Genomic DNA, 57,671 nt, shown 5'->3' on the forward strand with positions numbered 1-57,671 from the left:
TCAATTTATAATTTATTAAAATTTAATTACGACTAGTTTATTTAGTCTTTTAGATATTAAATATAATTAGACACAATATATCGTGTTGTTTGATTGCGATCTTCATATAGCTTCTTACATAAAAAAACACGCCGAAGATAAAGGTCCTCTATATCAACGACGTGCATATATTGAAACGTTATTTTTCTGTTACTTTTTCATTTTGAACAATTTCTTCAGCAATGCTGTCCCAGAATGCTCTTAAATCATCTACTGAAATACGTGCTTCTGTACCATCTGATCCAACGAAATCACCGTGATCCCATTCATGTTTTACAGGCATTACTTGCCATACACCTTTTTTAATATCTTTCGTTGCAGGTGTGTATGCTTGGTTAAATGGATGTTGTGCTGAAACAACTGAAACTAAGCCATCATTCACTCTCCATTCTTTCTCAGGAACTTTACCAATCACATTGCCTGTAACGATATAGGACATACCCATATTAATATCAGCTTTTTGTCTACCATTCAATGCTGGTCTTGTTGATTCCCCACTGTATGTTTTATATACAATATTTGGATTGAGTGACGTATGGTGATTTAACTTACTTGTACCTTCACGACTTAAATCATAGAATGCATTATCTTTCGTTTTCCATATCTTACTAGTATTCTTAACACGTTTTAGATATTCAGCATTCGTTTCATCGTCTCTTTGAGCAAGACCCCATTGTTTTAAACCTACGTCAACTTTTGAATGTTTACTACCTTGGAATTTAGCGTAATCATATGCAAGTTGGCGAATAAATGGTTCGTTGCCGATATCAGCTGCATGAGTACCATTGTGTGGTGCTGCTAATGTCGTGATTGAAGAAACCATGTTATCTTGGCCACCTTTATATAAAGGAGAAATGTCGCCACCGTGTTTCTTTTGATATTTAACTTCTTCAGGATTACCTTTTCGAAGCATTTCTTCTAGTAAACGAACAGTTTGTCCACCCATACTATGACCAATTAAATGAATTTTTTGACCAGGCTTCCAATCGCGATACGCCCCAGCATATGTTTTACCATAACGATCATGACCGTATTTAGCAGCATGTGCAGCACCGTAATCAACTGTACCGCCTTTAATATAGTAATATAATTCCACGGCTCTATCATAGTTACTGCCGAATGCACTCACGCTCGCTTCACTAACGTTGTAACCTTTAGCTCTTAACTCTTGTGTAAGTTTAATTCGTTTACCGCCCCAGTAGTTATGACCTAGTACTGGACCATTATCTGCAGTATATCCGTTGAAGCCATGAACAAGTATGATTGGATCATGGTTTTTATATTGAATTTGTGGGAAGGATTTATCGCCTTGCTTTTTAACTTTTGTTTCAGATTGTTGTGCTGATTTCTTTTTAGGTGTAGCAATCGCATTGCGTGTTAACGTATTTAATCCTTTTTTAGATTGATCATCTTTGTCACTAGGTGAAGAATGGTCTGTCGCTTTATCATTCTTTAAATCATTTACTTTAAGTTGTTTATCTTTTGCATCTTTTTGAGATGAATTTGACTGTTGATCATTATTTAAAGCTTCTACTGGAGCTTCTTTTTCTGCAACATCGCTTTGTTGTTCATTATCTTTAGATTGCTGTGTTGTTTCACGATTTAATTCTTTATTTTGAGTTGAAGTTGATACTTTATGATTACGTTGCTCTGGTTGAGTTTTATTTGTTTTATCTTTGTCGTTATTAGGTGTTGTTGCATCAGCTTTATTATTTTGAGAAGACTCTAATGTATTTTCATATGAAGATGCTTGATCTTTCACGTCCTCAGAGGTTGTTTGCTCTTTTTCATTATCTGATTGAGTATCTTCAGATTTTGCAGTTTCCTCATTATTACGAACCTTTGCTACTTCTGAACTTGACTCTTGTGTTGTTTTATTAGCAGTTTCATCTAAATTTTGCTGCTTATTATCTTGATTTTCTTTTGCAGGTGTCGTTACAGCTGCACTTTCCTGCTTATTGACTGTATCTTGTTGAGTTTTACTTTCTTGTCCATCATTATTTTCAGGTGATTGCTTTTGTAAGTTTGATTGATTAATATCTTGTTTTGATTGTTTATCTTCTGTAGTTTGATTATCAACTGGTTGTTCTTTTGATTGATCTTTATCTGTCTGTTCCGAAGTAGATTGATCTGTCGTTAGGTCTTCATTAGATTGATTATCATTGTTTGATGGATGGTTCGCAGTGTTTGTTTGCGCTTGGTTTTGTGTTTCATCTTTATGTATAGCTGATGAAGTATCATTCTTAGTTTCTACTGTTTGGCTATCTTTTTGATCATTCGTTTGTGGCTCACTTAAATTTTCATTATCTGCCCCGTGTGATTGTGCTGTATGACTTTCAGAATTCCCTTGTACATCCTGTTCTGCCGCGTGTGCAGCGCCGCCCCCAATAAATAACATCGATGCGACAATGATTGAAGACGCACCAACACTTAATTTGCGAATACTGTAAGAGTTCTTTCTGTTTTTCATTTTTTAGCACCTCAGTTTTAATTTTTTAGTTTAGAAGCTTGCTTTAAACGAAAATATTTACGATAGCGCGTGGAATTAACTCAAATATTTTACTCAACCATGCTTTTATCATCTTCATACTCCTTTCTATTAAAAATACCTTACAAACACCTAAAGGCACCCTTATCATAAAATACGAACATTAAGCTAGCATGAAGTTACTTTTACATCTTGTTAAAGACATACAAAAAGACACTTCCTATTACCTCAAATAGAAAGTGTCTTTGATAAAATTCTATGATTTATAATTTAGACGTACAGTTGCACGTTAATGTATAAGTATTAAGTGGAATAAAGAAGTATGGATGACTTTTCTTTTCAATTACTAGTGATTAAAGTAAACAATCCAGTGATTTTTTAACTATCTCATGTTTACGACTATGATTTGAACACAAATGAATCATTCTATCTTGGCATATATATTCTTGAAAGAACACCTTGTCATCTTGATAGTATAAGGGCTGTGTTACGTCATAAACATCTAAGCCTTTGAGTAACCCTTCTCCTATCAATTTCGTATAACTTTCTTTTTTCGTCCAAATTGTATAAAAATCTTTTAATTGTCGTACTTGGTTAAATTCATTTACGGAAAATTGTGTAGCCAAGTTTAAATAATTCAAATCTTTAATTTCTTCAATATCGACGCCTACTGGATGTTGATCAATAGCGCATACAATATACGGAAAACTGTATGAAAGATTCACATTAATATGTTTCCTACTTTGAATCTCAATCTTACCATTCTTTGTAACATGATACTTCCACTGATTTATGTTCAGACCATAACATTGCTCGATACAGTACTGAATCAACATATCTCCTATTTGATGCATGACACGATCTTTTTTAAAACGATATTTTGAACGTTCAGGTTTCTTTAATTGTCGATATGATTGAAATAAACGATGTTCAATATTTGTTATGTCATCATTTATTTTCGTTAAAAATAGTGTCATTCATGTTCCTCAGATTCTTTAAATTTTTCAATGAGTAAATCTCTCCAAGCACGTAACCATTGAGAAGTGACATGAGGCCATCCGTCACCTAACTGTGCTATAACATGTTGGGTCATCTCAGATTCGATTTGTGCGGGAACTTGGGTTGTATCTCCGCTACTTAAACCGATAACCTCATGCATACCATTATTAAGCAACATTTGTTCAAATTCCTCGTCACTAATGATATTCATCTGAGTTTGTTTTGCATTCTCTAATACGCTTTGCATAGTTCTCGTATGAGGAGAATAAATATGATAAATAATTGATTGCGCTTGGGATGCAGCAATCTTCATAACATGACGTGCGGTAATATCAATAAATGATAAGTCTACAGATGTTTTACCGAAATATTCTCCAATAGATGATATTTTTAATAATTCATGCATCATAATTGAAAAACGGTTTGTCGTAAGATTTGTCATGTTTAACGCGCCAGAATAAGCACTTGTTAAATTCCCTAGTCTCATAATTTGAGCATCTAAACCATCATTAACCGCTTCTAAAACTTTGATTTCACTATAGAATTTACTTTTTGTATAAGGTGATGTAAATAATTGTTGTTTATAAACATCTTTTTCAGAAAAAGCCTTATCCTCGGTGTGGACATCAAAGACTGCTCCAACACTAATTGTCGAAATGTATATAAATTTCGCTTGATGTTGCTGTGCTAGAGCTAATAAAGCTTCGGTACTCTGTACGTTTACGTGAATAAAGTTTTCATCATCTCCGAAATGATCTGTACGCGCCCCAGCATGAATGATTGTATCAATTGTATCTTCAACGTTAAATGCATCTAAGTTTGCTAAGTCTCCTAGAACTACCTCTACCTTATCCATGAGTTCTTCAACTTTATCTGCCTCGAAGTAGCTAAGTAAATTCGCTTCAACTTTAGCACGTGCATCTTTGATAACTTGACCTCTTACTAAGCATGTCACTTTAGTAGCTTGGTCTTGTAACTCATTAATTAGATATGCACCTAAGAAACCAGTACCTCCAGTAAGGAGAACTCTTCCAAGTGAGTTTTGAGTCTCATTACTTACATTCAATTGGTAACGACGTTTGACTAATGCTTGAAGTTGAGACAAGTGATCTGGAAGTTCAACTTCCACTAGCTCTTTTCCGCCTTCAAAGACTTCTGCCAAATGTCTTATTGATTTATATTGATATATATCTTGCATAGTGAGATTTATATCATGAGATTTAAGCTTAGATACCGCAACCATCGCATCTAGTGACGTACCACCTATTTCGAAGAAGTCATCGTCTATGCCTATCGTCGGAAGCTCTAACACGTCAGCAAATATTGAAGCGAATTGGCGTTCCATATCATTTCTAGGTTCTACATATCCATTTCTTTGAATTTGTGGACGAGGTAATTTTGATTCATCTACTTTATCATTACGTGTTAACGGAATAACATCAATTGCTGTGACAGTTTTTGGAATCATGTACTTAGGTAAGTATTGATTTAACTGTCTTACGATGTCTGACTTAATGTCTTTATCGCCTACATAATAGGCATGTAGAACTTCATGTTCTCCTTGTTGATCAACGATAACTACGCTATCAGAAACGCCCTCTACTAAATTGATAATGTTTTCGATTTCTCCAAGTTCGATACGGTAACCATTGACTTTAACTTGATTATCTATTCGCCCCATAAATTCAATTTGACCATCATGTGTATATCTTGCAAGGTCACCACTGCGATATAATTTGCCTTCACCAAATGGATTATCTATGAAAGATTCAGCAGTAAGTTCAGGTCTATTTAAATAACCAGCCGTTAAACTTTCACCTGCGATACACAATTCTCCTGAAACACCTACACCACACAATTGCATACCCGATAAAATGTATACTTGAATGTTAGCTAAAGGTTGTCCTATAGGTATTGCTGATGGAATAGGCTCACCTTTAGTGTATGACCAGTTTGAAGCAATCACTGTGGATTCAGAAGGTCCATACGCATTAAAGTACGTATCGCAATGCTCTGAAATATGACGCACAAACGTTGGAGTACTTGTTGCACCACCAGTAATTAACTTAGGTATATAGAAATCTTCCATGACGTTACAAACTTGAAGTGGTATAGATGCAACCGTAATACGTTCTCTTTCAATCAGTCGTTGTAGTTGCTCTGTATCAGTACGTTCTTCATTGTTTGCAATCACAAGTGTATAACCATTTAACAGACTGCAATAGATATCCATCGCAGATGCATCGAAGACGTAATTCGCATATTGAATAAACGTTTCATCTTCCGATAATTCAAGTCTCTCTGTCCAAGCATTTACCAAGTTTAAAACATTACGTTGTCTTACCGCCACACCTTTTGGCATGCCAGTTGTTCCAGATGTGTAAATGCTATAAAGTTCATCTTCTAGACTACCCTCATATTCAGAAAATGACTTTTCAACGGGCGATTCTTTATCAATAGACTCTAATGCAATCGTTAATAGGTTAGAATCAAACTCCTTACCATAAGTTAAAATGGCTGACACTTGAGCATCTTCAATCATTAACTCAATACGTTTATCAGGATGCGTGATATCAATTGGAACATACGACGCACCTATCTTCCATGATGCAATCATACTCGCAATCATTTCAAAGCTTCTATCTATTAATAATGCAACTCGCTCTCCATATGTCACTCCATTTTTCATAAGCTCATTGGCTATACGATTTGCATAATGATTTAATTCATCATACGTCATTGATTGCCCGTTCATTTTCAGTGCAATCTCATCTTTCTTCTCATTAACTACATGATTGAATAATTGCTGTAGGGAATTATTTTCCGGGAAATATAGGGTATGATGATTAACATTTGTTTCAACCCATTCCAGCATATCCGGAGATTCTTGAATATCTTGAATTTTTAAAGCTTGAGTAGATGTCACATGTTGGATGATATTTTCAAGCTGGTAAGCAAGATTATGAATCGTCTCTTCCGCATATAAATCTGTATTATATTCAATATTAACCACATAGTCGTCTCGATCTTCCTCAATGATAAACGACAAGTCAAATTTAGCTGTTGTCGTTTGAGGTGGAATGTGCGTCAGTTGACTATGTCCAAAGTTAGCATGGTTTGTTTCGTTGTTTTGTAATACAAGCATTACGTCGAATAATGGATTACGCGAAGCATCTCGTTCATCCATCAAATCGTTAACAAGACTTTCAAATGGATACTCTTGATGTTCATACGCACCGAGACTTGTTTCTTTCACTTCAGACATCAATTGTTCCCATGTTTTATCGTTCGTTGGATGGCCACGGTAAAGTAGTGTATTCGCAAACATACCAAGCATATTTTCAGTGTCACGATGAGTGCGGGCACTTATAACGCTCCCTATGACAATGTCATCTTGGCGTGTATATTTATGAAGCAATACCATTATTGCACTTGCAAAGAACATGAAATCAGTCATTTGATGTTTCTCCACATAATTTTGCAACTGTGATTTTAAGTTCTTATCAAAATGGAACGTCAACATTTGACCATGTGTCGTCTTAATACTAGGTCTTGGATAATCTGTTGGCATATTTAATACAGGAACACCATCTTCAAATTGTTGTAACCAATAGCGACGTTGAATAGATAAATCTCGATGAGCCATCCATTCACTATAATCTTTATATTGCAGTGATAGATTAGGAAGTGATTTTTCTTGATATAAAGCATTTAAATCTGCTAATAAAATCGTATTACTCATACCGTCATTGATACTGTGATGCGTATCCATAAACAGATAATCCTCATGTGGACCATGGATATATCTTACACGCATTTGACTAGGTTGCTCTAAATTAAACGGTTGCATAAAGGCCTGAATAATTTGTTGTTCATCTGTAAGTCGTGTCGTCACTTCTTTAAAATCAGCAGCAACATTGTCTGCTACTCTTTGTTTCACTTCATTGCCATCCACTATATATTGAGTCCTTAAAATTTCGTGACGAGCAATAAGTTGGTTCAACGCTCGCTTCAATTGCTCTACGTTTAATTCAGAAGACAATCGCCATAAGAACGGAATATTATAAACAGTGTCTTCAGGATTGACACTCCACAATAAGTACATACTTTTTTGAACAGCACTTAATTCGTATTGCTCAGCTCTTTGCGCTTTAGGTATGACTTCATAGTCTTCATTTTGCATTTCCATAATGTGTTGACTTAATTGTTCAACAGTCGGTAATTTCATAATATCTCCGACTTTTAAACGTTTCTTAAGTTGGGATTCGATACGATTCACAACTAACGTTGCACGCAATGAGTGCCCACCAAGTTCAAAGAAATTATCTTTAATACCTACTTGGTCGACATGTAAGATATCTTCAAAGATTTGACATATAATACGTTCACCTTCGTTACGTGGCGCCACATAGTTTGATAAATCAACTCTATCAATATCCGGTAAAGCTCGCTTGTCTAATTTACCATTGATAGTGATAGGTATTTTATCTATTTTCATGAAATGAACTGGAATCATATATTGTGGCAATGTTTCACTTAACACTTCTTTCAAGTGACTCGTCGATTGAGATTGTTGCGCTTCATAATATGCCACAATTTGCTTGTCTTGCTCCTCTTCACGCACAATAACGACTGCTTTATTAATATCTCTAATCGCTTCAATTGCTTTTTCAATTTCTGATAGTTCAATTCTAAAGCCACGAATTTTAACTTGCTTATCGATACGACTGAGATAATCAATATGACCGTCTTCTTGAAGACGTACTAAATCCCCACTGCGGTATAGGCGCTCATTTTCAAAGGGAGAGGTGATAAACCTTTCAGCAGTGAGCTCTGGTTGATTTAAATATCCCTTCGCCAGACCAGCGCCTCCTATGCATAATTCCCCAGGCACACCTACACCACATAAGTGCTCACCTTGCATCACGTAAACCGTTGTTCCATTGATTGGTTGACCAATAGGAATTCGATTTGGCATCTCATCAGGTATCGCATAAGTCGTCGTGAATGTCGTATTCTCTGTTGGACCATAACCGTTAATGATTTGAGGATGGCGTTGACGTGAGTTTAATAGATTCACCCATTTCGCATTTAGCACCTCACCACCAATTAATAGATACGTTAAGGGTTCTAGCGCCTCGATACGTTCACTTGCAATTTGATTGAAAAGGGATGACGTTAACCACATCGTGTTGACTTGTTGATTCACAATTGTTTGACCTAATTGAACAGGGTTAAGTAAAGTATCTTTCGACGTTAATACTAAACATCCACCGTTTAATAGCGCACCATAAATTTCAAATGTGGCAGCATCAAACGCTACAGTTCCCGATAATAAAATAACCGTTTGATCATTTAATTCAACATAATTAGGTTCATGAACTAAACGATCAATCCCTCTATGAGGAACCACTGTCCCTTTAGGCTTACCTGTTGTACCTGAAGTATAAATGATGTATGCAGTATCCTCATCAGTATTGATATGACTTGGGTTGTCAGTTTCCGCTTCGTCGCCATTCCAATCAAATGTGTCTAGTTCAATTTGAGGAACGTCAGACTGTATTGTCGCTTGATATGTCACGATTGCTTTAGGCTGTGCATCTTCAATAATAAAGGTTGTTCTATCTTCAGGATAATCTGGATCAATCGGTAAGTATCCAGCGCCTGCCTTTAAAATACCTAACATACCTATAACCATTTCGATACTTCGTTCTGCCAAGAGCGCGATAATATCATTGGGTTGTACATGATAAGTGTGTCGCAAATATTGTGCCAAACGATTCACATGGTAGTTCAATTCCGCATATGTCATGGATTGTTGTTCATATTGCAATGCTATTTGATTTGGATACTGTTCTACTTGATATTCAAAACGTTCCATTACTGTTTGATAAAGTGATGAACTTGTTGAATGGTTGATGTTTTGATAGATTTCAAAATCATTTTCATTACATAATTCTATATCTTTAATTATCTTTGAAGGATTATGTGTTAATTGCATATTAATACTTCTAATTAAACTAACTAATGTTTGAATCGTTAGCTCATCATAGGCATTTGTATTGTATACAATATCAAAGCCTTGGTGAGGACGTGGATATATTTCTATGTCAGCTAATAAAGAACTATCACTATGCAATCGATGAACTTTATGTTCGGTGTGATTTAACTCAAAGTACTCGTTAAATTGCGTTGCATGTATGATTGTTTCGAATTCCATATCACTTGCATTAGGTTCACTTAAGAAACCTGTCCCGTTGGCTTTCATATCATCTATCGCTAATTCCCATTCATTCATAATTACGTCTGCAGAAAGCGTAGTGTCTATATTTAAACTCAGTGGTGCTACAAGTGTGTTAAGTAACATCATATCGTCAGTTTTGTCATATTCCATTGGAAAATGAATTCCCAACGTCACTTGATTGGACTGACTCAAAAAGTAATTCGCTAAATAAGTGCTTGTAACTAGACGAGTCATATCAAATGATTCAAGATCTACACTTGTATGTTCAACTTGTGGTTGTTCTGAATTTCGTTTTATAGGCATGTATGATTCACAATCTTGATCGGCATGAGCCATTTCAAAGTGATTTAAATGTTGTTGATTGTCCTCATTTGAAGCATCAGTCGCTACATTCATTTCTTTAATCATGTGATAAAAATCCGATACAGTATGTTCATGAAATAGACCATAGCTATACGCGATATTTAGTTGTTTAAAGAAATCATCTAACTGGCTATCATTGAAAATCATGGAATGGAAATCTAAAAGTAAGAACGTTTCATCTAAAAATTGATAAATTGTAAAATTAAATAGAGGTAATTGATTGAAATAGTAGGAATTCAACTCTTGGTTGAGGTAAGTCGTGATATCAACTTTTTTAGAACATTGATTCACTTCTTTAATGTGTATAAATGGGAAAAATTCTCGCACATTGATGCGCAATTGGTCGTTACAATGCTTGAATGTCGCCCTCAACTGTGGCTGATGTTGTACTACATCTAGCAGTGCATACATCAATCGATGACGCTCGATATCTTGATCTAATCGAACCCAGTACGTCACCCTCTTTGTAGTTGAAGTTGATTGTAAATATTTTTGATAAAAATAGTGTTGAAAATGCAATGTTTCAATAGTCATTCAAGTCCTTCTTTCGTACTCATACTTTATAATACTCACTAACAAATAACTTACATATATTCTCTAGATAAGCTATATATTAGTACATTCAAAGGTTTGAAAACAATTACTAAAGTGAATTTTTTACAAAATCTTAATAAATATATTTTATTTTTAATCACGAGCAATTTAGTAGGTTATAAAATTCACAATTAATGATTTTCATTATTAGCCTTTAAATTAAATTGGTACACCGCACGATAGAGCAATATACTTCCTAAAGTAAGAATCAGCGCCATATAAATCGTCATACCTAGGGCGTTCATCAATACGCCTAAAATAATACCCAGTCTTGCAATTAATTGCGCAAAGTTAAAACTTAATGCACGTATTGCAGAATATGTGCCTCTCTTCTGTGCAGGAATCATCTTATATCTATGTTCTTCAGTAATCGGAGAGTAAATCATCTCACCTAACGTGGCTATAACCATAACTATCATAAGTAAAGTAAAATCATTTAAATAGGTAATGCCAGAATAACCTACTACATACATGATGAGACCTACAAATAACGCTTTTTGATTATTCATTTTCAAGATATATTTAGATACAAAATACGTTAAAGCTATTACAACTAGCGTATTAGTCATAATTAAAATTGAATACATTTTAACTCCATCAATTGAGACATGAAACATTGATAAAGTTTCGAATTCCTTTTTAAGTCTAATTGAAACATAAGATGACGTGGATAATTCACCCATTAAAAGAATACTTGAGCCGATAATTAAATACATAAATAATTTATCTTTTAGCACAAGCTGATAATTACGTAAAAAGCCTTTCAAACTTAATACATTATTAAAAGTTTGTCCCTCTTTATTCAACGGTTTGGCGTTATCATTAGGAATCCAAATATATAAAGCCACGAATACAAGTACGAAAATCACAAAAGCGATCAAAAACAACGCCGATTTATTCGCGTGATACATGGCTCCTCCTAAAAATGCACCACAAGCAACGGCTACGTTAGTAAGCCAATAACTTACTTTATATATGTAATGTTCAACTTCTGGCGTAATCGCGTCCATGATCATCGTTTCTATAAGCGGTGCAATCATACCAGACGAAATACTAAAAACCGTATAAGCTATGCAAAATATGATGATAAGCAATGTCTGATTAGAGACTGAAAATGCCATTGCAAGCAAACTTATACACTCAATAATTTGATATATAAGCATTGTGCGTTTTTTAGGATAACGCTCAATAATATGCCCCGAAATCATCGAAATTGGAAAATTGATTAAAACTAAAATAAAAAGAAATATACCTGAAAAGGCCTGATTGACCATATCCGTTAGGTATAAAGCTATAAAAGGCAAAAATGCCATAACAATTAAATTTTCAAAGAAACTACATATTAATCTTACTTTTAAGGTGATGCTCATTTTTCTCATTCTATCTTTTCTCCCCCTTAAGCTTGATAAGTATTAAATTGTAGATACTTTTCTTAGCTTAACAGTATTTTATTTTTAATTAAGAGGTCATACTATTACTGGACTGTATAACCACCATCTATAATAATAGCTTGTCCTGTCACACTTTTCGTCGATTTACTTGCTAAAAATATGGCATAATCGGCAATTTCTTGAATATCGATTAATCGTTTTTGAGGAATTAATGGGAACAACACTTCATCCATCACTTGCGCTACGTCTACATTTCGCATTTGTGCTAAGTCTTCCATCTGTCCTCTAACAAGTGGTGTGTCGATATATCCAGGACAAATCGCATTCACTGTGATACCGTCCTCAGCTGTTTCTAAAGCTGTTACTTTTGTTAAACCAATAATTCCATGTTTAGCGCTATTATAAGCTGATTTTCCTGCGAAACCGATGACACCATTAATAGATGACATATTTAAGATTCTGCCATAGTGTTGCGCCTTCATAATAGGAAGAACATGCTTTGTCATTAAAAAGGCACCAACAAGCATGATATCTATCATCTGTTTAAACTTTTCAGTTGGAAAGTCTTCTATATTAGCTACATTCTGTAAACCAGCATTATTAATAACAATATCTATACGACCATATTGATGTCTCGTCTCAGCGATAAGATGCTTCACATCTTCCTCATTAGAGACGTCCGCTTTGATAGCCCGACAGTCATAGCCTTGTCGCTGAAATTGGTGGAAGACGTTATTAAGGCCTTCTTCATTAATGTCTGAGAAGACAACTTTGGCGCCTTGTTCAATAAAGGATTTAGCAATTTCTAAACCAATACCACTCGCTGAGCCAGTAATAATAGCTACTTGATCTTTAATCATATGTATAACTCCCTTCACTTTATTAAAATATCAAATAATGTATTAGTTATATTTATATTACATTAAATTAATTAAATATCGACATGTAATTTTTTTCTATCTCTTTTTTTATTTAAAACTATTAACAACATCATAGTGTGATGTAACATTTTATACAATAGGCAACTGCATTTTAACTTTTTATAAAAAACGTGAATATCACTTGAGGATATTTTTAAAAAAGCACGATAAGAATGGAATTAATGCATACGGTGCGCAGTCTTACCCCTAAATTTTTTTAGACTAGTAGCTACGATATTTTATGTATTAAAAAATTTACCAGCAAAGTTTTTTATAAATTTCATCGAAATTGTCTTTTTATGTTATTGTAAAATAAAAAAGGAGTTTCAATATGGGCTATATATTGCTATGGATTTTTGCGATTTATGGTATGATTCGATTTGTTTTCGGTATTGGTAAAGGGATTACAAGTTTTGTTAAAGGCATGTTTTTAGGTGCAATCGATGGTTATAAACACCCTGAGAAATACCCAAATCACCTTTCGAAAGAAGAACAAAGACGTCAAAGACATAGAGAAGAACGAGCACGACAAAAAGATGCTTAATTACATATATAAAAAGAAAGATGGTCATTTCCTATTACCTAGGAAATGACCATCTTTCTTTGTGCTATTTAATTGTGAGTTTTATTTTTCAGAGGAAGAATCTGTATCTTTGGCGTTGCGATTCTCTTTAATAAATAACGCAAGTATAAAGCCAATCACAATTAATACTGTGGTGAAGATAAATGCTGCATCGACACCTTGAACTGTTGATTCTCGTGCTAATTTCACTTTAGACATCGTATGATGCGTAGCCGTATAATTCTTAGCTACAATTGATAATATTGTAATACTGATAGCAGTTCCCATCGCACCTGCAATGATACGTAGAGAGTTCATAATTGCTGTGCCGTGTGAAATTTCTTCTGGTTTAAGCGCATTAAGACCTACTGTATTAAGTGGCATAATAAGTAAACCTACAGAAATCATACGTATTGCGTAAATCACTACAACATACCAGAATGGCGTTTCTGTAGTTAAGAATGCATGTAATATCGTCATTATGATTAATACTGTAAATCCAGGAATAACAAGTACCTTGATGCCATATTTATCAAAAATCTTACCAGTATAAACTGAAATAAATGCATTGAACACTGCACCTGGTAGTATCACTAAACCTGAAAGTAATGCTGAGAGACCTAATCCAGTTTGAACGTACATAGGAATAAGTAGAGCAGGTCCAACAATACCTATAAAGACAAGCATTGAAGCTATAGCAGATAATGTAAATACTTTGCTTTTAAATACGCTTAAGTTTAATAATGGATGGTCGATTTTTAATTGACGGAATGTAAAAATTGCAATCACGATTAAACCTAGAATAAATGTAGTGATGACTGGGATCGATGCGATTCCAAATGTACTTACACTACTAAATGCGAATAGAATTAAGCCGAAACCAAATGTTGAATAAACGACTGATATTTTATCGAGTACTGTTTCTTTAGTTTGACCGTTATTCTCAACAAAGAAGAACCCAATTGCGAATGCGATAAGTGCGATTGCTGCAACGATGTAGAATGGCATTCTCCAACTAAAGAAATCGATAAGTAATCCTGTAAGTGTTGGCCCAATCGCTGGTGCTGTTTGCGCCACTATACCTGTGAGACCCATTGCGAATCCGCGTTTTTCTACAGGGAATAGTGTAAACACTGTAAATTGCATTAGTGGAAGTAATATTCCAGCACCGATTGCTTGTATAATACGAGCAACCATTAGGATTTCAAATCCTGGAGATAAAGCAGCTATAATTGAACCAATGAGGAACGCTGCCATAGAAAAGATATAAAGTTTACGTGTCGTATATTTATCCATTAAAAATGCTGTGAGTGGTATCATGATTCCGTTCACTAGCATAAAGCCTGTGATCAACCATTGTGCAGTTGTTTCTGTAATGTTCAATCCTTTTATAATTGCGGGCAATGCAGTATTTAAGATCGTTTGGTTTAACATTGCCACAAATGCGCTAATAAGCATCACTAACACAATGGTGTTACGTTTGGCGGTTGTCATTTCATTACTCGCCATGACATCTTACCCCTTTGAAAAATAAGTCCATTAAAAACTGTATCACTTTTGGTTAGCCTAGCAAACTATTTAAGTTTATAATTTGATTTTCAGTTTAATTTGATTTTAAAAAAGTATTTTCTTGATAGCTTTTAGATTTGTAAATTGAGTTAACATCGTTGCTAAGAAGCTTATGAAGTGAGCATGGTGTATGAAGTGAACAAACTTTTTAATGTTGAATGCTAAAAATATCCATTGAATAATGTAACAAAAATAAATACGACAGTGAATCATTATTCTTAAAAGTTGAGTTAAAATACCTAACTGTTATTTGGTCAACATATAAAAAATGGTTCTCTATTAATATTGAGAACCAGTTTAGCTTGTATTATTTAATTCTTTTACCATTTTCATCAAACTTAGCTACTTTGCCATTAACAGTTGTATAAGTAGCTACAATTTCACCATCTTTATTACGACAATTAACTTTCCAGTTTCCATCTTTTAGCCAATGAACAACATCCCATAGATATTTATCATTATCTAATGAACCGCCTTCAAGTTCAGAAATAAATTTATATACTTGGCTACTTCCATGAGCCATGACTCCACCACGTTCATACAATTCTCTTGGTGATAATCCATTGTATTTCCATTCATCGTTTGAGATAGGTAATTGATTGCTCACGTGCATCTTATTCGCAAGTTCTGGAAGCGCCCTATTATTTTTAACTTTGTCATAGACCTTTTGGGTACTATACTCTTTGCCATGCTCTAATAACTGTTGATAATCTTTGATACGAATTTGAGATCCACTTAGGATAATCTTTTTGTCACTAATACCAACTATTGCTTGGGCTTCATGATTACTAGGGTATATTGAATAAAACTTCATACCTTTAGGCGCGTTGGTGAATTTTGGATAGTTAACTAATACAAATTGTCCTATCTTTCGATATTCATCTTTATCATTTCTAAAAGAACCTATCAAAATATTATTTTTAGTTAATGTGTATTTCCCTTTATCATCAGCGCAAAAGATAAGTGCTAATTTCATCTTTTCTGATAAATTCTCCACTTTATCTTTAGCTTTGATATCAGTATTAGTATTTTTTGATGAAGCTTCTTTGTGGGATGTTTTGTTGTCTTTATCTTTTTTAGTCGGATTTTCTGCTTTATCATTTTTATGTTCTGTAGAATTGTCGGTGTTACATGCGCCTAAAAATAGTGAAAATACTGTGATGAGTATTATTATTTTCTTCATAAAATGTAAATCCTCTCGGTGTTTAGTCATGGTGTGGTGGGTTACTTTTATTTTGTATAATTATTTTTTATTATAATAAAATTATTTATGTAAAGCTAACTTATTTTTATCAAAAACCACAAAATTTATTTCTCTTAATTACGTTTTTGAGCATCTTCCCATTCTACAGATAAAATTAGTAGTGAAATAACTATCATTATAATCGTTCCAACTAAATTTAATTGTAAATCTCCGGTCTTATAAGTATAGATTAATCCAGCCGTAACAATCACAGGTACTACAAATCCTAAAAGTTTTATACCTGTTCTAGATAAAGCATAATGAATTGCCATAATAAGAACATAAATGATTATCGGTAAAAATTTATGTAAATATTCCATAAACTTAAGTATCCTCCAATATTTAAAACTATTATATTTTATGTATTATCATTTTTCATAATAACGTAATTTAGATATTTATTCATTGCTTTTTTAGATAATTTTTGAATTCTCTTGTCGCCTCCTCTTTATATTTAGCTTTATCAAGTATAGCTACAAATACAAATTTAAATGGTCTAAAGTTGCCAAAACTATCACTTATAATTAACGCTCATTACGCCTCATAAAAGTTAAACATGTTTCACGTAAAACATTTGTATGTAAAATACATTAATTCGAAGTGCAGTTATTAACAGCTTTGTCCCAACATCTTAAAAATTTATCTAGAAACGTGTCTTTATAAATATAAAAACTCGCCTTCTTCAAAATTTTTATGAATCAGATATTAATTTTTCAGCTACATTGCTAGCTTTATTATTCATATTTCTTGTTTGGTATGTGTCTATAAATGTAAGTTTAATAACCTCGTCTAATTTTTCTTTTCTATAGTTATCTTCTAGAATTTCTGTCAGGATGCCATCATTATTTTTTATAATGTTTCTTATAACTAGAGTTATATCTTCGTTAAATTTCTCAAATTCCCAAACATCTTCACTTACATTCATAAAAGGTGTTAGTTTGCCTCTAATATTTAACAAACTCAATGCATCTTCTTCATACTTTTTTTCTAAATTTGGTGTAAGTGCAAGCTCTTCAATTTCTAAATCACTATTAAACTCATAAAATGCATAATAAGCTTCTTCATCCTTTAACATATGTATTAAGCTGTTTTTAGATGTTGCTTTACCATAACGTGCTTTGTTTTTAGAGAGTTTATATAAATAAAGCTTTATTAAAATCAAAGTCGCGTTTTTAATGTATGTTATATTATTTGGTTCTTTTTCATCTAAAGTTTGGTCTACTTCATCATGTAAATCATTATGAATATGAACTAATTTATTTAAACGATTATCTAATAGATTTAAAGATAGTATATAATCCTCCATCGTTCTCCCTCCCACATGTTCAATATCCCTAATAACGTATATTACACCTCAATAAATTTACTAACCACTGTTTAAAAAAGCCATAGACAGCGTTTATGCACTCCGTCTATAGCTATAATACAATTCTAAATATCTGCTTTAACTATCTATTTCAAACCCTAAATCTTTAATCATGTGGTAATCCTCTTCGTTAGGTTGACCACCCGTAATAAGGTAGTCTCCAACAAAAATAGAATTAGCTGCTTTTAAGGCTATTGCTTGTAGTGAGCGCAGATTAACTTCTCGTCCACCAGCAATTCTAATTTCTTTCGTGGGATTGATTAAACGGAACATTGCTATGATTCTTAAACATTTCATTGGCGACAATAAGTCTAGACCTCCAAATTTTGTTCCCTTAATCGGATGTAAGAAATTAATCGGAATGCTGTCTGCATCAATTTCTTTCAATGCAAATGCCATATTGATTACATCCTCATTCGTTTCACCCATGCCACAAATAACACCAGAACATGGAGAAATGTTATTAGCTTTCATCATTTCAACTGTATTCACTCGATCTTCATATGTATGCGTAGTCACCACTTCATCGTGATATCGCTCACTTGTATTTAAATTATGGTTATATCTATCTACGCCCGCTCCTTTAAGTTTTTCAGCTTGTTCTTCTTTTGTAAGTCCTAGACATGCACAAATTTTTAATTGTGGGTGCACTTTCTTAATATCTTCAACCGTTTCACAAATATGATCTACTTCTCGATTCGTGGGTCCTCGTCCACTCATGACAATACAATATGTGCCAATTTGATTGTCTGTAGCAACCTGTGCTCCCGCTTTAATTTGATCTTGATCTACCAATGCATAGCGTTGTTTTTCCTTCATCTTTACCGATTGACCGCAGTAACCACAATCTTCAGAACAAATTCCACTTTTCGCATTAAGAATCATATTTAATTTCACTTTTTTACCATAGTAATGTTTTCTTACGATGTACGCTTCATTCAAGAGTTCAAACGTATCGATATTTGGATCTTCATATATCTTCAAACATTCATCTTGTGATAATCCTTCGTGATAAAGAACACGTTCAGCTAAGTTTAAATTCATGATAATTAACCCCTCATTTTTGAAAATTAAAGTTCAGCAAGTGATGCCCTTATTAATGTAAACTTTATATATTTATAAGTTTACATTAATACTTTGATGAATGAAACCTTGCTTACTAAAATAAAAAAAGCCATGCCAATACGTACGTGTATAGGCATAGCTATCTAGCATATATTTACATTTTATGAACCGTCTAATTTCCCATATATTAAAAATCAATTTGTTTATTCGATTTAAATTTTATTTAACTCTCGATGTTTTCAACCTTTTATTATGAAGTTAAATAGTATTTTAGAGACTAGTAATAAAAAGTCATATGTGTTTTTTCTTTTTTATAATAATCTAATCTATCGTTTAAAGTACCAGTGTGTAATTCTAATTTGTGACCATCTGGATCAGTAAAGTAAATTGACTTTTTATCTTGATGACTTCTCTTTCGTCCTTCTAATATATTTACATTATGTTTTTGAAGCCATTTGTACCATTCTTCAAACTCATTTTCATTAATTGAAAATGCAATATGTGTATAAGAATATTTAATTTCTGTTCTAGGTACATTAACCTCTTCATTTAAAGCAACCCATAGACCACCAATATCAAAATACGCAGTAGTTTTGCCACTAACTAATAATTCCCCTTTTAAAACATCTCTATAAAATTTAATTGATTCAACTAAATTACTAACTGAAAAACATATATGATTAATACCTTGAATATTCATAACTACACCACCCAATTTATTACTAAGAAAAATAATTTTAATCAACTAACTTCGTTACTTGATTTACGATTTTTTCAACTTTATTACTTATACTTTGAGCATTCGATTTATTTAAATTATCTATATAAAATCTTTTAATATTGTAAATTCCAACGAGATTTAATGGATATTTAATAACTTTATAACCTAGATGTCCTTTAAACTTATGAAACCACTCTGAACCTCCAATAGTATATATAACTATTGCATCTTTATCTTTCCATAATCCTCTTTTAAAGTATTGTTTATTATTAAAACTAAATGCTTTATTAGGCCAAAAGGTACTATCAATAAAACCTTTCAATAGCATAGGCACATTCAACCAATAGATAGGGTAAATAAAAATCAACATATTACTATTATCTATTATTTCAGTATTTCGAAACTGAGCTTCGCTTATTTCTGAATTATAGCCTTCGGATAAAATAGGAATGTCGCCAACCATCTCCTGTAAATTGAAAATTTCTAATTTTTTATTACAAAGCTCCTCTTTTAACTTATTATAGATATCAAAGCCAACACCTTTTTGATTTCCACCATATATTAGACTAATCAATTTCTTCCACCCCTGAAAGTTTATTTAAAATCAAACTCTTATTTTTTTCATAATTCATATCTTTTGATAAATCTTTAACTGATTCCAATCGATTTAAAATTGTGTTTTGACGATTAATATCTATTTTGATTTGTTTTATAAGATCATCTAGGTAATTCAGCGTTTTGTTATTACAGTCCTTAGAAACAGGTTTTTTAAAAAGATTTATTACATATGCTATATCTTTTAATTGTAAATTCAATCGCTTTAAATCAATAATTAGTTTCAAGTACGATATAGTTTCCTCATCAAAATATCTATAATTATTTTCATCTCTAGGAATATTAATTATTTCTTTTTCTTCATAGTATCTAATCATGGACTTTGGTATTTTCAACATAGATGAAACTTCACTAATTTTCATTTTTAGTCCCCCCTACCAATTTGATACTTGAAACTTATCATTAAACCATACTTTAATGTCAAAAATAAAAATGGAAATCTCTACTTAAATAAATAGAGATTTCCATTCTAATTACTTTAAGAATTTGATTTTTTCTTATTAGCTAGTAGAAGAATTAAAGAAAGTATCGCAAGTATCACGATTATGATACTAAACACAATACCTGCAAGTTTGATGCCTAATCCTAGTTCTAATAACCCTACACCTACAACTGGTATTGAAATAGCTATATAGGCAATGGTAAAGAAAGTGGATGTAATTTCGGCTTGTTTGTCTTCAGGTGCTACGGCATTCACTGTGGACAATCCAGCTCGGAAACTGAATGCTTGTCCAAATCCAGAAATGATAGCTCCAATAAATAAAATTAAGAATGATTCAAATTGAATAGATAAACCTACTAATATTACGCCTACAATTAATGTGCCACTACCTAACATCAATATGTGATAATCAGATTTACTTTTAAACAATAATTGGCCTAGCGTAGATGCACAGAATATCAAGAATACCATGACACCTATGACTGCTTTATTTGTAATGTTCAATATGTCTCCTAAAAAGTTTGGTGAAATCGCAGTAAATAAACCAAGCATTGAAAATCCTACGAATACAGGAATAACAGCATAAATAAATGTAGAGCGAATGTCTGACGGTACACTCAACTTTTGAACTTCAATTTTAAATTTTTGTTTATTCTTAACAGGCTCTGGCATAAACCATATTCCAATAAATGCCGGAATGATAAGAATAAAATCAACGATAAAGATTAAACGCATCGCATATGGAAGATATTGTGCGAGTATGCCACATAGCAATGGACCAAAGCCTAAACCAAGCATATTCACGTTACTTGCAATTGTAGAGGCTCTGCCCTTTTTATCATCAGCAGCTAAATTAACAATCGTTGTCGTTGCTGTACTTGTAAAAAGTCCCGCTGACAGTCCGGAAATCACTCGTCCAGCAAGTAATAAACCTACATTGGTAGCAAATAAGAACACTAGCGCACTGATTGCAGATAAAATCACTCCTGGAATAAGTACATAACGGCGTCCTATGCGGTCTGACAATTGACCAAATACGAGTAATCCTCCAATCACACCAGCAGCATAGACAGCGTAAATGATTGTAATCATTAATGGTGATAAATCATATACTTTACTATAAATTGGATAGAGTGGTGTAGGTAATGTCGTCCCCATCATCACAATAAGAAATGCATAGGCTGCACTGATTAATCCCCAGTTTACTTTATGATTTTGATGTTTAGAATTTTGCAAGTTGCTTCACCTCAACATTTGTATATCTCTATCGCAGTGAAATGAAACATTATAAATTTTTAATTTTAAAAAGGTACATCCAACATTCAGCCAGATATACCTTTCAATTTACTATCATGTTTTAAGTATTTTCCCCGTCACTTACACGGTCGATAATTTTTTGTACACGTTGTTTTTTATCCTCGTCATCTTCAACAAAGAACACAGGTGAATCACCTTCAATTGACACCCATGGTACAAGTGCGTCAAAGTCCAGATCCCGAATCAATTCAAGACTCTTAATCGAAGCCTCTCTGTCACTTGAAGGAAGTATTACAGTTCGCCATTCATCACCTTCGTAGCATAAGAAGTCACCAGTGAATAAATAGCGATGCTCGCCATTATCCCACAAATATAATGTCGTTCCAGGTGTGTGTCCAGGGACAGGTATCACCTCTAAATCTTCATGTAAATGTTGCCGTTCTTTAAATGTACCAGTAACTTGAAGGGTATCGGTAACGTCCTGTTTATCATCTTCGTGAATATAGTAAGGTGCATCAAAATTTGTCTCTCCACCTAACGATTCATGTTGATGATTCATTAATACTTTATCAACGCCACCTAATTCTTGTATATCCTTTGCAGCCTCATCAATTCTACCAGAATGATAAATCATTACATTACCTTCTGAACGTTGAAGTAAAAATGATTTAAAACGGAAACGTTTATCAAATGGCAATTCTGATGTAGGTGTTACATATAAACCATTTGCGATTTCCGTTAATGTTTCGAATTGCTTATTAGCCATAACGTTTCTCCCCCATAAACAATTTAATCTAAATATTGATCAGCATGTTCAAGTTTATAATGCTCGATTTCAGCTTTTTGTTCCTCAAATTCTTTATGCGTTAATTTAGTAATTGTTTCAATAGAATAACTTAACTTTTTAGCAAATGCCTCTACTTCACTCTTATTTTTAGCCGCTACAAATACAGTTAACACATTGTCATCTACAATATCTTTATGATGTTGATAATCTAACCTATAAATCTTCATGAGAAATTCCCCCTCAAATTTAATATGCCCGAATCTTTCTAAAGTATTTTTTCTATCAATAGTGTCATATGCCCTTTTTCTAGAAAACCAAACGTGCCAAACGTTTTTAAAAGTTTATTAATATTTTGCGTCACAATCTTATTAAATAGACTGACGTCTATCTTAAATTTTAATGACTTAAAAGCTAACAATTCATGTTATTATCTACGATTTTTTTACTTTTTAAAATTAAGAAAATCATATTTAAATAATTATGATATTCTTTAAAAATTCGTCAATCTAAAAACAGATATACCACAAACATACTCCTTTTATTCAAATTTTTCATAAATTACATAAAATTTTAAAAAACTTTTCAATTATTTATTAATAAAAAATGACAACTTTTTAATTTTATTGATATTAATTAGTTAACGCTTACAATGACCTTGAAATCAAATTTAAGGAGTTGTAAAGAATGCAAAATTTACGCAACAGAAGTTTTCTTACTTTATTAGATTTTTCACAGAAAGAGGTGGAGTTTCTATTAAATCTTGCTGAAGATTTGAAACATGCCAAATACATAGGTAATGAAAAACCTATGCTTAAAAATAAAAATATTGCTCTTCTTTTTGAAAAAGACTCTACAAGAACACGTTGTTCATTTGAAGTCGCAGCTCATGATCAAGGAGCTAATGTTACGTATTTAGGCCCTACAGGCTCTCAAATGGGTAAAAAAGAAACTGCTAAAGATACCGCAAGAGTTCTAGGAGGCATGTACGATGGTATTGAGTACCGAGGCTTCTCACAACGTACAGTTGAAACGTTGGCTGAATTTTCAGGAGTGCCAGTATGGAATGGCTTAACTGATGAAGACCACCCAACGCAAGTCCTTGCAGATTTCTTAACTGCTAAAGAAGTATTGAAGAAAGACTACTCCGAAATCAACTTCACTTATGTCGGTGATGGCCGTAATAATGTTGCAAACGCATTAATGCAAGGCGCTGCTATCATGGGCATGAATTTCCACCTTGTTTGTCCGCAAGAATTAAATCCTACTGATGAATTACTTAACCGTTGCAAACGTATCGCCGATGAGAATGGAGGCAACATCCTTATTACAGATGATATCGATAAAGGGGTTAAAGACTCTGACGTTATCTATACAGATGTATGGGTATCTATGGGTGAACCGGACGAGGTATGGCAAGAGCGTCTTAAATTATTAGAACCATACCGTGTAAACAAAGAATTAATGGATAAAACAGGCAATCCAAATGTGATTTTTGAACATTGTCTACCTTCATTCCACAATACTGACACTAAAATCGGCAAACAGATTTATGAACAATACGGCATAAGTGAAATGGAAGTTACAGATGAGGTATTTGAAAGTAAAGCGTCTGTAGTATTCCAAGAAGCTGAAAATAGAATGCACACAATAAAAGCAGTTATGGTTGCTACTTTAGGTGAATTCTAAGACAGACAGGAGGTTATTCAAGTGGCAAAAATTGTTGTAGCATTAGGCGGTAATGCGTTAGGTCAATCGCCAAAAGAACAACTCGAATTAGTAAAAAACACTGCTAAATCACTCGTCGGACTCATAACTAAAGGGCATGAAATTGTTATTAGTCATGGTAATGGTCCTCAAGTCGGTAGCATCAATTTAGGATTAAACTACGCGGCTGAACATGATCAAGGTCCTGCCTTCCCTTTCGCAGAATGTGGTGCAATGAGTCAAGCGTATATAGGCTATCAACTCCAAGAAAGTTTGCAAAATGAATTACATGTGTTGGGCATAGACAAACAAGTGGTTACACTAGTGACGCAAGTTGAAGTTGATCCAGATGATAAAGCCTTTAGTCATCCTACAAAACCCATTGGTCTCTTTTATGATAAAGAGACTGCTGAACGTATTGAAAAAGAAAAACATTATAGCTTCATTGAAGACGCCGGTCGTGGCTACAGACGTGTGGTCCCTTCACCTCAACCTAAGTCCATTGTTGAATTAGAAAGTATCAAAACTTTAATCGAGAATGGCACACTTGTTATTGCAGCAGGAGGCGGTGGCGTACCAGTCATTCGTGAACAACACGATAGCTTTAAAGGCGTTGATGCGGTCATAGACAAGGACAAAACAAGTGCTCTCCTTGGCGCAGATATTAACTGTGATCAATTAATTATTTTGACAGCTATTGACTATGTTTACGTTAACTATAACACTGACAATCAAAAAGCCCTCAAAACGGTAACACCTGAAGAATTGGAAGCTTATATTAAAGAGGATCAATTTGCTAAAGGTAGCATGCTTCCCAAAATAGAATCGGCCATTTCATTTATTAAGAATAATCCTAAAGGTAGCGTTTTAATTACTTCACTAGATCAATTAGACAACGCACTTGAAGGTAAAATTGGTACACTTATCAAAAAATAATATCTTAAGTTGTACTAGAAACTAACATCATTTAACTATTATATATGCAATTTTCATGATGAATACTGACAAAATGGTGCACCCTGCATCCCTCCACTCCCCAAATGAAACAGGGTGCACTTATTTAATGAAAGTTTAATCAATTATTCTTGATAAATAAACATAATCTTCATGATTCTCGGTTATTAGATTATAAAGGAGATGACTCAATTGGAAGATGCTATCAAACCAGATAAAAAGAAAAAGCGATTCAAGTTGCGGATGCCCGGGGCATTTATGATTCTATTCTTATTAACTGTTGTTGCTGTAATAGCAACATGGCTTATTCCTGCAGGAGCCTATTCAAAATTATCGTACGAACCCGCTTCACAGGAATTAAAAATCGTCAATCCACATCATCATGTTAAAAAAGTCCCAGGAACTCAAAAAGAGCTTGATAAGATGGGCGTAAAAATTAAAATTGAACAATTTAAATCTGGCGCGATTAATAAACCTGTTTCAATTCCAAATACGTACGAGCGTTTAAAACAACATCCTGCAGGGCTCGATCAAATAACGAGTAGTATGGTTAAAGGTACCATAGAAGCTGTAGATATTATGGTATTCATACTTGTATTAGGTGGACTTATCGGCGTAGTCCAGGCAAGTGGTTCGTTCGAATCCGGTTTACTTGCTTTAACTCAAAAGACCAAAGGTCATGAATTCATGTTAATTGCTTTCGTCGCTATTTTAATGGTTCTTGGAGGTACGCTTTGTGGCATCGAGGAAGAAGCTGTCGCCTTTTATCCTGTACTCGTTCCCATTTTCATCGCACTAGGATATGACTCCATCGTGTCTGTGGGAGCCATCTTTTTAGCAAGTTCTATTGGTAGTACATTTTCAACGATTAATCCTTTCTCAGTAGTCATCGCGTCTAACGCAGCAGGAACCACATTTACAGACGGGTTGTACTGGAGAATAGGTGCATGTGTCGTCGGAACGATATTCGTTGTTTGTTATCTCTATTGGTATTGCAAAAAAATTAAGCAAGAACCTAAAGCGTCATACGCATATGAAGACAAAGCTGAATTTGAGAAACAATGGTCAGTGATGGATCAAAACAGTTCATCAGAATTTACATTACGTAAGAAAATCATCCTCACCTTGTTCGTTATACCCTTCCCTATCATGGTATGGGGCGTTATGACTCAAGGCTGGTGGTTCCCAGTTATGGCATCTGCATTCCTAATATTTACTATTATTATTATGTTTATTGCAGGCATGGGCAGATATGGTCTAGGAGAGAAAGGTACTGTAGATGCATTTGTTAATGGCGCATCAAGTCTTGTCGGAGTGTCACTCATCATCGGTCTAGCACGCGGTATCAACTTAGTGTTAAATAAAGGGTTAATCTCAGACACGATTTTGCACTTCTCATCTTCCATCGTGCAACATATGAGTGGCCCATTATTTATTATCGTACTATTAGTCATTTTCTTCTTCCTAGGTTTTATCGTACCGTCATCATCTGGTTTAGCCGTACTATCTATGCCAATATTCGCACCACTTGCCGATACAGTTGGCATACCTAGATTCGTTATTGTTACCACTTATCAATTTGGACAATATGCGATGTTATTCCTTGCACCAACAGGGCTCGTCATGGCAACCTTGCAGATGCTTAACATGCGCTACTCCCATTGGTTGAAGTTCGTCTGGCCTGTGGTCGCTTTCGTGCTTGTCTTCGGTGGAGGTCTACTCATCGCACAAGTATTAATTTATTCTTAGAAAGATTTCATTTCGGAAAATGAAGTTCCATAATAGCACCATATTGTATTATGGTAGAAAAAAAGCTATGTTCATCTTTCATTCGTGTGATGAACATAGCTTTTCAATTTAATTAACTTTATTATGATTGTGGTTGCTTACTTCCTCGAACTTTAAACACTATCAATCCGATAATGAACCCAATCAATGCTGGAATAATCCAACCCATTCCTATCGTAAAGAATGGTAAATACTTTTCACCTAAAGAAATAATAAAACGAGCGAAACTTGTCTTCACGAAGAATTCAGGACTCGCTTTTACGCCATCGATAAATGCAGCAATCATTGTAAAGAATGTTGTAAATCGATACACAATTTTAGAATGATTGAATAATGGACTTGCTAAAGTCAGCAGAATTAATGTAATTGCGAGTGGATAGATAAACATCAGTACTGGTGTTGAATACATAATAATCTTGGTTAAACCAACATTCGCAAATATACATGCTAATACACTGACTACTGTCGCGAACATAATGTATTTCTGTTTAGGAAAGAGCTCAGTAAATGTTTCTGAAAATGCTGTAATTAAACCAATAGCTGTTTTCAAACATGCCACAACAATAATAAGTGAAAGCACTATGATACCGTAGTCACCTAGATAATGTTGAGCGATTTGTGCGAGTGCGATGCCTCCATTTTCACTAACTTTAAAATTACCTAAACTCATCGTACCCATAATGGCTAGCAAGCTATAAATAAGTCCCATACCTACGATACTAATCGTACCTGACTTAAATGTCTCTTTAGCTATTGTGTTAGGATGAGTGACTCCTAGTTTCTTAATTGTTGTAACGATAATAATACCGAATGCTAGAGATGCTAAAGCGTCTAAAGTATTGTAACCATCAATAAATCCTTTAAGTAGAGCACCTTCTTTATACTGCGCACTCACTGGCGCATGACTCACGCCTCCCATAGGATGAATAAACGCAAGTAACACTACAATACCAAGTAAAACTAAAAATACAGGATTTAAGAATTTACCTATATAATCTAAAATTTTTGAAGGCTTTCTAGCAAAGAACCATGCAACCAAGAAGAATAAAATACTAAATATTGGTAGCACAAATTTAGCTTGGACTGGCGAAATAAAAGGCGAGAATGCAATTTCATATGACGTTGTCGCTAACCTTGGTAATGCGAAAAATGGCCCAATCACAAGATATAAACCAATCGTAAATAAATACGCATATATTTTACTTACTCTTGAGGAAATTTCGAAAATCCCGTTCGTTTTAGACACACCAATGGCAATAATACCTAGAAATGGTAATCCTATCGCTGTGATTAAAAATCCTAAATTAGCAGTAAACACATGAGCGCCGGCAGTCTGCCCTAAATGAATTGGGAAGATTAAGTTACCGGCACCAAAGAATAAGCCAAATAACATCGATCCAATAAAAATATTTTCTTTAATCGTGAGTTTGTTTTTCATCATAATATGTATATCTCCTATGTCTATGTTATTAGCCATTATACATGAAATTCTCTATAAATTAATGCCAATTTTCAGAAAAAAGTATGACATCTTTCTCCCTGAGATACTGTTAATTTTTATTTTTCTAAAATGCTGCACAACTAATTTTACATTATTGTTGCACTTTCGAATTTTCAAAAATATTAAATTCGTATTAATACTTAAATGTAATTTAATTTTAATTCTATTAACTGTGTTACAATTATGAAATGTTTTGGGAAACATATTTAGATTTATACTAAAGGGGTCAGAAAAATGAATATATTATTAGGAGTAGGAACATTAGTCGTAGTTTTAATCATTATGACATTGTTCTTAAAGTTTGCACCTTATGGTAAGGAAGGTCTACAAGCACTGTCAGGGGCTGCTTGTGCAACATTTCTACCACAGGCTTTCTTAAGTTACGCTATTGGAGGCATTTTCCATATTAAATTCCTACAGGAGATTGGTGACCTTGCAGGAAGTCTTGGCGGGATTGCAGTTGGTATCCTTGCATGTATTAATTTAGGTGTTTCACCTGTATTCTCAGTTATCGTAGGGTTAGTATTAAAGGACTTTAGCTTACTACCTGCATTTATCGCAGCATACCTCACAGCATTTGTGATTAAATTTATTGAAAAGAAAGTTCCAGAAGGCTTAGACTTAATCGTCGTTATATTTATAGCTCCAGCGCTCGTATACGGTTTAGCATCATTGATTAATCCTAGCGTAACTGCAGTATTAAATCAAATTGCGAAAGCTGTAAACTCAGTTGGTGATAGCAGTCCATATGCCTTAGCTATTATCTTAGGACTCATCATCCCAGTTACAAGTATGACACCATTAAGTTCAATGGTACTTGCAAGTATTTTAGGACTAACAGGTTTACCAATGGCAATTGGCGCAATTGTATGTACTGGCGCATCATTTGTTAACTTTACGTTATTTAATATCCTAAAAATTGGCGACAAACCAAATCGATTTGCAGTATTTATCGAACCATTGACACAAATTGATTTAATCGTAAAATACGCTCCCGTCTTATACGGAACGAATGCAATTATCGGTATGGTGAACGCTTGTATCATCGCATTCAGCGGATTAAAAATAGGTGTCACTGGTATGGCAACACCTATGGCAGGTGCAATTGTACTATTCGGATTCAATAGTCCAATTAAATCAATTATCACGATTGCTGCAGTTGCAGTAACTGGATTGATCTTAGCATCTATTATTGGCTCATTAATTAAAAAGTTCGACTTATTACACTTACATATCCCAATGCCATGGAATAAAGGTAAAAGTCAGTCGTAATATATAAGAAACATCTACCCGTTGTGAGATTTTAACGCAACCAAGGTAGATGTTTTTTATTTTATTATGCAAATTACATAGATATATAAGTAAACTATTTAAAATACTAAACTAAACATTTCAGGTCACTTCAATATTGAATAATTACTCTCATAATAAAAGCTCTAAGATCACTTCACTTTGAAATGTCTTAGAACTTTCTTCATTAAAGATTACAATCTAACTTTTCACACTAAACGTACTATCCACGTGTAAAGGTCTCGATGACTTGTTTAATTGCCTTATCCCAATAGGCATAATCATGATCACCTGAACTTTTCTCAAAGTGGTAGTTCACACCCTTTTCATTTAAATATCTAATAAAGTCTAAGTTATCTTGATATAATGCATCTTCAGTGCCACACATGATTAATAATTCAGGTAAGTCTACATTATTAGTAACAGCTTTATCAACTAAGTAATAAGGATCGAAAGGTGTACCTTTGATGTCCTCATTTTCACCAACAATGGCTTCTGGACAAAAGTCATAATACTCATACTCTCTAAGTAATGAAACATTGAATGCAGCAGATAACATTGCTGCTTTAGAGAATCGTTGGCTTTGTGTTAAAGCATATTTAGACGTACCGTAGCCTCCCATTGAATGACCAGCTATAAAATTATCTTCTCTCTTCTTAGATAATGGTAGAATTTGATGGACATAGTCATGCACTTCCAAAATATAGTCGTAATAACTATGGCCATAAACCATATTAGTATAGAAACTATGATCTGCATTAGGCATGATAATTGCAAGTTGATGATCATTTGCATATCGCTCAATACTTGTATATCTAATATAAGAGTTGGCGTCGCTTGATAGTCCATGTAGCACTAGCATAGATTTTAAAGGTTTGGCTTCTCGATTTGTATCAAAAAAGCTCTCATCTTCTGGAAGTATCACATTTAGAGAATGGTGTGCTCCAATCGTTTTAGATAAATAATTAAGTTGTAAAAGTGCCATAATCTTGTTCCTCCCGAAATATTAATTTGCAGGGTCCAACTTCTTCTCAAGCAAACGTAAAATTACATCAATAAGTACGACAATAATTACAATCGGAATTGCACCAGCAAGAATATATAATGTACCATCAGTTGCGTTTGTACCACGAATAACTATATCACCTAATGTAGGCGCACCAATAAATGAACCAATAGCCACTACACCAATAGCAACCACAAGTGCAATGCGTATACCACCTATGATTACAGACAATGATAATGGCAATTCTATCATTCGAAGTACCTGATTACGTGTCATTCCCATTCCTTTACCAGCATCTTTAATGTTCGCGTCTACACCATTTATGCCGGTATAAGTATTCTTGATAATAGGTAAAAGTGCGTATAAAAACACAGTAAATATAACTGTATTCATACCGAGTCCCATACTTAACATTAAGATGGCTAACATCGCGATTACTGGTACCGTTTGAATAATATTAGCAAGTGTCATTATTGGCGTTGATAATTTACCGAAACGCGCAATAAGTATTCCAAGTGGTATACCAACAATTGAAGCAAATATCACACCATAAACTGACATAAGTAAGTGATTAACAAATAATTCCCAAAGGTAGCCAAAGTTCGTTTGATAATAATGTCCCAACTGTTGAAGTAAATTACCTTTCATTATTTTGACCACCTTTCTTCTTAGAATTATCATCTTCAAAATAATTATGTTTCTTTAAGAATTTTTCAGCTACTGTAGCGGGCTCTTCACCTTTACCATCAGCTTGATAGTTTAATTTTTGCATTTGTTTAGTTGAAATTTTGCCTTCCATTTTCTTTAATATCGGTTTTAGTTCTGGGTGTTCTTTCAATAGTTGATCAGTTGCGAGTGGACTTGCATCGTATGGAGGGAAGAATTTTTTGTCGTCTTTTAATACCTTTAAGTCATAAGCTGCGATACGTCCATCTGTTGAGTACCCCACCGCAACGTCCAATTTTCCTGAATTCAATGCATCATAAACTAAACCAATTTGCATTGGTCTTACTGTACCAAAGTCGAAGCCATACTCCTTCTTGAATGCAGGGTAGCCATCTCCTTTTCTATCTTTCCAAGAGCTGTCCATACCTACACGTAGATCTTTGGCATGTTTTTTCAAATCTGAGACCGTGTTTAAATGGTATTTTTTAGCTGTCTCTTTTGTCACTATAAGAGAATACGAATTAGCAAACCCATATGAATTAAAGAACTTTTGATGATATTTCTCTTCAAAGCCTTTTTGTGTAGCTTTCATTGCTTTTTTAGGATCTTTAATTGGCTTTTCATTAAGTGCACCTGTTAAATCTGTACCGGTATAACGAGTACCTGACATATTTGCTTGACCACTTGCCACTGCATTATGTTGTATGACGCTAGATCCTAAATTATTAATTAAAGTAGGTTTGATTTTACCATGTGTGTCATGTTCAATAAGTAATCTCATCATATGTGAAATAATTTGTGATTCACTAGTACCTAAACTTGTAATTTTAACGTCGTCATCTGAATTACTATTTTTCAAACCGGGTAAATTACATCCAGATAACACGGTTAAACATAATACTAAAACTACTATATACTTTTTATACTTGTTCATAGTGTCCTCCTTCTCTAATTATCCGGTAATTCTTAAACCTTTAGGGACCAACCATTTCTCAATCATTGATAAACAGAAGTCTACGATAAGTGCCAATAATGTAACGAGAATTGTTGCAGTTATAATCATCGCTGGTTCAAATAAGTTTAAACCATTAAAAATAAAGTCACCTAGTCCTCCAGCACCAACATAACTTGCAAGTGTTGCCCAACTAATTACATATACTGAAGATAAACGAATACCACTCAATATCATTGGTAATGCAAGTGGTAATTGAACATCTTTCATTAGTTGAATACCTGTCATCCCCATACTACGTCCCGCTTCTTTAACATTACTATCGATATTTTGAACGCCAATAATCGTATTATTTAATATCGGTAGTAAAACATATAGAAATAAAGCTATAATTGCTGGTGTTTTACCGACACCAAATAAAGGAATCATAAGTGCCAAGATTGCTAAAGTTGGAATCGTTTGTAATATACCAGCAATTGTTAACGAAATTTTCGAGAGTTTATCAGTTTTAGACAGTAAAATACCTAAAGGAATAGCTATAATAATTGCTATTAACAAAGCAAATACTGAAATATAAAGATGCTCTAGCGTTTTCTCAAATAGTGCACTTGCATTGTCGGTTAAGTATTTAATCATCGTTCATCAACCCCTGATGTATGAGGTTCAATGATTCCATCATTCTCCTGGGAACTCACGTTACCGTCTTCTCCCCAAATGCTGTCATAGACAATATCAACAAGATTCGCTCTTGTTACTAAACCTACAAGTGTCTTATTGTCATCACTAACTACAGGAACATTTCTTACATTTCGTTTTAAAATTGTACGAACAGAATCTTGCAACTTACTATCAATTCGAACGCTATAAATATCTCTTTGCATTGTGTCTATTAATTCATTTTTCTTACGTAGACCTTGATTAATATCTTCAATATCTAAGTAACCCAATAGATGCTCATCATTACCTACAACAAATATCGTATCAACACGACGTTGTCTCATGATATTAACTGCCTCATCTAAAGAACGATCCACATGAACAGTAATTGGTTTAATCATGGCATCTTCGACTGTACGAATATTGGGTCTATCTTGAATAAGACGGTTCTGTCCTATGAAATCACGGACGAAATCATTCGCTGGCTGACGTAAGATGTTATCAGGTGTATCATATTGAATGACTTTACCTTCAGACATAATACAAATTTTGTCAGCAAGCTTAATCGCTTCATCCATATCATGTGTGACAAATATAAAGGTTTTACCTAACTGTTTCTGAAGTTTCTTTACTAAATCTTGTAATGTATCTCTTGTAATAGGATCAAGTGCTCCGAAAGGCTCATCCATCAAAATGATATCCTGTTCGGCAGCAAGTGCTCTAACTACACCGATACGTTGTTGTTGTCCGCCTGATAATTCTGAAGGATAGCGATTTAAGTAATCTTCAGGTAAGTCTACTAAACGAATTAGTTCTTTCGCTTTTTGATCTTTTTTCTCTTGCGACCATTTTAATAATTTGGGTACCAATACAATATTGTCTTTGACAGTCATATGTGGCATGAGTCCAATTTGTTGAATGACATAACCAATACTGCGACGTAATTCCACTGCGTTCATCTGACGAATGTTCTTGCCATTGATAGTAATTTCACCTTCTGTTGATTCAATCATGCGGTTAATCATTCTTAATGCCGTTGTCTTACCACTACCGCTTGTACCTATAAACGCAACGAAATCTCCTTCTTCAATATCGATATTCATGTTGTCTACAGCTCTTTTTTTACCTGCATAGACTTTTGATAAGTTTTTAATACTTAACATACGTCCATTCCTTTCTGTTTATTTTAATGATTTTGCTTAAAAATTAAGGACTTAATGTGGATGTTATACAAAGGTAACTAAGTAAAAACAAGGCACAGTAAGTCCTTAAATGTATCAAGTTCAACTTGTAATCTCACCGCACTAATCAAGTGCGTCGTGCTTAACACTAAGCATGCTATTTTCTTGTAATACCAATTTGATGACCTAATTGTTTAGGTCGAGTTGTCATCTCATCTTTCTTGTAATATGCCTCAATATTATGAGCTATTGAATCAGGGAATGGCGAAGGTCTTCCGTTTTCAGTATCTATCCCCATTAACATCACTTCATAAGTCGATGTAAGCGCTTGTTCAGAATTCAACATTTCCATAAATACATGGAGTCGTTTACTGTCATAATCGTAAAGGTGGACTTTAACACTAATATCTTCATCAAGTTTCATTTCTTTTAAAAAGGTCAAATGATTCTCTAAAGTGAAGACAGTATAATGCAACGTTTTAATGGTCTCTAGAGTTAAACCTAGATGTGCTAACCAATCATCTGTTGCATCACTTAATACGCGATTGTATTCTGCATCATTCATATGTCCATTATGATCCACCCATTCTTGAATCACTTTCGTGTCATATTGATACTGCTTCATTACGTTTAACGTACCTCCTGACTCGAATTTTTAAGTATATCTGAACCTTCAGGCCAATATTGTTCTGCCAACGCTTTGACTTTTATTAGGAATTCATTACGTTTTTGGTCTAATTCTGACATTGTATAACCTTGTGAAGATGCTTCACTTCCTGTAACTACCTTGTCGTATAAATCTTCTGTTAACTCAGGTGCAACAAGTTTCGTCCATGGCTTTTTGAGCGCCGGACCAAACTGTTTAAGCATATGACGCATACCACCTTCGCCTCCAGCTAAGTGGAAAGTCATAAATGGGCCATATTGTGCATAACGTAAACCGGCTGCGTGAGTGAAAGCTTTATCTACCTCTTCAGTTGTTGCTATACCGTCGTTAACAATGTGTAATGCTTCTCTCCATAATGCTTCCATTAGACGGTCGGCAATGTGACCTTCAATTTCATGGCGTACATGTAACACGTCCATTCCAATACCTTCATAGAATTGTTTAGCTTTTATAGTATTTTCCTCTGAAGTTTGTTTACCAGGTACAATTTCTACAAGTGGCAAGATATACACAGGATGGAATGGATGTGCAACGACTAAGCGCTCTGGGTGTGATAAATTTTTCTGTAATTCTGAAGGCATAATTCCTGAAGTACTTGAGCCAATTGTTGCATAAGGTGATGCATAAAAATCAATCTCTCTTAAAACTGTATCTTTAATTTCCTCAACTTCAGGTACATTTTCTTGTATGTGTTCAACTTCTTTAACAGCTTCTTTTAAATCTGTGGTAAATGTCAAATTCTCTAGAGATGCGTTGTCGGCAAGCCCCATTTGTTCAGCATATGGCCAATTCTGTTTCACTTGCGCCAACATTCTCTCATATGCGCCTTCACTTGGATCTGTAGCGATGACCTCATGTCCGTGGGCAAGCATTCGAGTAATCCAACCACCTCCTATAACACCTGTTCCTACAACTGCTACTTTCATGATTGGCCTCCTTTAGGAGTTCTGAGATTGAATTTTTCTCTAGCTTCTGCTGGTGTTAATGGTTCGATATCTAGTTCTTTTAAGATCTTTTTAGCTTCTTCGACAAGTGCTTCGTTTGTTGCTTTAACACCTTTAGAAATGTAAATATTATCCTCTAAGCCCACACGTATGTTTCCGCCACGTTGAGCAACTTCTCTCACTGTCGGTAATTGCATTTTCCCAATACCAAATGCTGACCAATGTGCATTATCAGGGATACGTGATTTTAAATAATCAATTGTTTCTGGATCATTTTCAGCGCCCCAAGGTATGCCTAAGCAGAATTGAAACATTGGATCGCCATCGATAAGGCCTTCCTCAATCATTTGTTTAGCGAAACTGACATGGCCTGTATCAAAACATTCTAGTTCAGGTTTAACCCCAGCATTTTTAACCATTTCAGCTTGTTTACGTAACCAAGATGCGGGGCTTAAATAAACAGAATCACCCATATTGACACTGCCACAATCTAATGTACACATCTCTGGTAATAAATCTCCAACGGGTTTATGACGTTCTTCTGGGGTTTGAATCCAAGTGCCTTCTCCACCTGTTTCTGGATGTTCTAGACTTGGAATAAAGTCACCCCCACCTCCAGAAGTAATATTGATAATAATATCTTCTTCTGCTTCTCTTATAAGTCTTACTGTTTCTGCGTAAAGTTCTGGATTATGGCTTACGCCTCCAGTTTCTGGATCTCTAACATGAATATGAGCAACTGTAGCTCCTGCTCTGGCACATTTAATTGCTGAATCAGCGAGTTCTTGTGGTGTAACTGGAACATTTTCATTTTTTTGAATTGTATCGCCAGCACCTGTGATGGCTGCTGTTAATAGAACTTTATTCATCTTTAACACCTCTATATTTTTAGTTTTAAGACAGTAGTTACTATACCAACCAGTCGGTTTAGTTTCAACAGCTCTATAAAAAAATAGAGCCGAGTAATGCGTCTAACACCACTCAGCTCTATGCTTATAGAAATTTTAAATTTTTTTATTTTTTTGAACTTGTTCTTTTAATCTTTGAATGACTTGTTCTCTCATTTTTTCATCTATTGCACTAATACCAAATATTTCTGACAACCATAAACCATCTACAGCTAGCCTAATGATTGTCGCATCCACTTCGTCTAAACCATCACTCTCAATATGATTTTGCCAATCTTGATAAGACTCACGTAAAGGTGATAATAATAGTTTATTAGAACCTTGGGCAGCAAGCATTCCTGATGTAATAGGCGCATTTTCCGTTCTATGTTCACGTGTCGCTTCTATAAATGCATTTAACCATTGTCCAGACTCATCAGAATCAGAATTGACATATTTATTAACTTTTTCTTGGTAAAGATTATTTGCATAATTCACAAGCTCTTGAATGAGTCCCTCTTTACTTTTGAAATGATAAAGTAAACCACCTTTACTAACACCAGCTTTTTTTGCTACAGCATCTAAAGTTAAATAGTCTGCACCTTGCTCATTAATAATACTGGCCGCGGATTCAAGAATGTATTGTTTTTTCGATACTCTAGCCATTACGCCTCATTCCTTTATTTTGAAAATTGTTATAATCAATGTTTTCATACACGTTTAACAATTAATATGACTAAGATAGTATGTTTCATTATAAATACTTTTACTCATAAAAGTCCAACTTTGAAAATTTAATTACCAAAATTCAGAGGTCTGCATGCTTTAGTACGATAAAAATTAATATTTAGAATTTATGAATTTTCAACTCACACTTCGGTGTTTCATCATACTCATTAACATTATGCATATGGCTAGCACTCCACGCACGGTAATTACAAATATTCTAGGACTAATAAGTTTGTTAATGGCAATTGGTACGATTGTATTATTCGGATTCAATACTCCTATTAAATCAATTATCACGATTGCTGCAGTTGCAGTAACTGGATTGATCTTAGCATCTATTATTGGCTCATTAATTAAAAATTCGACTTATTACACTTACATATTCCAATGCCATGGAAATAAAGGTAAAAGTCAATCGTAATATATAAGAAACATCTACCCGTTGTGAGATTTTAACGCAACCAAGGTAGATGTTTTTTAATAGGTAGACTTAATATAATGACTTTATTTATAGACCTAAAAAAGCGCAAACCTGAAATCCACCCATTTCAAATTTGCGCTTGATAATTATTCTTCGGTAAATTGTGATTTAATTTATCTTCTCATTACTTTAGAGAAAAGAATGTATCAAATTTAATATATTGTTGTTCTTTTCATATATTATTTCAAATTATTTCACTTCATCTTAGTTAAATGACATTACCTCTTTTCATGATACTCATCAACATCATGCACATGACTAATATTCCACAAATCACATACATCCAACTTAATCCAACTAAGTCCGATATGGGTCCCATTATACTTCCACCTAGTGAAACTCCTAAATCTGCACAGGCAATAAACAATCCAAGTAACATATTTCGTCCAGATTTAGGCAACACAAAGCTTAAATACGATGTAAGTGTTGGATAAACAAGTGCTTGTGTAACACCAATGAATATAGCGCTTAGGTAAAAGATAACTACATGTACATGAGGTCCTATTGCCACAATCAATGACGCAATGGCGAGTAACAACAGTACACTCACCATATATAATGGGTGCCAGCGTCCATCTGATGGTATATATTTACGTAAATACATCCGCGCTAGTACCACTGCTATGGCTTGAATCGTTAAAAATATTCCTGCATTTGCAAATTCGTATTGTATTGTATACAGTGGCACAAATGTACTTACTGCCCCAAAGACAATAGATACAATCATCATAATTAACCCACTATTAAAAAGTTCTTTATTTTTAAAGAAATGGGCAAATACTGTAAAAGCGTTAAATTGTAATGGTTCAATCTTATCACTTGTGTCGGGCTCTGATTCAACAAAGGTCACTCGGTAACCGAAGAATGTCGTCATCGCTGCAATCCCTATCATCACTATTGCAAAAATAGACATATGTCCATAATTCCATATACCAACAGCAATTAACGGTCCTATTAAATTAGGAATTGTTGAGAATAACGAATATAAGGATACTCCTTCTGAACGATGCTCTTCCGGTAGTGCATCGATAATACCAAGTTGTAAGGACATAGAGAAGAATGCTGTACATACACCTTGCATCACTCTTGCTATAAAGTATCCTTCTATCTCTGTGAAACCGTATAATATTAACGCACACGCATTAATTAATAAGATCATCCGCAATACTTTAATGGGACCTACACGCGCAATAATCTGTCCTGCCCATGGACGGAATACCATTGCTGTTAACATATAAGCCCCCATCACAATACCGATAACTGAATTAGAAGCACCCCAATGATGCCCGCGTAATGGAATAAATACATTTAATATTGCATTTGCACTGAAAAACATTAATGTCAGTATGTATAATCTTAGAAATGGCCAAGCCATGGCTCCTTTCATTGTCTCACTCCTTAGAATATCAATTGTTTATGAATCAATGCTGTCGTATAAGGATGACGACTTAAATGTAAATCGTGCGTCGCTATACATTCTTCGATTTGACCGCCCTTAAAAATGATTAACCGATCACACACATAAGTTGCTGCTTGAATATCATGTGTGATAAAGATATAACTCAAATGACGTGTACGTCTTAATCGTCTCAATAAGTCTAAAATCTGAGTTTGAATAGACATGTCTAATGAACTAATGGCCTCATCAAATAAAATATATTGAGGATTTATACTAATAGCACGTGCAATCGCCACACGTTGAGCTTCTCCACCAGATAACATATGCGGATATTTATCTAAGTATTCTGCTGATAGCCCTACTTCTTCTAATAGTCGAATCACTTCTACTTCTAACTCATCTTTTCGCTTATGGTGACAACGACACATCACTTCAAACATGATTTCTTGTACTTTTTGGAAAGGATGCAACGAAGACGTATAATTTTGAAATACTGCACTTATTTGATGTCGTCTTACTTTCTTTCGGAATATAGGCTGCTCATTTAGCGTAACTAGTCCTTTGTCCGGTTTTTCAATACCTAAAATCATCCGACTGAGGGTAGACTTACCGCTTCCACTTTCTCCAATAATACCAATACTCTCACCCACTGAGCATTCAAATGAGATACCTTTAATAATTAATTGGGAATCAGAACGAAATAAAGGTTTCTTACCATATGACTTCTCAACATTGGTTACTTTTAGCATGTATTTCACCTCTCATCACACGTTCAAAATGCTCATTTATTTTCTTTTTAGCGGATATCAAATATTGTGTATATGCATCCTTAGGTTGGTTCAGTATAGCGTCTGTAGCTCCTGATTCAATCACGCGCCCATCTTTCATCACTATGACTCGATCTGCAATATGATGAATCACTGATAAGTCATGTGAAATAAAAATCATTGCACAATTAAAGTGATGTTTAATATCTTGAAATGCTTTGAGCACATCGTATTGCGTAATCGTGTCTAAAGCTGTAGTTGGTTCATCTGCAATAATCAATTTAGGTTTTAACGCTAATGCTAAAATGATCATCAAACGCTGCAACATACCACCTGACAACATATGCGGATATGACGTTAAAATCTTTTCTGGCTCTTTCAGCTTCATAAATGTCATATATTCTACTAGTGTTTGTTTAATCTGCAATTGAGATAACATTGTATGTATACGCATCGTTTCAAACATTTGTTTACCAACTGGAGTGGAAGGGTCAAATGCACGTGTACCCTGTTGCATCACCATCGCAATATCCTTTCCTCGTTTATGACGTAAATCCCTTTTGGATAAGTGCATGAGGTTTTGATTTTCAAAATAAATATCACCTGTCACATGAAGACGTTCAGGGTTTAAACCTGTCAAAGCTTTACATGAAATGGATTTGCCACTACCGCTTTCCCCAATCATCCCTAATGTTTCACCATGAGCTACACTAAAGTGCACATCTTCTACCAATTTAATGTTCGTCCAACTATCTATGATTTGAAGATGTTCAACCGATAAAAGTGTCATGACGACATCACACCTTTCTTTAAAGCACGTTGTTTCTCTTTAGAAGTAATGCGCGGGTCGATTGCAACTTGTAACGCATCCGATAAGAAGTTAAATGCCATTACGATAATAACGATCACGATTCCTGTAGTGATCATCATTTCAGGGTGCGTGAACATCACTTTACGTGCCTCATTTAACATCATTCCCCACTCAGCAGTGGGCGCTTTGACACCTAACCCTAAAAATGAAAACCCCGACATCTGCAATATCATTGAACACATTGAACTACTTGAAATAATAGCGATATCCGCTAGCGTGAGTGGCAAAATATGTTTCCAAATGATCGTCATATGATTCATACCAATTGTTTTAGCAAACTTTACATGATCTGATTCAGTATATTGCATGACGCTTGTGCGAATGACTCGACAGAACCATGCCCACCGCGTAAGTATGAATGCTAAAATAATATTTTCTACACCCATACCACACAATGTAATTAATGCTAATGTCACCACATAACTTGGAAAAGCTAACATGACATCACATAACCGCATGATGATGCCATCTATATAACCTGGGAAATAACCAGAAATAAATCCTAATATTGCTCCTATCGCAACGGAAATAATTAAGGCAATGAAAACATATAATAAACTCGGTCTAATAGCATAAATTATTCGTGTAAGTACATCTCGTCCTAAATGATCAGTCCCTAACCAATGTGACCAACTTATACTTGCGAATTTATTCACCGTATCAATTTGATTAGGTTCATAAAATGTGACGATAGGTGCTAGTAAACCTAATGCCACATATACACAGATAATGGTCATTGCTATTACTGCACCTTTATCTTGCAATAATCTTTTAAGTATCATCATATTGCCTCCCTTAATTTGGGATTTAAGTATGCATTGATAATGTCTGCCAATGTGTTAAATATGATAAATAAAACAGCGACAATTAATACATACGCTTATATAACTGGGAAGTCATGTTCGACAATCGCTTTAATACTTAATTGTCCAAGACCTGGCCAGGCAAAGACATTTTCAATAACAACAAGACCGCCCATAATCATTGGCACTGACATACAGAAGATGGACACTGCAACTTGTAAAGCATTACGTAAAACATGTGACAATAACGTCAACGTATGCACGCCGCTTGCTCTTAAATACAACACGTAATCTTCGTTCAGTTGCTCAATCATTGCACGTCTCACATTTCTGAAATAAATACCTGCGTAAGTAATAGTGACGACAAGAACAGGTAAAATATAGCTTTCTGGACCTGTTAAACCTGAAGTTGGTAATACATTTAATTTTACAGATATATAAATAATTAACATCGACGCAATCCAATATGATGGTAGTGCTGTTAAGAAAAATGCGATTGAGCGAATAATGCGATCTGTCAGTTTCCCTTTAGTTAGAGCACTTATAACCCCTAGTAAAATAGATGTGATAATAACTGAAATACTTGAAATCAACGTTAATTTGAAAGTATTGAAGAAGGCAGGCCCAATGCGCTCTGAAACTGATTCTCTAGTAATGTAACTCGAACCAAACTTAAACTGTATAGCTTCAATAAGCCAATTCATATATTGAATCAATATGGGTTCATTGAATCCATACTTCTCTCTCGTCTCTGCAATTAACTGAGGTGTAATGTTTGGTGTGCCTTGAGCATGTAAAATCGTAACAGCTGGATCACCTTTAGTCAGGTATGTCATCATGAATGTCATAAAACTCACTACAATCAATAAAGGGAACATGAGTGCAATACGTTTTATTATAAATTTGACCATCGAGATGCTCCTTTACTTATATTGCATTTCGTTAAATGGTAATTCATATTGTGATTGTGTAAACGACACTTTGTCTAAGTCCTTAGGTGCTACCACAGTCATCCTGCCGTAAGATATCGGAATGAAGATACCTTCTTCATCTACTTGTTTTAAAATGTGTTGATATGCTTTAGAACGATCCTTTGAATTCTGTATTTTGAATGCCTCATCGATATCTTTATATAATTTTGATTTATTCTTAATGCCAGAGGTTGCACTTTCATATCCTGTTTTGGTTTTAAGTGCTGCAAGCGTACTTTGTGGATCATATAATAATCCCCAAGTTTGATTGAACATTAAATCATAATCTCCAGATGTACGTCTTTCAGCAACTTTATCTGACGTTTCTCCGTTAATATCTAATTTAACTCCTAATTTTTTAAATTCTGCTTGTAAGTATTCCGCTTGCTCCTTTTGATTAGAGGATCCTTTATCGTAATACATTGATAAGGTTAAAACTTTACCATTCTTTTGACGAAGGTTTTTGTTTTTGAACAATTTCCAACCAGCTTCATCTAATAGCGCTTCTGCTTTTTTAGTATTAAATTGACGTGTTGGCATGTTGAAGTTAATGTCCGTCACATTTTTCGCAAATAACTGAGTTGCCGGTTTTTCTTGACCATCTAGAATGTCTTTAGATATTTTATCTCGATTTACCATATATCCTAGTGCTTCCCTTACTGTCTTATCACTAACGGCGCTATCTTTATTACCTGAGTTCACCACAAGCATTTTCGTATTCATTGGCTGACTTCGTTTTATTTGGTATTGTCCTGTGTCCTTGAGTTGATTCAAACTATCTTTATCTAAGCTGTCAGTTCCTCTATCATCGGTAAACGCAAAGTTAGTTTCACCTTTTTTCATAGATAAGAATGCTGTTTCTCCAGCGGGTTTAACTTTCGCTTCGACTTTATCTAATTTAGCTTTTTCGCCCCAATATTGATTATTTTTATTAAATTCTGCTGACTCATCTTTGTGATGTTGACCCATTTTAAACGGACCTGTACCATCAAATGATTTCACGCCATCTTTTGTTGTGCCGTTTTTAAAGTCTTTAGGAGACACAAATACATATGGACGAGGCATAGCAAGCTCTGCTAAGGCTGGTTGATATGCTTCTTTTAAGTGAAGCTGCACTGTGTATTTATCTTTAACTTTCACATTGTCGATAAGTGTGGAAATTTTTAACCAAGAATGTAACTTTTTATTTTGTTGTACAGCATCGATATTTTTCTTTACTGCCTCAGCATCAAATTTTGTACCATCATGAAAAGTTACATCTTCTCTAAGATGAAAAGTGTATGTTTTACCATCCTCAGAAATATCCCATTTCTTTGCTAATAATGGTTTAATCCCCTCTTTCGTATGACGTACCAGAGGTTCATAAATCATACTTTCTGCTGACATTGAACCACCGTAGACATGAGGATTCATATCTCCGATGTCCTTAACAGTTGTATAAGATAATGTCTTTTGTTCTTTTTTCTTTTCTAATCCCTCACTACCACCGCAACCTGCTAATAACATCCCTGATGCAAGTAAAATCGTACTCATCTTTGTTAATCTATTCATTTTGTTTCCTCTTTCTATGTTGATAATAATTGTTGTGTGTTCTTTAAGTATTAATGTGTCGCATTATGTTCAGTTTTATTTTTTTAAAATTGTTTTACCAAAGCAATGTCCTCATCGTACTGATGTGAGTCAAATTGAGCTGATAGAGATTGTTTAGGGTGTTCTGCACGGTAGCCATCACAATAGCTACGATAACGTGCTAAAAATTGATCAATCATTGGTGTTTTAACGTTAAGCGCCCTCCCTACAGCTTGAATCATAGCTGTTCGATAGCTATCCTCACTTGGCATTCGCGGAATGTGTGTAACGCCTTCTTCATCAATATAAAGACGTTTATATGGTACTGCCGAGAAGTCAAAGTAATGTCCATTCGAATCTGGTTCAGAAAATGGATCGATTAAAATAGCAGTGTAACGAACATAGAGTAAATATTCTTGATGTATCGCTGGTAAGTCTTCAAATTGATTAATTTCTCGTTCACTTAGCGTTTCTGGTCTGACCGGATAATTCTCTTTGACCATAAATTTTAAAAGATTGACGGACGGCACTCTTAATTCGTTTAAAATTTTCATCATCTCTACCCACATTTGACGCATTTCTCGTATCAGTTTCATCGTGATAGGTCCTTCAGGAAATAACTTATAGACGTAAACAGGAACTGTTGTCCCTTTGAAAACTGCTTGTAATGAAAAGTCATTCATAAATAATGCAGGATGAACATAGAGCGAGCTGTTATGTACTTCAGCATGTAACGGTGTATCCATTACAGCGATTTGGATATTCAAATGATGAAATAGTACACATATACGATCTATAAATCTTGAATCGGTATGAGTCGATCCAACATATAACTTTGACTTCACACCTGATGTGAGCACCTGATGTGGTTGAGTAGTATCAACTACTCGTGTGTCTCCTAAATATGTTGAAAAGGACACTACTTCTACATCTAGATTTAACTCTGACAACAGTTGTTCTATTACCATATGAGAACCTAAAGTCGGAGATACTAGAACAATGTGTTGTAGACACTCAACTGTGGCCTTTGCAAGTCGATTTAATATTGAGCGATACGCATCAGCCGTGCACGCCATGATTAGAGTATTGTAAGTACTACTCACTTCCTGTATATCTTTATAAAATTGTCGCACTTTAAATTCACCTGAAAGTTGTTGATGTGCAGCATTTTGAGTGGTGACCTTAAAATAACCGTCACGTTGATACGCATTATAAACACGTTGGGAGCTGGCTGAAGTCTTAACACGACTTACCATATCAATAGTTTGATGCGCCATTTGGCTATATATTTGAGCAAGTTGAATGGCCACAGGTCCACTTCCAACTATTAAAGTATTAGACATGCATCGCACCTCCTTTATTAGAAGCTTTGCGGTACAATGCAATATCAAAGATGTGTTCAGGTCGTGAGAGCCGTTCGACACAACGCCATTTTGTTTCCTCTGTTTGCTGAGATGGATAATTGAATAGCGATTTAATACCATCTCCATAACGCATCGCTACAACCACGTTATCTTTTGTTATAGCGTGTAATTGATTTAGAATATCGTATTTAACAGGGATGGTAGAGCTGAAAATGATGTGCGTAATCGTCTGCATATCGTCTATTTCTTCAACAGTTTGATTGGTGATAACTATATCTTCGTTTGGAGCAAGCACCTGAACAATTCGTTGTCCTAAATCAACTGCTTGTGAATCGATATCAATGCCTATTACAGAAGCACCTGTTTCTTTAGCTACTTGAACAAGCGTCATAGGATAAGCACCTGACCCAATTAGTAATAATTTATCTTCTTTACCAAAATGAAATTGGCCGAATTCTTCATGAATACACTGTTCTACATTGTCAAAGTAACCAGATGTAGAGGATCGTCCATCTAGTAATCTTTTAGCACGTATTTCTTCAACACGTTTTACACACTGTGACGTTATATCTTGAAGCTGGTGAGTTAAACTTGCTTTTGCTTCATTGTTGCTCCAGTCTTCAAATTGATGTTTAGCAATGGGATTTAAAATAAATTGACTATAATGGTCAACTAGCGTTTCCAATGCCTGGATATAATGCTCATCTTCTAATACTTGGTAATATAGTGTTTCAAATTGCCTTAGATATTCTTGTAACTGTTTGTTTATACCGTGTTTTGGGTTCATAATTGTGTCTTTGTCTCCTGTTCTATATATGCTAGTCCTGTTGCGACAGTTGAAACTTGACCTTTGATTGATGTGATGTATCCCTTTTTATTACTGTATGTCGAAGAAACCACTATACTTCCCCCTGGTTGCTTAACTTTGAAATCTTTACATGGTTGATTCGTTTGATATTGTTGGAAAACACCAATTGAAGCAGCACCTGAGCCACAGCTATTTTCCCAAATTAAGCTTTGCACTTCAGGTATATAAATAAGTGGCATTAAAAAGTGTTGTCGTGAATCAAATAGCATGATTCCAATAGTTTTAAATGTAGTATGCCATTGTTGTTCTCTGACAAATTGTTCGACTTGGTATTTGAAGTTCATTGTAGTCTCTTGCGTTTGAATAACATAGTGTATGTAAGTTTCATAAATTAATTCGAGCGCATCGTATGGTTGACCAGCGATAATTAATTGTCTTGGTACAATACTTTGCACTTGAGGCATCCCGACCTCATAATATTGCTGGTTATGAACGGTACATGACACGGTTTGAGAACAACCTGATATTTTTAATTGAAACTGCTCACTTTCAAGCAATTGATGTTCTTGTAAATAATGTATGTATGACATCGTTGCATTCCCACAAAATTCATTCCCACTCATTACTAAATGAAATTGATCCCCATTGGTATAATCACAAGATTCAATAAAACCAACTTGTTCACAACACACATGTGTCGTCTCCATTAATTGATTAGCGATTGATGCATATTCTTCAGGATGATGTTTAGAGTGAACAAGTATAGTCATATTTCCTGATGGATTATACTTAGAAAATTCAACTATCTGTCGATGCATATGATGCTCCTTTATGTTGTAAATTCTCTATTAAGGTTATTGATAAAAAAATAATTGTATGTAGAGTTATCAATAACCTTAAATTAGTTGTACAAAATAAATCGTAATAGTTACGATTTGAAGATTATAGTATACGAGTCGGATAATATTGTCAATATAATTGATAATAAATTTCATTTAGATGAGTTCGGTGGAAAGGACAATTTGTGCATTGTGAAGAGCGATTGAAGATAAAAAAAGCTAGCAAATTGGCTAAAAACAAGCCAATGCTAGCTTAAAAGGGGTATATAATTAGACTTCCCGATGTGTTACATCAGACAAACCGAAGTCTTACCCATAAATTTTAAGAAGATCTTATAAAGAGGATTTAAAGCAATTTCTTCTCACTTACACTTATGATAAGTTGTTTTAATGATGACTTTCATGCTCGCTACTTTTAAGAAATATATCTTCAAGTGAAAGTTCTTCTAAATCTACTTTGAATATATCTATGTCTAGAGAAACATATAGTTTAACAATAGATGGAATAGTGTTTTTTCTTTAGTTTTTAACGTTATTTCATTTTATCAAGTGCAATGTTCATTTTAAGTACATTCACGTAATCTTCAGTCATGGGTGAGGATTGTTTATATTGTTGAATCATGCGTTGAATTGTTGCTTCCTCGATACCACGTTCATTCGCAATCCTTTTCGCTTGAGCATTGGCATTTGAAACGGTGATATCTGGATCTAATCCTGACCCTGAAGCAGTCACAGCATCTGCAGTAAGATGATGTCCTTCTTTATGAATCGAATCTTCAACACGCTGTTTAAATTGAGGATTAGAATTTGCTAGATTTGAACCACCTGATGAAGGTCCACCGTTCGCTTTCAAAAGTTTCTTGTCCATATTATAATTCACGGCACTTATTCGACCATGGAAGTATTTAGAATCGTTCCATTGTTGACCAATTAATTCTGAACCAATTACTTTACCATCTTGTTTAATTAAACTTCCATTAGCTTGATAGGGAAATGCGACTTGACCTATTGCAGTCACTGTTAGCGGAAATATAAACCCACAAAGGACAAATAGTACTACTACAAGTCCAACACTTTTTCGTATCGTTGCCATTCTACATCTCCTCCTTTAGACAACGTATTGAATAATTACATCGATGAATTTAATACCTATAAATGGCACAATCATACCGCCTAATCCATAGACCAACATATTTTTCATTAATATCGTTTGCATTGAAGCGCCTTTAAATTGCACGCCTTTCATCGCAATTGGTATGAGTAACACAATAATTAATGCATTGAAAATGAGTGCCGATAACACTGCTGATTCAGGTGAATGTAAATGCATAATATTTAAGCGATTCATTGCTGGCATTGCAGACATAAACATAGCTGGTAGAATTGCGAAATATTTCGCGATGTCATTCGCAATACTAAACGTTGTTAAAGATCCGCGTGTCATCAATAATTGCTTACCAATTAATACGACTTCCATTAACTTTGTAGGATTAGAATCTAAATCAATTAAATTTGCCGCTTCTTTCGCACTTGTTGTACCAGAGTTCATAGCTAAACCAACATTAGCTTCTGCTAGAGCAGGTGCATCATTTGTACCATCACCTGTCATCGCCACAATATGACCTTTAGCTTGTTCTTCTCTAATAACATTAATTTTATCTTCTGGTTTACATTCTGCGATAAAACGATCTACACCCGCTTCTTTCGCAATCGTTGCTGCAGTAAGTGCATTATCACCTGTACACATGACGGTTTCGATACCCATCTCGCGTAATTCTTGAAATCGTTCAACAAGACCGTCTTTAATTACGTCTTTTAAGTAGATGACACCTAAAATTTCATTATTTTCAATAACAATGAGTGGCGTGCCGCCTTTTTTAGAGACTTCAGTGACGCGTTCATCTAAATCATTAGGAATAGATCCACCCGCTTCTTTAACACGCTTAATCATGCTATTAGGTGCACCTTTATACACTTCATGATCTTCAAACTTCGCACCACTCATACGAGTCTCCGCAGTAAATGGGAAATATTCGCCTCTTTCTTGAGGTAATGTGATGCCTTGGCTTTGTGCAAGTTTAACAATACTACTTCCTTCAGGTGTATCATCTTCTACGGAACTTTCATATGCTGCTCGCACTAATCTTTCATAACTCGTTGATGCCACAGGAATAAATGCATCTGCCATACGATTACCATAAGTAATCGTTCCAGTTTTATCTAGAATCAACACATTTACATCACCACATGTCTCTACGGAACGCCCACTTTTCGCTAAAATATTAAACTGAGTCACACGATCCATTCCAGCGATACCAATAGCAGATAACAACCCTCCAATTGTTGTTGGAATTAAGCAGACTGTTAAGGCAATCAACATCACAATTGATAAATTGAAATGAAGAAATTGTGCTAAGGGGTACATCGTCATAATTACGACGAGAAAGATAATAGTTAGCGTCATTAAGAGCGTGAACAATGCAATTTCATTCGGTGTTTTCTTTCTTGTCGCCCCTTCAACTAAATGAATCATTTTATCTAAGAATGATTGACCTGGTTCCGAAGTGATTTCTATTTCTAACCAGTCAGAAGTGACAGAGGTGCCTCCAATAACATTATTGAAATCTCCGCCACTCTCTTTAATCACTGGCGCTGATTCACCGGTAATCGCAGATTCGTCGACAGTTGCTAAACCTTTAATAACTTGGCCATCATTAGGTATTTGTTCTCCAGTTTCTACACGAACGATGTCTCCTTTTTTCAAATTGCTAGCATTTATCACTTCGTAGCTGCCGTCTTCTTTAATTAATCGCGCCGTCATTTCTATTTGTGTCTGGCGTAAGGCATTCGCTTGCGCTTTCCCTCGCCCTTCTGCTAGCGCTTCTGAAAAGTTAGCAAAAATAAGTGTCAGCAATAAGATGATGAAGATACTTAACACATACATACGCGATACATGTTCTTGTATAAATAAATGAGGTACAAAAATTAATAAAAATGATAGTAGCATGCCCACTTCTACAACAAGCATGATAGGGTTCTTCACCATATATTTAGGGTTTAATTTAACAACACTTTCCTTCAGTGCTTGTCTAACCAAACTTGATTCAAATATTTTTGATGTTTTCATCATTTTCTATCATCTCCTTTCATCACGAATGCAACAGTAGTTGTTCTCCTATTGGTCCAAGCATTAAATCTGGTAGGAAGGTCAAACCACTGAGTAAAATGATGAAGATAATCAACACGGTGCTAAAGAACAGGTTATTAATCGGTACATCTTGTGAGTCATCGGTATGTTGATATGTTTTCTTGTTGACCAAGCTAGACACAATCAACAGTTGTAAGACGATGGGGATATAACGTGCGACGAGCATCACAATTGCTGTCGAAATATTCCAAAATACAGTGTTGTCTTTTAAACCTTCAAAACCTGAACCATTATTAGCAGATGAAGATGTAAATTCATAAATGACTTGAGAAACGCCATGGAATTGTGGGTTTGTTATCGCATCTTTCGCGCCAGGAATGATAAATGCCAATGCTGAAAATATTAATATCAATAATGGATGGACTAAAAATGTGAGTGCTATCCATTTCATCTCTTTGGATTCGATTTTCATACCTAAATAACTAGGCGTCTTTCCAATCATTAAACTGCAAATAAAGACAGTTAACATGACATAGATCAACATATTCATCAGACCGACACCTTCACCACCAAAAACGGCATTTAACATCATAAGAATCATTGGAGCCATGCCACCCATAGGTGTGAGACTGTCATGCATGTTGTTAACAGTACCAGTCGTAAAAGCTGTCGTAATAGTTGTAAATAAAGCTGATTGAGCAATACCGAAACGTGTTTCTTTGCCCTCCATATTGCCTCCATCGATTCCTAAGTGGTGTAAAATCGGACTTCCTGCAGTTTCATAATGTAGACAAATAAGTAAAAGCAAGACAAACATCGTAAACATTGCAATAAAGACCATTACCGCATGGGGATGGATGTGCTGTTTAGCGTTCAGCATTCTGCCAAATAAAAAAACAAGCGATCCAGGAATTAACATCATACTTAATGCCTCTGCGAAATTAGACCAATAGGTTGGGTTCTCAAATGGCGTGGATGAGTTGGCACCTAGGAACCCTCCACCATTCGTTCCAAGATGTTTAATTGACTCTAATGAAGCCATAGGTCCATATGCAATGGTTTGTTTCACACCTGACATGGTTTCAACAACTAGATTGCCATGTAACGTTTGAGGTGTACCTTGACTAATAAGAAATATGCTTAACACGAATGCGAATGGAATTAAGACACGTATGATAAATCGCACGACGTCTTGATAGAAGTTACCTATGACGTCTGTCATACCCGTTAGTCTACGCAACATTGCGATGCATACTGAGTAACCTGAAGCGGCTGAAGTGAACATCAGACACGTAATGACACCCATTTGCGTGAAATACGTTAATCCCGTTTCGCCCGCATAATGTTGTAAATTTGTATTCGTTAAAAACGAGGCTGCCGTATTAAATGCGAGAGACACTGATTGACTTAAATTGTGATTGGGATTTAACCATAGCCATTGTTGTGTCAGTAGTAAGATAAATGCTAATGCGCCAGTTAAACTGTTAAAACATAAAAAGTGCTTTAAATATGTTTTACCTGACATGTGCTCTAGTGACGTACCAATCAATTTGTAGAGTCCCTTTTCTATAGGTGAAAATAAGACATCCATCTTAGACGGTACAATTAAAGCCACTGTATATAAGTATCGACTCATTACGTATGAGAGCACGATAAATGTGATTAAAAATAGAATCATACTCATGATATTTCCTTCTTTCGCTACTAGAATTTTTCACTCCAAAGTAATGCATAAAATAGAAATAAAATTATTCCGATGATCATGAAGGCTAAAAATGTAATCATTGTGCTTCCTCCTCACTTTCATGGACATCTTAGCAAGAGCACTGTAATTAAAGTATTAATATTTGAACAAAGTTATAAAGGAAATATAAAGATAAGAAATTAAATAAAAATAAAAATGGATAAATAGATTAATCTTAATTAATATGTAATTAAGAGGTGGTGGCATATGGAAAGTTCACATAGACACAGAGGTAAACTCACCATTTATTTAGGTTATAGCCCTGGTGTTGGAAAGACATATGAAATGCTATCGAACGGTATCGACCTTTATAAAGAAGGTGTCGATATTAAAATTGGCTATATAGAGCCACATCAACGTCCTGAGACAAGTGCGCTTGCTAAACAACTACCAGAAATTAAGACCTCTAGCCGAAAATTTGGGAGTCATCTCTTTCACTTTATCGATGTGAATCAAATTGTTGAGGCGCATCCAGATGTTGTGCTTATCGACGAGTTGGCCCATACGAATATCTCAAAAACACGACATTTAAAGCGTTACATGGATATTGAAGAAATTCTTTCTCATGGCATTGATGTTTGGACGACACTTAATATTCAACATATTGAAAGTTTGAGTGGACAAATAGCACTGATGACAGGTATCCAAGTATCAGAACGTGTTCCAGATCAATTTATAATGTCTGCTGATGCTTATGAAGTCGTTGATATTTCGCCAAATATGTTGATTCAACGCCTTAAGGCTGGAAAGGTATACAAAAGGGAACGCTTGGATACTGCTTTTTCCAATTTTTTCACATATGAGAACCTGACAGAGTTACGTGAACTTACGCTAAGAACTGTTGCGGATATTATGAGTCAAAAAGAGCAACAGTATAAAACGAAGCATACTGATGTTACGCCTCATATTGCAGTAGCTGTAAGTGGAAGTATTTATAATGAACGTGTGATTCGTGAAGCAAGACGCGCAGCTTATAAAGAGCATGCAAAGTTTACTGCTATTTATATCGACACCTTTGAAACACGTTCTGAAAGTCGTGCGCAAGATCATTATGTTCATAAAAATCTGATGCTTGCCAAATCACTAGGTGCTGAGATTAAGGTGTTATATGCACAAGATATTGCGAAGACATTGATTGATTCGTGCGATAAATCATTTGTGACTAAATTGGTGCTCGGTCAGTCTGAACAACCACCTTGGAAAGAGTACTTTAAGAAGTCATTAATTGAACAGATTAATCATACTACGCATCACTTTAAATTAGAGATTGTCCCGATACATCAGATTTATTCGGATAAGCAAAATCGTGATCGGAGTAGCCGTAAAAAAGATAAAAAACCATACCAACTCACGTTATCAATCGATATCGTTAAAATGTTAACCATCCAAATTGTATGCGTACTATTAGGAATGTGGATTTATAAGATGGATAAGAATGAGTCTAGTGCTATTATTCTTTTAATGTTTTTTATTGGCATTATCGTACTTTCCATTTGGACACAGTCATATTTAATTGGTTTCTTCGCATCGATATTAAATGTCTTCGTCTTTAACTATTTCTTTACTGTGCCGAGGTTTACGCTAGAAATGTATCGCTTTGAATATCCCATCACTTTTGTGACGAGCATATTTGCTAGCATTTTCACGAGTGGCATATTGAAAAATTTAAAATATCAACACTCCCTCACCGAACGTCAGTTATATCGTACAGATATTATGTTGCAATTTAATCAGTCGATTAAGGAATCATATGCGACTATGAAGTTGTTGAGTGTGGCTGGTGATCAAATTCACCAATTATTAAAGCAGGATGTTACTGTATTTCAAATCGAAGCTAAGAAAGTGATGCAGTCCGCGTCGTTTGGAGTTAGCTCGAGTGAGCATAACCATGGGACTGAGGATGCTGAAACGTTAAGTTGGGTAATAGAGAATGAAAGACGTGCGGGTAGACTAACCAACACCTTCCCAGGTAGTAAATTTCTATGTATTCCAATTGGTACAAGACCAGTTAAGGGTATTATTTCGATTCAGTTTACAGATGAGGATTACATCGATACATACGACAATTCTATCTTAGATTCAATGTTAAACGATTTGACCCTTGCCGTTGAAAATGTCGCCCTACTCAAGCAAACGAGACAGTCGATGGTAATAGCTGAAAGAGAAGCTACAAGATCAAATTTCTTACAATCTATTTCACATGATATTAGAACGCCATTAACATCTATTATCGGTAATTTAGATGTAGTGAAATATCATAATGATGGCTTGGATAAAAATGAACGCGCGCAACTGTTAACCGCTTCATACGAAGAGGCACAATATTTATATACGTTAGTCACAAATATACTTTCTCTAACGAAATTAGAGCGTTCAGATATTCAAATTAAGCGCACCTCATACCTTGTAGAGGAGCTACTCGAAGAATTTGAAGATGGACTCGTGCGTCGTCATCAAAATCATAAAGTCACTATTGAAGATAATGGAACATTCGCACTGGTATATATCGACAGCAAATTAATGCTACAAGTTTTATTTAATTTGGTAGAAAATGCATTAAAGCACTCTGAATCGCATTCTGTTATCACCTTACGCGTGCATGAACAAGACTCAAAGATATTATTTGAAATCATTGATAATGGTAAAGGTATACCTAAAGAAGAGCGAGATTTAATTTTCAATCCATATTATTCGGGGGATTACTTTAAAGATAATAAAAAGGATAGCCTAGGACTCGGTTTGTATTTAGTCCAACTTATATTAAAACAGCATCACAGTAAATTAGAATATCAATCCAATGAACCAAGTGGCAGTATATTTTATTTTTATTTAGATAAAGAACAAATAAAAATGGAAGGGTGAGATGATGAAATCTACACTTTTAGTTGTTGAAGATGATGAAGCAATTTTACATTTAATCGATGTAGCATTAACTATGAGTTACTATAAAGTTATTAAAGCGAAAACAGGTAGAGAAGCGGACTTCCGCATTAGAACAGAACATCCAGATATTATATTACTTGATCTAGGTTTGCCAGATATTGATGGGCTTTCTTTAATTAAACGATTAAGAGAATGTGTGGACACCCCTATTATCGTTATCAGTGCGCGAACAGAAGAGGAAACTATTGTAAAAGCGTTAGACTACGGGGCGAATGATTATATGACTAAACCCTTTAATATTGATGAATTACAAGCACGTATCAGGGTTGCACTTCGCGTTTCGAAACGGCCTGACACGATGCAAAATAACTTTGAGAACGGCCCGTTAATCATTGATTTCAGCGGTAATTCTGTTTATATGATGGGACAGGCTATTCACCTAACACCTTATGAATTCCAATTATTAGAAATTTTAAGTCAGCACGTTGGTAAGGTATTAACATATCAGGTTTTATTAAAAGCACTATTTGGATACGTCAATAAGTGTGACATGTCATCATTACGAGTACATATGGCCTCACTGCGGAAGAAGCTTAATAACAGTGATACAACGTATGAAAGTAGTATGAAAAAACTCATTATCACCCATCCAAGAATTGGTTATCAAATGCAACATTTGGAGTGATATTAAAGCTTTGTATATATTAATAATAATGTAAACGCCACATTCTTTGTTGAAGAGGATTGTGGCGTTTTATATATAGCTTTTATATTTATGAAGTTTTAATTAAGTAGTAGTATGAATAACCTTCTAACATCTTTTTAACTTTTAATCATATAACATGATTGCTTTGCCTAGACGTCCTCGTGTGTTATAGGTACGGTCAACAAATGCACTACCTTCCTCTATAGAGTAGCTTCTATCGATTGGAACAATAAACTCATTTTCATTATAATCTGAAATACCTTTTTCTAAGTCTCCCCAAGTTCCGATACAATTACCTATTAATGATAGATTATTGAGCATAACTTTTAACATAATATTTTTCAGATGGTTAGGTGTTTTTTCATCTTCATTTTCAGAAAAGGCGGGATGTTGGTTTTTATAACCGCATGTAATATAGCGTCCGCCTACTTTCATTTGATTCACTGCTTTTTCTAAATGCAAATCAAAATAAGGATCAAATACGACGTCAAATTCACCTAAGTCTTCTTCCCACTTCTGCATGTTCCTATCTACTTTATGTAATTTAGCTGGCCGAATGAGTGCTTGTTCTTCAGGCGTCCATTCCGATGTAGTTAATATTGTCGTATCGATTCCTTTACTGATTAAGTTATTAATAATAAACATAGACGTATTAGAGCGACCGCTCAGTACTAGTGCACGTTCATTCTGCTTAAGATTTACACGCCTTACCATGCTTGTTGAAGTTTGGCTACCTATTGAGAAGCCTGCTGCAACTGCGTTATTCATATGTTCTGGTATTTTGATAAGCTTTGATTTATGCAATCTGAGCCATCCTTTTGAAGCTTCGTTTGTGACTGCTCCAGGTGCCACCCCTGGAAAAGGAGGGTCGGGATACGCACAGTTGGGTATCACACGTTGTCCAATTTCAAATTCATCAACTGAATATCCTTTAGCTACAATTCTCCCTACAAAGTCAGAACCAAAATAATCGAATGGTGGAGCTTGAGAATTTACATCTTCTTGCATTTTTAAAGCGGCTTTTAGAATAATGGCTTTATCTCTATAATTGCAAGAAAACGCATCAACTTTTACTAACACGAAATGTTCGTTCTCTGATGCATCTTCGTTAAAACTTGGTCGTTCTAATTCAATCAAACCACAATGAATGGGTGTTCCTGCAATACTTACATCAGGTAACATCGTTACATCTTCTTCTAATACTAAATTTGTATTAATTAAAGCTAAAACTTTCATAAGCTGAGTCACTCCTATCAGTATAAGTCACACACTTTTAAAACTTTTGGATAGAGCATTTTCATAATGTAGCGCACACACCATAAATCTCTGTTCACTTCACTTTATTTTTAGACAAATCATTAATATCTATCTGATTCGCAATGAATCTTTGCTTTAGTAATAATTTGAAGGAAGCACCTGTAATAAAGTAGTCTTGAATGGCGTCGGCTATAGCACTACAACGATGTTCACCAAAGCTCTGTTGAATACCATTAGTTTGAATAGGCTCTTCAGCTGTAAAGAGGTTGTATGTTAATTGACTCGCTAGTTGAGAGGCTTTTTTAATCTTTATAGGAGCCTTTTTAACATGTTCAATTAATACTTTTTCAACTTTGTCTTTATCTTCACTACTGTAAAACACGAGTGCGTCATTTCTTGGATAACTATCAGAGGAGGATAAAATTTTAGCAGAAAAACTCACGTTCTTTTCAACTAACTCATTTACACAT

At 34.7% G+C, this 57,671-nt stretch carries 47 protein-coding genes and 1 pseudogene (1 of these 48 only partly in view); 8 read left to right on the plus strand and 40 right to left on the minus strand.

Features of this window, described 5'->3' with window-relative positions; translation table 11 throughout:
• Window positions 1-178 precede the first annotated feature (178 nt).
• The 5 genes from lip to AC3WQX_RS09255 form a co-directional block, all read right to left on the minus strand.
• Window positions 179-2,509 (minus strand): YSIRK-targeted triacylglycerol lipase, encoded by a 2,331-nt coding sequence (lip, locus tag AC3WQX_RS09235; RefSeq protein WP_492740073.1) that lies wholly within the window; start codon window positions 2,507-2,509, stop codon window positions 179-181.
• A 371-nt stretch (window positions 2,510-2,880) separates the two neighbouring features.
• Window positions 2,881-3,504 (minus strand): aureusimine biosynthesis 4'-phosphopantetheinyl transferase AusB, encoded by a 624-nt coding sequence (ausB, locus tag AC3WQX_RS09240; protein WP_030058827.1) that lies wholly within the window; start codon window positions 3,502-3,504, stop codon window positions 2,881-2,883.
• Entirely contained in the window at window positions 3,501-10,667 is a 7,167-nt protein-coding gene (ausA, locus tag AC3WQX_RS09245) for an aureusimine non-ribosomal peptide synthetase AusA (protein ID WP_492740074.1), read from the minus strand. Before ausA ends, ausB begins: the two co-directional genes overlap by 4 nt.
• A gap of 191 nt (window positions 10,668-10,858) precedes the next feature.
• On the minus strand, window positions 10,859-12,106 hold the full coding sequence (locus AC3WQX_RS09250; protein WP_030058823.1) for an MDR family MFS transporter: 1,248 nt from the start codon (window positions 12,104-12,106) through the stop codon (window positions 10,859-10,861).
• A gap of 95 nt (window positions 12,107-12,201) precedes the next feature.
• Window positions 12,202-12,978, minus strand: coding sequence for a 3-hydroxybutyrate dehydrogenase (locus AC3WQX_RS09255; protein WP_030058821.1), 777 nt, complete (start codon window positions 12,976-12,978; stop codon window positions 12,202-12,204).
• Between the two features lie 391 nt (window positions 12,979-13,369).
• Between AC3WQX_RS09255 and AC3WQX_RS09260 the strand changes: the two genes are divergently transcribed.
• Window positions 13,370-13,582: a hypothetical protein gene (locus AC3WQX_RS09260; protein WP_002454270.1), complete on the plus strand. Its 213-nt coding sequence runs from the start codon at window positions 13,370-13,372 to the stop codon at window positions 13,580-13,582.
• A gap of 81 nt (window positions 13,583-13,663) precedes the next feature.
• Here AC3WQX_RS09260 and AC3WQX_RS09265 read toward each other — a convergent pair whose 3' ends face one another.
• The 11 genes from AC3WQX_RS09265 to AC3WQX_RS09315 form a co-directional block, all read right to left on the minus strand.
• Window positions 13,664-15,109, minus strand: a complete 1,446-nt coding sequence (locus AC3WQX_RS09265; protein WP_030058818.1) for an MDR family MFS transporter — start codon at window positions 15,107-15,109, stop codon at window positions 13,664-13,666.
• 367 nt (window positions 15,110-15,476) lie between these two features.
• Window positions 15,477-16,352 (minus strand): hypothetical protein, encoded by an 876-nt coding sequence (locus AC3WQX_RS09270; protein WP_049326425.1) that lies wholly within the window; start codon window positions 16,350-16,352, stop codon window positions 15,477-15,479.
• A gap of 134 nt (window positions 16,353-16,486) precedes the next feature.
• Entirely contained in the window at window positions 16,487-16,732 is a 246-nt protein-coding gene (locus AC3WQX_RS09275; protein WP_002434939.1) for a hypothetical protein, read from the minus strand.
• Window positions 16,733-17,103: 371 nt separating this feature from the next.
• Window positions 17,104-17,718, minus strand: a complete 615-nt coding sequence (locus tag AC3WQX_RS09280; RefSeq protein ID WP_030063540.1) for a hypothetical protein — start codon at window positions 17,716-17,718, stop codon at window positions 17,104-17,106.
• A gap of 138 nt (window positions 17,719-17,856) precedes the next feature.
• Window positions 17,857-18,822, minus strand: a complete 966-nt coding sequence (gene bioB / locus AC3WQX_RS09285) for a biotin synthase BioB (protein ID WP_030063538.1) — start codon at window positions 18,820-18,822, stop codon at window positions 17,857-17,859.
• 298 nt (window positions 18,823-19,120) lie between these two features.
• Window positions 19,121-19,543 (minus strand): FosB/FosD family fosfomycin resistance bacillithiol transferase, encoded by a 423-nt coding sequence (gene fosB / locus AC3WQX_RS09290; protein ID WP_002454275.1) that lies wholly within the window; start codon window positions 19,541-19,543, stop codon window positions 19,121-19,123.
• A gap of 37 nt (window positions 19,544-19,580) precedes the next feature.
• Window positions 19,581-20,138 carry an NAD(P)H-dependent oxidoreductase gene (locus AC3WQX_RS09295; protein ID WP_030063535.1) on the minus strand — a complete coding sequence of 186 codons (558 nt, stop codon included), beginning with the start codon at window positions 20,136-20,138 and terminating at the stop codon, window positions 19,581-19,583.
• Window positions 20,131-20,541, minus strand: a complete 411-nt coding sequence (locus tag AC3WQX_RS09300; RefSeq protein WP_002434957.1) for a MerR family transcriptional regulator — start codon at window positions 20,539-20,541, stop codon at window positions 20,131-20,133. The genes AC3WQX_RS09295 and AC3WQX_RS09300 overlap by 8 nt, the downstream gene beginning before the upstream one ends.
• A 116-nt stretch (window positions 20,542-20,657) precedes the next feature.
• Window positions 20,658-21,857 carry an MFS transporter gene (locus tag AC3WQX_RS09305; RefSeq protein WP_037550723.1) on the minus strand — a complete coding sequence of 400 codons (1,200 nt, stop codon included), beginning with the start codon at window positions 21,855-21,857 and terminating at the stop codon, window positions 20,658-20,660.
• Between the two features lie 121 nt (window positions 21,858-21,978).
• Window positions 21,979-22,644 carry an MBL fold metallo-hydrolase gene (locus AC3WQX_RS09310; RefSeq protein WP_030063359.1) on the minus strand — a complete coding sequence of 222 codons (666 nt, stop codon included), beginning with the start codon at window positions 22,642-22,644 and terminating at the stop codon, window positions 21,979-21,981.
• 23 nt (window positions 22,645-22,667) lie between these two features.
• The gene (locus AC3WQX_RS09315) at window positions 22,668-22,892 is read right to left on the minus strand and encodes a hypothetical protein (RefSeq protein ID WP_002435040.1); all 225 of its coding nucleotides are present in this window, start codon (window positions 22,890-22,892) and stop codon (window positions 22,668-22,670) included.
• Window positions 22,893-23,349: 457 nt separating this feature from the next.
• Here AC3WQX_RS09315 and argF point away from each other — a divergent pair, with 457 nt between their 5' ends.
• From argF to AC3WQX_RS09330, 3 genes are all read left to right on the plus strand, one after another.
• Window positions 23,350-24,351 (plus strand): ornithine carbamoyltransferase, encoded by a 1,002-nt coding sequence (gene argF, locus AC3WQX_RS09320; RefSeq protein WP_002469853.1) that lies wholly within the window; start codon window positions 23,350-23,352, stop codon window positions 24,349-24,351.
• Window positions 24,352-24,372: 21 nt separating this feature from the next.
• On the plus strand, window positions 24,373-25,305 hold the full coding sequence (gene arcC / locus AC3WQX_RS09325) for a carbamate kinase (RefSeq protein ID WP_030063354.1): 933 nt from the start codon (window positions 24,373-24,375) through the stop codon (window positions 25,303-25,305).
• A 201-nt stretch (window positions 25,306-25,506) separates the two neighbouring features.
• A complete protein-coding gene (locus AC3WQX_RS09330) occupies window positions 25,507-27,072 on the plus strand; it encodes a YfcC family protein (protein WP_002454282.1) in 1,566 nt (521 codons plus the stop codon).
• Between the two features lie 121 nt (window positions 27,073-27,193).
• Here the strand turns inward: AC3WQX_RS09330 and brnQ are convergent, their stop codons facing one another.
• The gene (brnQ, locus tag AC3WQX_RS09335; protein ID WP_049326426.1) at window positions 27,194-28,552 is read right to left on the minus strand and encodes a branched-chain amino acid transport system II carrier protein; all 1,359 of its coding nucleotides are present in this window, start codon (window positions 28,550-28,552) and stop codon (window positions 27,194-27,196) included.
• A gap of 294 nt (window positions 28,553-28,846) precedes the next feature.
• On the opposite strand from brnQ, the gene AC3WQX_RS09340 reads away from it, so the two are divergent.
• Window positions 28,847-29,884 (plus strand): PTS sugar transporter subunit IIC, encoded by a 1,038-nt coding sequence (locus AC3WQX_RS09340; protein WP_002454284.1) that lies wholly within the window; start codon window positions 28,847-28,849, stop codon window positions 29,882-29,884.
• A 241-nt stretch (window positions 29,885-30,125) separates the two neighbouring features.
• Here the strand turns inward: AC3WQX_RS09340 and AC3WQX_RS09345 are convergent, their stop codons facing one another.
• The 9 genes from AC3WQX_RS09345 to AC3WQX_RS09385 all read right to left on the minus strand — a co-directional run bounded on the left by AC3WQX_RS09345 (window position 30,126) and on the right by AC3WQX_RS09385 (window position 37,528).
• Window positions 30,126-30,887: an alpha/beta hydrolase gene (locus AC3WQX_RS09345; RefSeq protein WP_023350903.1), complete on the minus strand. Its 762-nt coding sequence runs from the start codon at window positions 30,885-30,887 to the stop codon at window positions 30,126-30,128.
• Window positions 30,888-30,908: 21 nt separating this feature from the next.
• Entirely contained in the window at window positions 30,909-31,556 is a 648-nt protein-coding gene (locus AC3WQX_RS09350; RefSeq protein ID WP_002454286.1) for an ABC transporter permease, read from the minus strand.
• On the minus strand, window positions 31,546-32,508 hold the full coding sequence (locus AC3WQX_RS09355) for an osmoprotectant ABC transporter substrate-binding protein (RefSeq protein ID WP_023350901.1): 963 nt from the start codon (window positions 32,506-32,508) through the stop codon (window positions 31,546-31,548). Before AC3WQX_RS09355 ends, AC3WQX_RS09350 begins: the two co-directional genes overlap by 11 nt.
• A gap of 18 nt (window positions 32,509-32,526) precedes the next feature.
• Window positions 32,527-33,162 (minus strand): ABC transporter permease, encoded by a 636-nt coding sequence (locus tag AC3WQX_RS09360; protein ID WP_023350900.1) that lies wholly within the window; start codon window positions 33,160-33,162, stop codon window positions 32,527-32,529.
• On the minus strand, window positions 33,159-34,346 hold the full coding sequence (locus tag AC3WQX_RS09365; protein ID WP_023350899.1) for a betaine/proline/choline family ABC transporter ATP-binding protein: 1,188 nt from the start codon (window positions 34,344-34,346) through the stop codon (window positions 33,159-33,161). The genes AC3WQX_RS09360 and AC3WQX_RS09365 overlap by 4 nt, the downstream gene beginning before the upstream one ends.
• A gap of 175 nt (window positions 34,347-34,521) precedes the next feature.
• Window positions 34,522-34,989, minus strand: a complete 468-nt coding sequence (locus tag AC3WQX_RS09370; RefSeq protein ID WP_030056865.1) for a thioesterase family protein — start codon at window positions 34,987-34,989, stop codon at window positions 34,522-34,524.
• A 5-nt stretch (window positions 34,990-34,994) separates the two neighbouring features.
• Window positions 34,995-35,957, minus strand: coding sequence for a 3-hydroxyacyl-CoA dehydrogenase NAD-binding domain-containing protein (locus AC3WQX_RS09375; protein ID WP_030056867.1), 963 nt, complete (start codon window positions 35,955-35,957; stop codon window positions 34,995-34,997).
• The gene (locus AC3WQX_RS09380; protein ID WP_030056870.1) at window positions 35,954-36,844 is read right to left on the minus strand and encodes a beta-keto acid cleavage family enzyme; all 891 of its coding nucleotides are present in this window, start codon (window positions 36,842-36,844) and stop codon (window positions 35,954-35,956) included. Before AC3WQX_RS09380 ends, AC3WQX_RS09375 begins: the two co-directional genes overlap by 4 nt.
• 135 nt (window positions 36,845-36,979) lie before the next feature.
• Complete coding sequence (locus tag AC3WQX_RS09385) at window positions 36,980-37,528, minus strand: TetR/AcrR family transcriptional regulator (RefSeq protein ID WP_002454293.1); 549 nt, start codon at window positions 37,526-37,528, stop codon at window positions 36,980-36,982.
• A 295-nt stretch (window positions 37,529-37,823) separates the two neighbouring features.
• Between AC3WQX_RS09385 and AC3WQX_RS09390 the strand changes: the two genes are divergently transcribed.
• Entirely contained in the window at window positions 37,824-38,012 is a 189-nt protein-coding gene (locus AC3WQX_RS09390) for a hypothetical protein (protein ID WP_037550732.1), read from the plus strand.
• A gap of 268 nt (window positions 38,013-38,280) precedes the next feature.
• Here AC3WQX_RS09390 and cntE read toward each other — a convergent pair whose 3' ends face one another.
• The 12 genes and pseudogenes from cntE to kdpA form a co-directional block, all read right to left on the minus strand.
• A complete protein-coding gene (gene cntE, locus AC3WQX_RS09395) occupies window positions 38,281-39,459 on the minus strand; it encodes a staphylopine family metallophore export MFS transporter CntE (RefSeq protein WP_030061422.1) in 1,179 nt (392 codons plus the stop codon).
• 11 nt (window positions 39,460-39,470) lie between these two features.
• Entirely contained in the window at window positions 39,471-40,220 is a 750-nt protein-coding gene (locus tag AC3WQX_RS09400; RefSeq protein ID WP_037550735.1) for an ABC transporter ATP-binding protein, read from the minus strand.
• Window positions 40,198-41,028, minus strand: coding sequence for a staphylopine uptake ABC transporter ATP-binding protein CntD (cntD, locus tag AC3WQX_RS09405; protein WP_030061418.1), 831 nt, complete (start codon window positions 41,026-41,028; stop codon window positions 40,198-40,200). The genes AC3WQX_RS09400 and cntD overlap by 23 nt, the downstream gene beginning before the upstream one ends.
• A complete protein-coding gene (cntC, locus tag AC3WQX_RS09410; protein WP_037550738.1) occupies window positions 41,025-41,894 on the minus strand; it encodes a staphylopine uptake ABC transporter permease subunit CntC in 870 nt (289 codons plus the stop codon). Before cntC ends, cntD begins: the two co-directional genes overlap by 4 nt.
• Window positions 41,891-42,823 (minus strand): annotated as a pseudogene (opp1B, locus tag AC3WQX_RS09415) (nickel/cobalt ABC transporter permease). The gene cntC and the pseudogene opp1B overlap by 4 nt, the downstream one beginning before the upstream one ends.
• A gap of 12 nt (window positions 42,824-42,835) precedes the next feature.
• Entirely contained in the window at window positions 42,836-44,434 is a 1,599-nt protein-coding gene (gene cntA, locus AC3WQX_RS09420) for a staphylopine-dependent metal ABC transporter substrate-binding lipoprotein (protein ID WP_030061411.1), read from the minus strand.
• 83 nt (window positions 44,435-44,517) lie between these two features.
• On the minus strand, window positions 44,518-45,795 hold the full coding sequence (gene cntM / locus AC3WQX_RS09425) for a staphylopine biosynthesis dehydrogenase (RefSeq protein ID WP_194251342.1): 1,278 nt from the start codon (window positions 45,793-45,795) through the stop codon (window positions 44,518-44,520).
• Window positions 45,788-46,603, minus strand: coding sequence for a staphylopine biosynthesis enzyme CntL (gene cntL / locus AC3WQX_RS09430; protein ID WP_030061407.1), 816 nt, complete (start codon window positions 46,601-46,603; stop codon window positions 45,788-45,790). Before cntL ends, cntM begins: the two co-directional genes overlap by 8 nt.
• Entirely contained in the window at window positions 46,600-47,442 is an 843-nt protein-coding gene (gene cntK / locus AC3WQX_RS09435; protein ID WP_049427153.1) for a histidine racemase CntK, read from the minus strand. Before cntK ends, cntL begins: the two co-directional genes overlap by 4 nt.
• 553 nt (window positions 47,443-47,995) lie before the next feature.
• Complete coding sequence (kdpC, locus tag AC3WQX_RS09440) at window positions 47,996-48,556, minus strand: potassium-transporting ATPase subunit KdpC (protein ID WP_030061405.1); 561 nt, start codon at window positions 48,554-48,556, stop codon at window positions 47,996-47,998.
• 15 nt (window positions 48,557-48,571) lie between these two features.
• The gene (locus AC3WQX_RS09445) at window positions 48,572-50,593 is read right to left on the minus strand and encodes a K(+)-transporting ATPase subunit B (protein WP_064212300.1); all 2,022 of its coding nucleotides are present in this window, start codon (window positions 50,591-50,593) and stop codon (window positions 48,572-48,574) included.
• 19 nt (window positions 50,594-50,612) lie between these two features.
• Window positions 50,613-52,295 (minus strand): potassium-transporting ATPase subunit KdpA, encoded by a 1,683-nt coding sequence (kdpA, locus tag AC3WQX_RS09450; protein ID WP_049427150.1) that lies wholly within the window; start codon window positions 52,293-52,295, stop codon window positions 50,613-50,615.
• 267 nt (window positions 52,296-52,562) lie between these two features.
• On the opposite strand from kdpA, the gene AC3WQX_RS09455 reads away from it, so the two are divergent.
• The gene (locus tag AC3WQX_RS09455; protein WP_064212302.1) at window positions 52,563-55,217 is read left to right on the plus strand and encodes an ATP-binding protein; all 2,655 of its coding nucleotides are present in this window, start codon (window positions 52,563-52,565) and stop codon (window positions 55,215-55,217) included.
• A gap of 4 nt (window positions 55,218-55,221) precedes the next feature.
• Window positions 55,222-55,923, plus strand: a complete 702-nt coding sequence (locus AC3WQX_RS09460; RefSeq protein ID WP_049427166.1) for a response regulator transcription factor — start codon at window positions 55,222-55,224, stop codon at window positions 55,921-55,923.
• 144 nt (window positions 55,924-56,067) lie between these two features.
• On the opposite strand, the gene AC3WQX_RS09465 is transcribed toward AC3WQX_RS09460, so the two are convergent.
• Together AC3WQX_RS09465 and AC3WQX_RS09470 are read right to left on the minus strand one after the other, a co-directional pair.
• A complete protein-coding gene (locus AC3WQX_RS09465) occupies window positions 56,068-57,180 on the minus strand; it encodes a quinone oxidoreductase family protein (RefSeq protein ID WP_030061395.1) in 1,113 nt (370 codons plus the stop codon).
• A 94-nt stretch (window positions 57,181-57,274) separates the two neighbouring features.
• A protein-coding gene (locus AC3WQX_RS09470; RefSeq protein ID WP_030061393.1) for a T3SS effector HopA1 family protein crosses the window boundary here: on the minus strand, window positions 57,275-57,671 show its 3' end. The gene runs 482 nt beyond the window's last position; 397 of the gene's 879 nt are visible here — the last part of the coding sequence; its start codon lies beyond the right edge, outside the window; it ends in the stop codon at window positions 57,275-57,277.

The sequence above is a fragment of the Staphylococcus sp. FW104-15G4D genome (assembly GCF_058790135.1).

Coding starts and splice junctions, on each gene's coding strand:
- argF (WP_002469853.1), top strand. CDS start 23,350: ATGCAAAATTTACGCAACAGAAGTTTTCTTACTTTATTAGATTTTTCA.
- AC3WQX_RS09300 (WP_002434957.1), bottom strand. CDS start 20,541: ATGAAAATTAGTGAAGTTTCATCTATGTTGAAAATACCAAAGTCCATG.
- AC3WQX_RS09355 (WP_023350901.1), bottom strand. CDS start 32,508: ATGAACAAGTATAAAAAGTATATAGTAGTTTTAGTATTATGTTTAACC.
- AC3WQX_RS09360 (WP_023350900.1), bottom strand. CDS start 33,162: ATGATTAAATACTTAACCGACAATGCAAGTGCACTATTTGAGAAAACG.
- ausA (WP_492740074.1), bottom strand. CDS start 10,667: ATGACTATTGAAACATTGCATTTTCAACACTATTTTTATCAAAAATAT.
- kdpA (WP_049427150.1), bottom strand. CDS start 52,295: ATGAGTATGATTCTATTTTTAATCACATTTATCGTGCTCTCATACGTA.
- AC3WQX_RS09275 (WP_002434939.1), bottom strand. CDS start 16,732: ATGGAATATTTACATAAATTTTTACCGATAATCATTTATGTTCTTATT.
- AC3WQX_RS09345 (WP_023350903.1), bottom strand. CDS start 30,887: ATGGCACTTTTACAACTTAATTATTTATCTAAAACGATTGGAGCACAC.
- cntL (WP_030061407.1), bottom strand. CDS start 46,603: ATGAACCCAAAACACGGTATAAACAAACAGTTACAAGAATATCTAAGG.
- kdpC (WP_030061405.1), bottom strand. CDS start 48,556: ATGGCAACGATACGAAAAAGTGTTGGACTTGTAGTAGTACTATTTGTC.
- bioB (WP_030063538.1), bottom strand. CDS start 18,822: ATGAATTTAAACTTAGCTGAACGTGTTCTTTATCACGAAGGATTATCA.
- lip (WP_492740073.1), bottom strand. CDS start 2,509: ATGAAAAACAGAAAGAACTCTTACAGTATTCGCAAATTAAGTGTTGGT.
- cntC (WP_037550738.1), bottom strand. CDS start 41,894: ATGATGATACTTAAAAGATTATTGCAAGATAAAGGTGCAGTAATAGCA.
- AC3WQX_RS09455 (WP_064212302.1), top strand. CDS start 52,563: ATGGAAAGTTCACATAGACACAGAGGTAAACTCACCATTTATTTAGGT.
- AC3WQX_RS09330 (WP_002454282.1), top strand. CDS start 25,507: ATGACTCAATTGGAAGATGCTATCAAACCAGATAAAAAGAAAAAGCGA.
- AC3WQX_RS09465 (WP_030061395.1), bottom strand. CDS start 57,180: ATGAAAGTTTTAGCTTTAATTAATACAAATTTAGTATTAGAAGAAGAT.
- AC3WQX_RS09310 (WP_030063359.1), bottom strand. CDS start 22,644: ATGGCTAATAAGCAATTCGAAACATTAACGGAAATCGCAAATGGTTTA.
- AC3WQX_RS09250 (WP_030058823.1), bottom strand. CDS start 12,106: ATGAGAAAAATGAGCATCACCTTAAAAGTAAGATTAATATGTAGTTTC.
- AC3WQX_RS09350 (WP_002454286.1), bottom strand. CDS start 31,556: ATGAAAGGTAATTTACTTCAACAGTTGGGACATTATTATCAAACGAAC.
- AC3WQX_RS09385 (WP_002454293.1), bottom strand. CDS start 37,528: ATGGCTAGAGTATCGAAAAAACAATACATTCTTGAATCCGCGGCCAGT.
- AC3WQX_RS09340 (WP_002454284.1), top strand. CDS start 28,847: ATGAATATATTATTAGGAGTAGGAACATTAGTCGTAGTTTTAATCATT.
- AC3WQX_RS09380 (WP_030056870.1), bottom strand. CDS start 36,844: ATGAATAAAGTTCTATTAACAGCAGCCATCACAGGTGCTGGCGATACA.
- ausB (WP_030058827.1), bottom strand. CDS start 3,504: ATGACACTATTTTTAACGAAAATAAATGATGACATAACAAATATTGAA.
- cntA (WP_030061411.1), bottom strand. CDS start 44,434: ATGAATAGATTAACAAAGATGAGTACGATTTTACTTGCATCAGGGATG.
- AC3WQX_RS09280 (WP_030063540.1), bottom strand. CDS start 17,718: ATGGAGGATTATATACTATCTTTAAATCTATTAGATAATCGTTTAAAT.
- brnQ (WP_049326426.1), bottom strand. CDS start 28,552: ATGATGAAAAACAAACTCACGATTAAAGAAAATATTTTTATTGGATCG.
- AC3WQX_RS09315 (WP_002435040.1), bottom strand. CDS start 22,892: ATGAAGATTTATAGGTTAGATTATCAACATCATAAAGATATTGTAGAT.
- AC3WQX_RS09255 (WP_030058821.1), bottom strand. CDS start 12,978: ATGATTAAAGATCAAGTAGCTATTATTACTGGCTCAGCGAGTGGTATT.
- AC3WQX_RS09365 (WP_023350899.1), bottom strand. CDS start 34,346: ATGTTAAGTATTAAAAACTTATCAAAAGTCTATGCAGGTAAAAAAAGA.
- cntD (WP_030061418.1), bottom strand. CDS start 41,028: ATGACACTTTTATCGGTTGAACATCTTCAAATCATAGATAGTTGGACG.
- AC3WQX_RS09260 (WP_002454270.1), top strand. CDS start 13,370: ATGGGCTATATATTGCTATGGATTTTTGCGATTTATGGTATGATTCGA.
- cntM (WP_194251342.1), bottom strand. CDS start 45,795: ATGTCTAATACTTTAATAGTTGGAAGTGGACCTGTGGCCATTCAACTT.
- AC3WQX_RS09370 (WP_030056865.1), bottom strand. CDS start 34,989: ATGAAGCAGTATCAATATGACACGAAAGTGATTCAAGAATGGGTGGAT.
- AC3WQX_RS09265 (WP_030058818.1), bottom strand. CDS start 15,109: ATGGCGAGTAATGAAATGACAACCGCCAAACGTAACACCATTGTGTTA.
- AC3WQX_RS09400 (WP_037550735.1), bottom strand. CDS start 40,220: ATGCTAAAAGTAACCAATGTTGAGAAGTCATATGGTAAGAAACCTTTA.
- cntK (WP_049427153.1), bottom strand. CDS start 47,442: ATGCATCGACAGATAGTTGAATTTTCTAAGTATAATCCATCAGGAAAT.
- AC3WQX_RS09375 (WP_030056867.1), bottom strand. CDS start 35,957: ATGAAAGTAGCAGTTGTAGGAACAGGTGTTATAGGAGGTGGTTGGATT.
- cntE (WP_030061422.1), bottom strand. CDS start 39,459: ATGAAAGGAGCCATGGCTTGGCCATTTCTAAGATTATACATACTGACA.
- AC3WQX_RS09460 (WP_049427166.1), top strand. CDS start 55,222: ATGAAATCTACACTTTTAGTTGTTGAAGATGATGAAGCAATTTTACAT.
- fosB (WP_002454275.1), bottom strand. CDS start 19,543: ATGAATATTCAAGGTATTAATCATATATGTTTTTCAGTTAGTAATTTA.
- AC3WQX_RS09270 (WP_049326425.1), bottom strand. CDS start 16,352: ATGAAGAAAATAATAATACTCATCACAGTATTTTCACTATTTTTAGGC.
- AC3WQX_RS09445 (WP_064212300.1), bottom strand. CDS start 50,593: ATGATGAAAACATCAAAAATATTTGAATCAAGTTTGGTTAGACAAGCA.